This is a genomic window from Mammaliicoccus sp. I-M35 (assembly GCF_022386455.1).
Classification (GTDB): domain Bacteria; phylum Bacillota; class Bacilli; order Staphylococcales; family Staphylococcaceae; genus Mammaliicoccus; species Mammaliicoccus sciuri_A.
Genome location: NZ_JAJNIL010000010.1, coordinates 1 through 57,671, shown reverse-complemented (window position 1 = coordinate 57,671; position 57,671 = coordinate 1). Strand labels below are relative to the sequence as shown.

The following is a 57,671-nucleotide window of genomic DNA, read 5'->3' as shown; positions in this document are numbered from 1 at the left end:
CATAAGCAATGGCCAAATTTAACATTTGATAATTAGAATTGAAATAAAGATTTAATTCTTAAAGGATGTGTTCTTAATGACTATCGAAGGATTAATTGAAAGATATAAAAATGAATTGCCTAACAAACAAGTACCAGAAGAAGAATTTAAATTAATGATATCCAATATTGGAAATCCTAATGCCAATATTCGTGAAGATAATTTTGATTTAATTGCGCGTTTAATTATAAGCGGTAAACTGGATAACCATCAAATGTTACAGTTACTTGAGCATTGTGAATTTGTTTTAAGAAGTGTTAACCAAAGTGATTCTGAACATCTTGTGCTCGATAGAAGTTTCAGTGCACTTATTATTGGAATCATTGTTGAATATTTAGAAGAACATGATCAGTTATCTAAGGATGTTTACGCAAAGATTATAAACTTAGCGATTGATTATATGGATAAGGAAACTGATGTCAGAGGATATGTACATGGGACAGGATGGATGCATAGTGTTGCGCATGGATCAGATTTACTTGCAACTTGTGTTAGATCTAAATATTATTCAGGTGACTGTAATAAAGTGATCTTAAAGGTCATCGCTAAAAAACTTTATCAGTTAAATACTGATTTATCTTGCTATATAGATGATGAAGATGAGCGACAAGCATTTATCATTGAAGCATTACTTGAAAAAGGACTTACAGATCAAGAATTGAGTAATTGGGTAAGCGAGCTATTCGTGACAGTTAATCAAACAGATTTAAATCAATCTGAAGAAGCATATTTAAGTTATTTTAGAATAAGGAAAAATATAAAAGATTTCTTGAAGACATTGTATTTTAGACTAAAATTTAATCAAAAATGTCAGGTAACTCAAGATGAAATAGAAGAAATCCTTAAAAAGTTATACTTAGAATTAACACAACAAGGAGAATAAAAATGGGAATAAAATTTTATGTAGCAGGTAGTTTTGGGAAATAATATATTTGTTATTATTTAGACTGCCGGAACACTAAAACCCTCTCTAGACAAGGACTAGAGAGGGTTTAATGTATAACTTAAAATTTATTAAATTTCAGTTTTTCTATAACATGGTCGTGATTTTTATATAGTACGAGATCTGCTCTGTTTTTAGTTGGCAAGATGTTTTTGATTAAATTGACTTCGTTGATATTGTCCCATAGATCTGTTGCTATTTTTAAGGCTTCGTCTTTTGGGATGTCTCGATATTTATAGAAATGTGAGTCTGGCTTCTGGAAGGCTTCTTCTTGAAGTAGTAAGAAGCGGTTAAGATACCATTTCTTCATATTTTCTATTGTTGTGTGTAAATATATTTTGTAATCAATATAATCACTAACGAGTTCTTCTTCATGTGGACTTACTTGGAAGATGTTCACACCTTCTATAATAAGTATGTCCGGACAGTTTATGTTGTGATACTGGTCTTTAAGACGGTCGTATGTGATATGTGAATACGTATATGTTGGTATGTTAGGCTCGTTGTTCTTAATTTGTTTTAAGTGACTGATTAATGTTTTTGTATCATAACTTTCAGGAAATCCTTTTTTAGAAAGTAAGTCTTTATCGATGAGTTCTTGTTTAGGCATGATATAACCATCAGTCGTAATCAGATCAACTTTCCAGTCCGCGTTATATTCTTGCAGTAAGTTTAAAAGCAGTCTTGAGACAGTGCTTTTCCCTACAGAAACCCCTCCTGATATTCCAATAATAAAAGGTGGTGTATTATTTTTGTTATGTAATTTGTTGTTAATGTTAGATGAATAATCTTTATGGAACTTAACTTTGTTTGTCAAAAAATTAATGAGTGGCAAATAGAGTTCATTAATTTCTGAATTTGTTAAGTTATCATTTAAACTGATAATTTCTTCTAAGTTTAAATGACTTGTATCCATATCTAATTTAAAATTTGTGTTTTGCCATTCTTCTTTTGTGAATTTCATAATGAGTTCCTTTACTTAAGAATTTTTCACTTTTTACAGTACTCGTATAGGGTAACATAAATAGTCATGAAAGTGCTTTATTAATTTAGAAAAATTCTTATATAAGGTAAGACATTTAAAATTCTGCTATGACAAGTTTGCCTTCAAGGACTTGGTTTACAAAGTTTACGGTTGCTTCTCTTGATATAGGGTTATGTCCTAGCTTTTTATTGTTGTATAATATGAACTTTATGTTTGAACTGTTTATTTCGTATTTATCTAAGAAACTACAAAATGGATCGAAGTGTCTAGTCATATCAGTCTCACATAATCTGTTTTGGATGTAGTAAATTTTAGGCACATATTTTTGTTTGCGGAATAAGCTTGTGATCGACAGTCTAAGTGCGTATTGTTTTTTGATATAATCGCGTGAACGGTTGGGAAATATTTTAGTGTATAATTTTTCGACGTTCACTTTATCGTAACGATCTACGTAACATTGTGGATTGTTCACTACAGCAGTCGAGCCTTTATGCAATGTTGCTAAATACATAGACATAAAGCCACCTGCTGATGAGCCACAATAGACGACATTTTGAGATTCTATTTGGAGTGCTTGTGTGACTTGTTGCGCAATCTCAGAATAGTCTTTTAAGAAATGACGTTCTTCTCTTCCTACACCCCAACCTATACGTAATTGTTTATAATGGACAGTTCTGTCATCTATATAAAGACAATTTGCATTGAAATCTTCATGCCATTTACTTCTCATAAAGACAGGCGGTTTACTTTTAGACGGATCAATCGCGCCATTCGAAAATACAACTAATTTATGATTATCTTCTTTAAGATTTAATTTGATATAGATGTCTAAATCATCTTTCATGATTTTCACAACTTGATGATTATGCGCCCATAAAAGGTCATTGTTCAAATCTTCGTAATTTAATGTTTCCATGATGTGAAACACTCCTAATGGTTAATATTCATTACAAATACTTAATATAAAATTCAATATAACAAAGTACTCTAGCAATTAACAATTATATAGTGGAAATTTACAAAAACTTAACAAAAAAGAGGCTAGGCCTCATGCCCAACCTCTTCTTAAAGGGATTAAATATTGAATAATCTTTGGAAGAATCCTTTTTTCTTAGGTTCTTCTTCAGTTTCTGATTTGATTTCTTCTTTTACTTCTTCTTCTTTGTTTTCTGAAGGCGTTGAAGTTTGTTCTAATGTCGTTTCAGGTGCTTTTTCTTCAGTAGATGCTGCTTTGTCAGTCGTTTCTTCTTTAGATGTAGTTGCATCTGCTTCTTTCGTTTCTGCTGCTTTATCAGTAGTCGTTTCTGGTTTAACAGCAGTTTCTTTATCTTCTGATTTCACATCAGCTTGAGTTTCTGATTTAGCTGGCTCTTCAGCTACAGCAACTTTTGTTTCTTCTTTTTCTTCTTGTTTGTTCGTTTCAACTGATTCACTAGAAGTCTTATCTTCTGAAACTGCTTTAGAACTTTGTGATTGTTCAGCTTGTTTCGTTTCAACTTTAGTATCATTCTCTTGAGCAGTAGCCTCTGATTGTTGAGGTGCTTGTAATGCTAAAGTTTGTTCTAGTTTCTGTTGTTGAATATGTACTTGTTGCAACATTTCACCAAGCATTTGTCTTTCTCTACGCATATGTTGAACTTCTAATCTTAATTCTTCAATTAAATGTTGTAGTTCAGGTGTTTGATTAGCAGGTTCGTCTTTAACAAGAACTTGTAAAAAGTCTTTCTCTTGTTCTAGTGTTTCGAATGCTTGGTCATAACTATTTGTTTCTTTAACCTTTTCCGCTATTTCTTGGAAAAGTTCAATATCTTCTTCTTGGAAGTCTGTCGCTTCTCTTCCACGATATTCTGTCTTAGAAAGTTGATATCCTCTGTCTTCTAAGTGCTGTACAATTTTTCTAACTTGCTTTTCACTAAGACCTACTTTAGTTGCGAATTCTTTAGTTAACATATTATAAATCATCCTTTATTTGACAGTAATTTAATAGGTAGGGTTGTCTGTCGGCAGACAACCGTCACACTTCCCTTTATACATTACATGTTAATAACAGAAAGTTCAAGTATTTATTGTATTAATTGTGAAAAGTATTATATGCAAAAAAGAAATATGTTATTATTTAGGAGATTAGAACAATAAAAATTAATATTGGAGCTGTTAGATATGTCTAATAATACTGAGAAAAAAGCTTTTAAACCAATTTGGATTATTGTTAGTTTTGTTGTATTAATTGGAATATTGTTATTACCGACTTCAAACGATTTACCTGTTATGGCAAAATGTGCGCTAGCGATTTTAGCTTTTGCAGTTATTATGTGGGTAACAGAAGCCGTAACTTATCCTGTATCAGCGGTCATGATTGTTGGCTTGATCGTTGTACTCATTGGATTTAGTCCAGTTCAAAATTTAGGAGATGCTTTAGGTAATCCGTCAGCAAATGGAAAAGCTTTAGAAGGGGATGCATTACTAGGTACAGGCAATGCATTAAAAATGGCTTTAAGTGGATTTTCAGGATCGGCAGTGGCACTCGTTGCAGCAGCATTATTCTTAGCTACAGCGATGCAAGTGACTAATTTACATAAACGTCTAGCATTACAAGTACTTTCTATTGTAGGAAACAAAACAAATAGAATTGTTATCGGTGCAATTGTAGTTTCTATTATTTTAGCATTCTTTGTGCCTTCAGCTACAGCAAGAGCAGGTGCTGTTGTACCCATATTATTAGGTATGATTGCTGCATTTAACACATCTAAGAACAGTAAATTAGCAGCATTATTGATTATTACAGCCGTGCATGCCGTCTCAATATGGAATATAGGTATTAAGACTGCCGCCGCTCAAAATATCGTTGCGATAGGATTTATTAATAAATCAATGGGACAAGATGTCTCTTGGGGTGAATGGTTCTTATATGCAGCACCATGGGCGATTATCATGTCAGTCGTCTTATACTTTGTGATGATTACTGTCATTAAACCTGAGGAGAAAGAAATAGAAGGTGGAAATGAATTAGTTAAAGCACAATTAAAAGAATTAGGACCAGTTTCAGCAAGAGAGTGGAGACTCATTACGATTTCTGTCTTATTATTATTTTTCTGGTCTACTGAAAAAGTGCTCCATCCGATTGATTCATCGTCTATAACAATCATCGCGTTAGCAATTATGTTAACTCCTAAAATCGGTGTCTTTACTTGGGAAGATGTTGAAAAGAAAATTCCTTGGGGTACAGTTATCGTATTTGGAATTGGTATCTCACTAGGAACAGTATTGTTGGAAACAACAGCGGCACAATGGTTAAGTGATAAAACATTTGGATTGATGGGACTTAATCACATGCCACTAATCGCAACCATTGCACTCATTTCAATATTTAATATTTTAATACATTTAGGATTTGCGAGTGCAACGAGTTTATCTTCAGCATTAATCCCTGTGTTTATAGCTTTAACACAAACATTAAATTTAGGAGATCAATCTATCGGCTTTGTACTTATACAACAATTCGTGATTAGCTTCGGTTTCTTATTGCCAGTTAGTTCACCACAAAATATGCTGGCTTACGGTACAGAAACATTTACCGTTAAAGACTTTATTAAAACAGGCGTACCACTCACAGTTATAGGATACTTATTAATTATCTTGTTCAGCATGACATATTGGAAGTGGATAGGATTGATATAGAGGAGAAGATGTGAGTTAACGGCCAAGTAAACTCACAAGATCGTAAAACATGTGAGTTAAAGGTGAAGTAAACTCACGAGATTGTAAAAGATGTGAGTTAAAGAGGAAGTAAACCCACGAGATCGTAAAACATGTGAGTTAAAGAGGAAGTAAACCCACGAGATCGTAAAACATGTGAGTTAAAGGCGAAGTAAACTCACGAGATAGCAAAAGATGTGAGTTAAAGGTGAAGTAAACCCACGAGATAGCCAAAGACGTGAGTTAAAGGCCAAGTTAACCCACAAGATTATAAAAAAGCCGTTCAATTCCCAAAAAATTGAACGGCTTCTTCTTTTCTCTATTTAAATTAATTGTCCGATAAATACGGCGATGATGATAATTGGAAGTACAAATTTAACTAAGAAATACCATGTATTTACAAAGAGTCTTCCTTTTTTAGTATCGCTCATATTTAATTCTTTCATAATGATTTCTTTATTGAATATATGACCAACGAAGAGGGTTACACCTAATGCACCTATTGGCATTAAGATGTTCGCGACTAAGTAATCCATATTATCAAAGAATGTACCGACACCAAATGTAAAGTCTTGGAGTAACCCGTTTGAAAGTGCTGATGGTATCCCGAATATAAAGACTAATATACCAATGATATATGACCATTTCTTTCTATTATCATTATTATTTTTAGTAATGTTTGAGATGTTCAATTCTAATAACGAAATTGAAGATGTAATGGCTGCGAATAAAAATAATATTAAAAATAGTAAATAGAACAATTGCCCGACAAACATTTGATCAAATACTTGTGGAAGGACGATAAATAATAATCCTGGCCCTTGGTTAGGTTCTAATCCAAATGCGAAAATAGCTGGGAAGATGGCTAACCCGGCTGCTATTGATACAGCTATGTTCATCCATACTATGGCATTCGCACTTTTGACGATGTTTGTTTTACGATCTAAATATGAAGCGTATGTCATCATACCACATGTACCCAGTGATAATGCGAAGAACGATTGTCCTAAGGCATATAGTATACCTTCAGCACTTAAATCTGATACTTTTGGTTGTAAGAAATATTGAATTCCGTCTAAAGCACCGTCTAAAGTGATCGATCTAATAATGACAATTACGAACGATATAAATAACAGTGGCATCATGACTTTTGAAGCTTTCTCGATACCTTTTTCTACACCTTTACTGACAATAACTACAGTGAAAAGTATAAAAGCGAATTGACTCGCTAATGAATAAAATGGGTTAGATATATAATCATTAAAGATGTTCCCGTAATTATGTGATTGCGTTAATCCAAGGCTGTCTAAAAGTGTACGTATAATATATAGAATGATCCAACCACCGATAACACTATAGAATGAAAATAGTACAAAGACTGTTAGATTTCCAAGCCAGCCTACTAAATTCCAAGATGATTTACCAGATACTTTTTTGAAGATGTTAGTAGAATACGTTCTACCGTAGCGTCCCAATACAAAATCACTTAAAAGTAGTGGTAAGCCGACAAGCAATGTGAAAATAATAAATATTAATAAAAATGCGCCACCACCGTATGTTCCAGCCATGTATGGAAATTTCCATACAGCACCAATTCCTATAGCTGACCCGGCACTTGCTAGAACGAAGCCGATACTGGACGACCATTGAGATAAATTTTTCATATATATTCCTTCTTTTAATTTGATATTCACTTTAAAGCGGTAAAGCTTTTAAGTAAAAAAATAAAACTCACAGCAATGAATTTTACACTATATTTTTGGATAATGCAATATTAAAAAATATCGGCAACATAAGTTAGTTGCCGATAGGGTATTATAATTATTAGAACGAATAAATTACTTATTCGCCGATTGAACCGTTACTTTCATCATTCCAAGCGATGATTCTATCTACTGGTAATCTACTTGAATCATGTGGTGGTTTAACACCTTTACCAATAGCAATTAAATGAGCTGGTACATATCTAGAAGTATCAATGTTTAATGTTTCTAATACAGCTGTTTTATCAAATCCGCCAATAGGGTTAGTATCATAACCGTGATCAGTCGCAATAAGCATTAATTGCATAGAAGCTAAGTTTGCATCCATTAAACCTTGTGCATTAAAGTAACTTTCGTCAGCACTGCTAATTAAATTTGAAATTGTTTCAATAAAGTAATCTTTTGAATTTTCATCCATATAACCAAGTTCAACATTCTTCTCATAAATATCGCTCACGTATTCAGCGTGTTTTAAATCTGCAAGTACAAGAATAATTGCACTTGATGAATGTAATTGTCTTTGGTTGAACTGTACAAGATGGTCTAATTTTTGTTTTGTTTCTTCAGAATCGATGATAACAAAGCGCCATGGTTGTAAGTTGATTGATGAAGGTGCTTTAGTAGCAAGTGCTATCATTTCTTTTATTTCTTCTCTTGGAATTTTGAAGTTTGGATCGAACTCTTTAACTGATTTTCTTTTATTAATAATTTCAGTTAATGAAAGCTTTGAGTGTGTCATTTTATTTCTCCTTTTAGTATGATGTCATTATAATGCACCAATTAACTAAAAAAATAAAATGATTAGCTTACGAATTAAATTTTTTTAGGAGGGATTGTCATTGGAATCGAAAAAATTAATCTCAGAACTGGATAAACCGATTTTTCTAGCGGGTATGGCTGGAGGTATTACAACTCCTGACTTAGTGGCTTCAGTTTGTAATGAAGGCGGCTTTGGACAAATCGGTGCTGGATATATGACGCCTGATACTTTAGCTAAAGATATAGACCAAATTAGACAAATGACGTCTGAACCGTTTGGCGTCAATCTATTTGTGCCAGAGTATCCGGCTATTGATCAAGAAAAAGTTGATTTTATGAATAAAATATTACATCCCATAACTGAAAAATTAAACAGCAAACAAATACAAGATGTTTCAATAGATGTGAATTTTGAGGACATGTTAAACGTGATTATAGATAAACATGTTGAATATGTAAGCTTTACATTTGGTAAGCCTTCAGAAAGTCTCGTTCGCACATTACATGGCCATCATATTAACGTAATAGGGACTGCAACAGATTTAAATGAAGCTCAAGCTTTGGAATCCATAGGTATAGATGCGATAGTGATTCAAGGTAGTGAAGCGGGTGGTCATAGAGGTTCATTTGAACAATCATTGCCAGAAAATAGTCTTTCAACTGAGCAATTGTTTAATCAAACTTATCCTTTAATTAACGTGCCATTAATAGTAGCGGGCGGTATCACGACACCAGAATTAGCGAAACGTTATATTCAAAAAGGTGCTCATGCAGTTCAACTTGGGACAGCATTCTTAACGACACATGAAAGTGGTGCACCAGATGTGCATAAAGCGCATATATTAAAAGCACACCCAGATGATATTATATTAACGAATACGTTTAGTGGGCGTTATGCAAATGGTATTATAAATCCATTTATACAGTATATGGAACAATTTAAAGATGATATTTGTCCGTATCCGATTCAAAATATATTAACACAACCTTTAAGAGGGCAGTCTAAAAAGTTAAATAATCCAGATTATATGAATTTATGGTGTGGTACAAATCCAGAAGGTGCTAAAGATGAAAGTGTCCAGGAATTAATGGAAAGATATCATAAAGCAATAAAAAGCTGACATCACAATCGATGTCAGCTTTTCTAATTTATAAATCCATAGATTCTAATAATTCATATACAAATTCACGATCGTTTTCATTTCCGTGTATGTACTTGTTGATGTAACAAGAACGAATACTCGGTGAGATAACGTCTTTTTGAAGCGGCAAGTATTGCTTAATATATAAATCTATTGGCGTAGGTGCTAATGATTTTTGTGGATTCGGTTGTATATAAGGGATGTCTTGTTGAACTTCATAACCATGTCTATTAAAGAAGTTCTTACGCAGAATCGCTTCTTCTTTACCACTGTTGTTCTCGTATGATTCTTCTCCAAACGATTCCAACATAATCATGTTAGCATCTCTTCCATGAACATCTTGAGCATGTTTATGCAGTTCTGCTTCAATTCTTTCCAACGTTTGTCCGCCAACACGCTGATTGCGGTATTCAGGATGTGTCATTAAATAAATAATAAAAGCTGAATTTGTTGTAGGTTCATAATGACCTGTAGACAAACTTACGACTGTGTCATCAATTAAACCAACTAAAAATATATAATGTTTCTTTATGTACTCAGATGTAAGCGAATGGATGAAGACGTGGCGGTCTTCTCGCACCTCTGCCTTGAAAATATCTTCATACATTTCTAATGCTTTTTTGAATAATGGATCATCGATAGATGTGACAACTTCAAAATTCATAGTTATGAACCCCTCATAATCAATATTTTATAATATTATAACATAAGATTTTAATGGTAGTACTATCGTATTGAGTAAATAAAAAGAGAGACCAGGACATTACATTATGTCCTAGCCTCTTAAGTTATTATATTGTCTTATTTAGGGTTATCATCTGTAGGGTTATTGATATCTGCTTCTTCATGTCTGACTTTTTCAGAGACATGTTCAGTATCTTGAACTTTATTTTTCTTAATGACGATTTCTTCAGATACGACATTTTCTTTTTCTACTTTTACACGTTCTTCGTGTAATGGAATGTGTACAGAATCATCATCATTAGCGTTAAAGTCTTCGTCTACTTTCTCATTAACAGGTCTACGTTCGATTGTTACTTCTTCACGTTCAACCGGTACATCAAATTCTTGTTCTTCTTCAACAACATGTTTATCTACAGATGCTTCACCTGTTTCAACATTCTCTTTGTCTACATTTAGACGTTCTTCATGAAGTTGAACAGATTCTTCATCTACATTGTTATCTTGCGTTTCATTATTGTAAGATGTTTCACCTACATTATTATCTTGTGTGACGTTGTTGTATGAATGCCCAGAAGTGTGAACATTTGTATCTTGCTCATCTTGGCTAGTAGAGAAGTTAGATTCACGTGTTGTTGTTTCATCTGATGTTGGTGGTTCAACACTTTCATTTGGTTTATCGTAGTTTAAGCTAGAACGTTCTCTTTCTACGTCGTCATCATGCACTCTTGAGAATGATGATTCATCTTCTCTTGTTAGATCTTGTTGATCTTTAACATTATCTGTTTCACCATATTGAGCAGTCGTATTTGTAGTTTCACGATTATTTAAGTCTTCTAAGTCTCTTTCATTATCGCTAGAGTAGACTCTTCTATCGTCTTGTACGTCATCTTCTGTTTCTTGTTGTTCTCTATGTTCATTCGCATATCCAGCAGCGCCAAGACCAGAAGCACCTGCTAAATTAGCTGAAGTTGATGTTTCTTGATGGTCGATGTTTGAATCATCCACATCATCGTGCGCTACATCTTCTTCATTAATATTATTGCCATATCGATTTGTATTAACATCTCGATCTGTTTCAGCTTCGTTATCGAATGATGGTGCATCTGTTTTTTCTGTATCTGCATTATCCACATCTTGAGTTAAATCATTTTCAGATACTTCATCTTGCTGATTAAATTCATCTTCTCTTTCAGCTTTATCAAAATCAGAAGTTTCGTTCACATCTTCCTCTTGATCTGAAGATGAATGCGCAGCAGCGGCACCAGCGCCCGCAGCACCTGCACCTAATCCAGCACCAGCAGCTGTACCTTTAGATACGCCACTTTCTTCGCTCTCATCACTAGAAAATGGTTTTGTATTATCGTAATGCTCATTTCCTGTTTGAGAGTCCTTAGGGTGATTTGAATCATAGTTTTCAGTATCACTTATATTGTCGTTATCAACATATAATAGTATTTTTCCGTTATTAAGTTCTTGTTTATAGCCATCTAATTCTTCTTCTGGAACATTTAAACTAGATAATACACGTTCTTCAGCACTTTCACCTGAGAATAGTGCAGTAATCTTGTCGCTAAATGAACCTCTAGAGTTCTTCACTTTAACATCCGTGTAGTCTAAAGAGTTATCATCTAACTTGTCTTCGGAAATAACTTGTAAGTCACTTTCTCCGACACCTTCTTCTTTCAATTGATCAATACGTTGCAGTAAATCACTTTCGTTACTAAACTTTTCTATTTTACCCATACTAAAACCTCCATAAATTTGTAATGTGTAAAAATCTTATCAACAGTGATTATGCTCTAGGTGTTTACATACTTAATAAATATTGTCTACGTTAATACAATATAATTCTCAAATACCCTTGTGGAGGAGAATCAAACAAAATTCAATCAACTTTCTAATTATTTAGATTTTTCAGTTTATTTAAAACCTCTTAAAATAGCGCTAACATAAGGTTTTGCCTATTGTAAAAGTACTGATATTTTGTTATTATCAATGAATAATTTATTACTAAAAACTCATATAATCTGAAGAATATGGCTTTGGAAGTTTCTACCGTGTTGCCTTAAACGACACGACTATGAGTAAATGAATAACACTGGAATCAGACTATCCAAAATGGTGTGGTTTTATATTATTTTTTACTCATCTTACCTATTTTTTAGGATTAAGGTGTGTTTTTTTTAATCTAAATGAGGAGGCGAGTAGTGTGAGGACACTACAAGATAGGGTTAAAGAAGATGGTGTAGTCATCGATGAAAAGATTCTTAAGGTTGATTCATTTTTAAATCACCAAATTGATGCAAAGTTAATGTATGAAGTTGGTCAAGTTATTACGGAACATTTTAAAGACAAGAAAATCACGAAAGTACTTACGATTGAAGCGTCAGGTATCGCACCTGCAATAATGGCATCTTTACATTTAGACGTGCCATGTTTATTTGCGAAAAAAGCAAAACCATCTACAATGACATCTGAATTTTATCAAACAGATATTCACTCATTTACGAAAAATACAACGAGTACAGTGGTTATTGCGAAACAATTTTTAAATGAAGACGACCATGTATTAATTATTGATGACTTTTTAGCGAATGGCGAAGCATCATTAGGATTACATCGTTTAGTTCAAGCAGCAAACGCAACAACATCTGGAATTGGAATTGTTATAGAAAAAAGTTTCCAACCGGGCAGAGAGAAGTTGGAATCTGAAGGACTAGAAGTCTTATCTCTATGCCAAGTTGCTTCATTATTAGGAAATACAGTCAAACTGGTAGGAGAATAACATGAAAAATTTCATCTTAAGTGTTCAACATTTACTTGCTATGTATGCGGGTGCCATAATGGTACCTATTATCGTCGGATCTGCTTTAAAATTCACACCTGAAGAAGTGGCTTACTTAGTCGCAATTGATATCTTTATGTGTGGTGTAGCAACATTTTTACAAGTATATAAAGGAATAGGAATTGGACTGCCGGTAGTCTTGGGATGTACATTTACAGCTGTAGCACCAATGATTCTAGTTGGTAATACACATGGTATCGGTGTGCTATACGGTTCTATATTTCTTTCAGGGATTATTGTAGTCTTAATTTCTCCATTTTTCTCGTATTTAGTAAAATTATTTCCACCTGTTGTTACAGGAAGTGTTGTTACAATAATCGGTATTACGTTAATGCCAGTTGCCATGAATTATTTAGCAGGTGGTCAGGGTGAAAAGAATTACGGAGACAGTAAAAATATATTCTTAGGTTTATTTACATTAGTGATCATCTTATTAATACAAAGATTATCTAAAGGGTTCATTAAATCTATAGCGATATTACTCGGTTTATTAATAGGTACAACAGTCGCTTCCTTCTATGGATTAGTGGATACATCGAATTTAAGAACATCGAATTGGTTGGAACTACCTAGACCATTCAGATTTAGCGGGTTTGAATTTGAATTTGGTACAACGATTGTCTTTGTCATTATTGCAATCGTTAGTTTGATTGAATCAACAGGCGTGTACCATGCTTTAAGTGAAATTACGAAACAACCTATATCAAGAAAAGACTTATCAAAAGGCTATAGAGCTGAAGGGATTGCGATTATAATTGGTTCAATCTTTAATGCATTTCCTTACACAGCTTATTCTCAAAACGTTGGACTTGTGTCATTGTCTGGCGCTAAAAAGAATCAAATTATGTATATGATGGTTGCATTATTAATCGTTTGTGGTTCAATACCTAAACTCGGTGCTTTAGCAAGCATGATTCCATTTCCAGTATTAGGTGGTGCGATGATTGCGATGTTTGGAATGGTTATGGCATACGGTGTGAAAATGCTTGGTGGCATAGACTTTAACAAACAGAACAATTTACTCGTGATTGCCGTATCGGTCGGGATTGGTGCAGGTATTACAGCAGTACCTCAAGCGCTTGAAACTTTTGGAGAAGAATATGCTTGGTTAACACAAAATGGTATCGTATTAGGTACTTTCTCAGCTATTATATTAAATTTATGTTTTAATGGATTAAACAATCAACAAAACAGTGAAAATGTGAAATAATAAATATGAAAATAAATTAGTGGAGGTTATATTCATGTGGGAAAACAAATTTCAAAAAGAAGGCTTAACGTTCGATGATGTATTATTAGTACCAGCAAAATCAGAGGTATTACCAAGTGATGTAGACTTAAGCGTATCTCTTTCAAAAAATATTAAGTTAAATATTCCAATCATTTCAGCTGGTATGGATACAGTTACTGAAGCTAAAATGGCGATTGCTATGGCAAGACAAGGTGGCTTAGGCGTTATTCATAAGAACATGTCTATAGAACATCAAGCAGATGAAGTACAAAAAGTTAAACGTTCAGAAAATGGCGTTATTACAAACCCATTCTTCTTAACACCTGATGAGCAAGTGTACGCAGCAGAAGCATTGATGAGTAAATACCGTATTTCTGGTGTTCCAATCGTTAATAACGAAGAAGATATGGAACTTGTCGGTATTATTACAAACCGTGACTTAAGATTTATCGAAAACTTCTCAATTAAAATTTCTGATGTTATGACTAAAGAAGATTTAGTAACAGCACCAGTCGGCACAACGTTAGAACAAGCAGAAGAAATTTTACAAAAATATAAAATCGAAAAACTTCCATTAATTTCTGAAGAGGGTAAACTTAAAGGGTTAATTACAATTAAAGATATTGAAAAAGTAATCGAATTCCCATATGCAGCTAAAGACAGTGAAGGACGTTTACTTGTTGCAGCGGCATTAGGTATTGCTAAAGATACACCAATTCGTGCTCAAAAATTAGTAGAAGCTGGCGCAGATGCACTTGTTATTGATACTGCACATGGTCACTCTAAAGGTGTCTTAGATGTCGTTAAACATATTAGTGAATCATACCCAGAAGTTACAATTATCGCAGGTAACGTTGCTACAGGTGAAGGTACTAAAGCATTATTTGAAGCGGGAGCAGACGTCGTTAAAGTTGGTATTGGACCAGGTTCAATCTGTACAACACGTGTCGTTGCAGGTGTAGGTGTACCTCAAATTACAGCTATTTATGATTGTGCAACAGAAGCACGTAACTATGGTAAAGCAATTATTGCTGACGGTGGTATTAAATTCTCTGGTGATATCGCGAAAGCTTTAGCAGCAGGTGGAAATGCAGTTATGTTAGGTAGCTTACTTGCTGGTACAGAAGAAAGCCCTGGACAAACAGAAATCTTCCAAGGTCGTCAATATAAAGTTTATCGTGGTATGGGATCACTTGGTGCGATGGAACAAGGTTCTAAAGACCGTTACTTCCAAGAAGATACTGCAGCTAAGAAATTTGTACCAGAAGGCATTGAAGGTAGAATTGACTTTAAAGGCCCATTACAAGATACAATTTATCAATTAATTGGCGGTATTAAGAGCGGTATGGGTTATACAGGATCAGCTAACCTAGAACAATTAAGAGAAGAAGCTCAGTTTATTAGAATGACTGGCGCAGGCCTTAAAGAATCACATCCACATGATGTTCAAATTACTAAAGAAGCACCAAACTACTCATTTTAATTAAAGGAGAACGACAATTATGGAAATGGCTTTTGAACAAGAGTTAATTCTTGTATTGGATTTTGGTAGTCAATATAATCAATTGATTACACGTCGTATAAGAGAAATGGGCGTATATAGTGAGTTACACGACCATGAAATCTCAATCGAAGAAATTAAAAAAATGAATCCTAAAGGTATTATACTTTCAGGTGGACCAAATTCAGTATACGAAGAAGGATCATTCACAGTTGATCCTGAAATCTTTGAATTAGGTATTCCTGTTTTAGGTATTTGTTACGGTATGCAATTAATGACTAAATTATTAGGTGGTTCTGTAGAAAGAGCTAACGAACGTGAATACGGTAAAGCAACATTAAACGTTAAATCAGATGACGAGTTATTCTTCAGCTTACCTAATAGTCAAACAGTTTGGATGAGTCACAGTGACAAAGTAATCGATATTCCTGAGAACTTTGAAATCATTGCAGACAGCCCAAGTTGTCAAAATGCAGCAATTGAAGATAAATCAAGAAAATTATACGGTGTACAATTCCATCCAGAAGTAAGACATACTGAATACGGAAATGACTTATTAAGAAACTTCATTCGTCGTGTTTGTGAATGTACTGGAAACTGGACAATGGAAAACTTTGTTGAAATCGAAGTAGAAAAAATTAGAGAACAAGTTGGCGATCGTAAAGTATTATGTGCGATGAGTGGTGGCGTTGATTCATCAGTTGTAGCAGTATTACTTCATAAAGCTATTGGTGATCAATTAACTTGTATTTTCGTAGACCATGGATTGCTTAGAAAAGGTGAAGGCGACATGGTAATGGAGAACTTTGGTGAAGGCTTCAATATGAACATCATTAGAGTAGATGCCAAAGACCGTTTCATGAGTAAATTAGCTGGCGTTTCAGATCCTGAGAAAAAACGTAAAATTATCGGTAATGAATTTGTATATGTATTTGATGACGAAGCATCAAAATTAGAAGGCGTAGATTTCCTTGCACAAGGTACGCTTTATACAGATATCATTGAATCAGGTACAAAGACTGCACAAACAATTAAATCACACCATAACGTAGGTGGATTACCAGAAGACATGCAGTTCCAATTAATTGAACCAATTAATACACTATTTAAAGACGAAGTACGAGCATTAGGAATCGAATTAGGCATACCAGAACATTTAGTATGGCGCCAACCATTCCCAGGCCCAGGTTTAGGAATTCGTGTATTAGGTGAAATTACTGAAGAAAAATTAGAAATCGTAAGAGAATCAGACGCAATTCTAAGAGAAGTCGTGCGTGAAGAAGGTCTAGAAAGAGATATTTGGCAATACTTCACAGTATTACCAGATATCCGTTCAGTAGGTGTTATGGGAGACTACCGTACATATGACTACACAGTCGGCGTACGCGCAGTAACATCAATAGACGGCATGACAAGTGACTTCGCAAGAATTGACTGGGAAGTCTTACAAAAAGTATCAAGCCGTATCGTAAACGAAGTAGACCACGTAAACAGAGTTGTCTATGACATTACATCTAAGCCCCCAAGCACAATCGAGTGGGAGTAAGATAATAGTAAATATTAAGGCTAGAAACACCGTAAATTTGGTGTTTCTAGCCTTTTTTGATTAATATATTATAGAGTCGTTTAGAATGTAAGTGATAATGAAGACACAATATACTATAGGTGGTTGTAATTTGAGGGGTGTATAAGTAGTGTTTTTACTAACTTAGTGATCCTCATAAAAAGGGGTTAAATAAAAAAGATAAAGTTGTAATTCGAATTTTCTTATAGGGTAATTATCTAGGAACACCTAGGATATCCAAATAAAATGTTAAAAAATTGAAGTTAAAACTTATTATATAAGGAGTTAAAAGTATGGGGAAAACTAGAGGATTAAAGAGGAAATTTAATGAAGCTTTTAGCGATTATAAAACGCGATTAACACATTATGATGGCTATGCAGCGTTATATGTTCCGCAGATAACCTATAAAGAAAATAGAATAAACGGTTACAAAGTATCAAAATTTCTTGTAGAAAATACAATAGAAAACATGCCGAATGAAGCCTATTATCTTTATGTATTTGATGAAAATAATGCTTTAAATAATCATGTAATAATAGCTGATGAAAAAGAAACATTAGATTTAGGATTATTTAAAGATAGTAATGGTAAAAAGCCAGAGTATATTAAAAATTTAGAGGAAAATTACAAACTTAAGTTTGAGAGACATTTAGCAACTTGGGAAATGGATAAAATAGAATATTTTAATTTAGATAGTGAAGATAAAGAAGGTATACTATACACTGAAAAAAAAGATCAGAAAGTAATAGCAGTCACAAATATTTTATGGATAAGTGATGCTATTGTAAATAAGTATATTTTATCTAGTAAATAGCAATAACTAGAATGATAAACGAATATCATATTTGAAGTTATTCATTCATTAATTCATTTAAGCGTTTCATATGTTTGTAATTTTTATTTTTGATATATTGGAATATATAGACAAGGAGGCGTTATGAATGTTTGTTGCACAAGCAATTTTTTCTACTAAAGATGAGGCATCTAAGGCTATATTAGATAATAAAGCTAGTCATGCTAAACAAGATTTTGAAGGCTTTGAGGGCTTTATTGATGCACAAGTTTGGAAGTCTGAAACGGGAAGCAAGTTAGAATACGCGATTGTTTCTAAATGGAATGATAAGAAAGATTTTCAAGCTTGGATTTCTAGACCTTCTCATGTTGAAGAACATAAAAACATGAGTAAAGAAAAGAAAGAAAACGAAGAAGCGAAAGTTTCAAAAATCGAAAAGCAAATTAAAAAATACGAACTTGTAGATTAATAAGTAAGTTATTTTAATGAGCTTTATAAAATAAAAATCACGAGTGATTTTAGGTGGATGTACCTTTAGTCACTCGTGATTTTTTTGTAGAAGTCATCCTTTTTACTGGGAATTTTTGTATAATAAAAGAGAACTTAAGTATATACAAATACATTCCTAAGTTATAATTTGAAACGTTTATTAGGAGGGAGTGGCGATTAAAAAGTTACTAGTATTATTATGTATATTTATCGTAGTTGTGGTCTGTGTGATGTTGTTTATATCAAATAGAACTGATAGTGATCATGATATTCGGAATTTCACTTCAAAAAATGGAACAGAAGGTGAATATTTAATTTATCCTGTTAAGAACGCTAAGGGAATATTAGTGTGGTTACATGGTGATGGTGCTTATGAGTTTCATCATCCTGATTCAGAAGTCTATTTAGCTGGGAAAGATGGCATCCGTCAAGTTGCTAAAGAAAAAGAGTTAACTTTAGTTGTGCCGAAGTCTGTTAACGATGAAGAGCAGTGGTGGAAGAATGGAGAAGCCAATGTGGAATATTGAGTTGAATTGATTGCTTCTTTACCAAATCATGAAAAATTATGGATAGGTAGCTTTTCAGGTGGTGCAGAAACAACAGCATATTGGGTGCTGGATAAATTACCAGAACTAAATGTTCAATCTGGTGGTGCAATAATGTTTGGAGGAGGAGGTTCTCCAAAGAAAGAAGGGATTGCCACTCATATTGAAAAGTCACAACATGTAAAAGGATCATTCCCGTTAACATGGATTGTTGGAGAAAATGATCACGTAGGTGGAAAGACTGAAGATGACCCATTTGATGCTTTCTTTACAAGTAAAGAAGGGGAAGCATTTTACGCTCAAGAAGGCTGGGAAACGAAGAGGGTTGTCTTAAAACATTACAGTCACGTATTGGCGAATGGAGAAGTCGGACTGTATGGGAAATATTTAAGAGAATATATTCAGTGAAATTTGTTGAATTATATATAAAGAATAGACAATCCTCTAAACTTTTGGTTTAGAGGATTGTTTTAATATGTTCAATTTCTGGTTCTTCTAGTTCGTGGGCGCCGTCGAGTAGTTCGAATTGAACGTTTTTAAATAATGGTTTGAGTTGTTCTGATAGTGCTTTTACTTTACCGGGTATTGTTAAATAATCATTTGAACCTGTCGTGATAATGACGGATGTTTCTTTATAAGTTTCCGTAATATGATAGTCGAGGTCTGATGGGTGCAGCAATAAGATTTGGTCAACTTTAATAAGGTGTTGTTCCAGTAATCCTAATATGAAATTCGCACCGTTTGAATAACCTAAAAATATGACTTTTTCATAATCGTGTTCTTTGATAAATGTATTTCAAAAATCTATAAAAGATTTGGTTTGTTGCTCGAAGTCATGTCGGTCTAATGTGTTGTTCTGAAGCGCTGCAAAGAAACGTCTTTCTTGTCCTTGGCCAACACTACCTTGTAAGCCTAAAATGTTAGCTTCAGGGTTTAATATACTTGAAAAAGGAAGAAGTTGGTATTGATTGCCACCTGTTCCATGAAAAAGTACAATTAAAGTATTGTTATTGGGATTTTCTTGTAAGAAATATTCCATTTTATCTCCTCCATAAATGTGAAAGGGCTGTTGTTTATGAATCACAATTCGATTATACATCATGTATCTATTATAAATCATGATGCAGAAGAATCATTCAATTTTTATCGTAATATATTAGGTCTTAATTTACTAATGAAGACTGTTAATCAAGAGAACTATGAAATGTATCATGTTTTCTTTGCGGATAAATATGGGCGACCAGGTACAGAAGTGACACTTTTTGAAATGAAAGAAGGTAAAGATAATCAGTTTGGTGCTAATGCATTTGATCGATTACTTTTTAAAGTGCCTTCTGTAGAATCGTTGAAATATTGGGAAGCACGGTTTGATGAATATGAAGTATGCCATTACGGCATTGAAGTTTACACTGACCGCAGTCTAATTCGCTTTGAAGGACCGGATAATACGCCACTCGGTTTAATCGTTATTTCTGATCAAGAAGATGTCCATCAATTTAATACAGATGAACAAAGTACCGTGCCAGTAGAGTATCAAATACTTGGTCTAGATTCTATACATGCACGTGTCAGATATCCTAAAGCAAGTATAGAACATTTCCAATCATTATATAATTGGACATCAGCAGGTCAGCAGACATTCTTTGATACAGATTTAAATGTAGAGATTTTGCATAATCGTAATCAAGATATGTATCATGAAATACATTTTATTTATGACACATTTAATCCACTTGAAGATCAAGGATTTGGTGGAATACATCACGTTGCTATTTCAGCTGAAGACGAAAGTGAATTGCAAGAAATTGAAACAGCTTTAGATAAATTAAATATGGTCCATTCACCAATTAAAAATCGAGGATTCTTTAAATCCATTTACTATAGAGATCCGAATCAACTGCTATTTGAAGTTGCGACTTTAAAGCTTAATATGAAAGAAATTACCTTTGAAGACAAAGCATTTCAAGACATCCCGTTATACTTACCAGAACATTTAGAAGAGAAGCGCGGATATATAGAAAAGCAATTACAAAAATAGAATTGAGCAAAATAAGGAATCATTAATATTAGAAGTGTTTGAAATATGATATGTATAACCATATAATATAATTAACATTGAAAATTATATTTGAGGGTTGATATTTATGGACATATTCACTAAAATTTTTGTAGAAAAACCATTTCAAGTTTTCCTTTGCATTCTTATTCCATGGTTATTGCTAGTGATCATACTGTGGGATGAGCCAAACACAAAATCAACAGTATTAAAATTTAGTATAGTAGTGATACCACAATGGGTATTTATCTTTAATACTATGTCAAAAAACTTAGATAAAGAACTTAATGAAATAATTAAGAAGCATAATATTTCGAAAGAGAAATTGTTTCAAATAACAAGATTAACAAACTATGAATTAACAGAAAACGAAGGTCAATTTAAGTTTCATGTTTCACCAAGAAGAAAGAAAAAGTATTTAAATATGTTGAAAGAATATTATGAGTGAATAATAAAACCAGCAAAAATCACAAGCGATTTGTGAATCTTTGCTGGTTCTTTTTGTGGAATAAATCAAGTGTAGGCGCACGAAGACTGAGAGATATCGTGCGCTAAGGCATAAAATCAGGGTATATCGCACGAAGACTTTGAGATATCGTGCGCAAGGGTACAAAATCAAGGTGAAACGCACGAAGACTGAGAGATATCGTGCGCTAAGGCATAAAATCAGGGTATATCGCACGAAGACTTCGAGATATCGTGCGCGAGGGTACAAAATCAGGGTGAAACGCACGAAGACTTCGAGATATCGTGCGCTAAGGCATAAAATCAGGGCATATCGCACGAAGACTTTGAGATATCGTGCGCAAGGGCATAAAATCAGGGTATATCGCACGAAGACTGAGAAATATTTATTTATTCTCTATACAATATGACTGTATTTTTATAATTTTATCTTCTCTAAATGTGTATATGTCACATGCATCTATCTTGTTTATTTGAATACCTTCTTTATAAAAATAACCAGTACCTATAACGACAATTTGGTGGTCACTTTTAATCGTATCGTGAATTTCAAATTGCGTTGTTACGGTTTCAAAATAATGTGCGACTTGGGTGCAATAATTTGCAACTTCTTCATAACCTTTCAATACTGTATCGCCAACAATATGCCATTCAATATCTTGATCTAAATAAGCATTACATTTATCAAAATGTCCTTTAGAAAAACTTTCTGCAACTGACGAATTAGACAATGAAGTTCACCTCATTTTAGATAAATTATAACAACGCGCGTGTAAAATAACAATTTGGAGGCGAAATATTGTCAAAATTGTTACAATATTTTATAATAATTACAAATATTAACATTATCGTTATGTGAAAGGGGCAATCAACATGCAATTTATCATCACATTAATCGCTGCATTAATAGTTGGTCTGTATATGTATAAGAAGAAAGTTCCTGTTAATGCTAAGAGCTTATTTTTTATGGTTGTATTTGGAATATTTATGCATGCATTATCAGATTTTATTGCTGGATTTATAGAAGGTATTCAAAGCTCCATGAATAGTAGATAACACATGATGTTAAAGAAGCTTACACAGTTTTTCAAAGTGTAAGCTTCTTTTTATAAATCCCTTCATATCAACGATGCAAAATATCTTTGGCAAAGTTTTTTCTGGATTTTTAATGCAATGACAACGATGTTTGATACACTGTTTTTGAATCTTTTATTAAGGTGATGACAAGGAGGACATCGATATGAATTTAAGTAAGCAAATTATTCATTTAAGAAAAGAATATAACTTATCTCAAGAAGATCTAGCTGAAAAAGTCTTTGTGAGTAGGCAGTCTATTTCTAATTGGGAAAGGGGTAAGAGTTACCCCGATATTGAATCTTTATTGCTACTAAGTAATATATTTGATGTCTCCTTAGATCATTTAGTAAAAGGAGATGTAAACATGATGAAAAGAGAAATGGATAGAAAAGTATTTGATAAGTGGACTTGGTTAATGATGATCTTTATGGGACTTGCTGCTATTCTACTTATACCGAGTATGATGTTAATGGGCATGTATGGATTATTTGTACCTTTTGTTCTTTGGTTAATCGGTATGTACTTTGCTTATAAAGTAGATAAATTTAAAGAAGTCCATAATATTAAAGCATATAGTCAAATTATGGATTATATGAATGGTAAAGATGTAAAAACAATTCGTGAAAGAACAAGGAAAGATAAATTTAAAGATAGAGTCGTTGCCATTGTAACGCCAATTATATTTGCACTTATCGCATTTATAGTTGCTTATTATGGAATGAAATTAATAGATTGATCAATAAAAAAGCCAAATCACATGTTACTCATGTGGTTTGGCTTTTTTACTAATTTAAGTTTAAAGTTTGTTCTATTTCGTCGGTCTTTGATTTAAAATCAAATGCTTCTTTCGATAATGGTTGTCCTGATTCGGCTAATTTTTTTACACTTTGTATTTGAAAATACCAACCTGTAAAATCATTCGCAATGGTTTCAAAAGTGAATGGTAATGATTCTTTAAATGTTAACGTCACAGTGTCCCCATTTTCTTCTAATGAAAAATCTACATGACCTTGGTCCCAGTCATATCCAATATGATCGTTTGGATGATAGTCTGTAATCTTCGCATATTCATATTCACTATTACCGAGGTCGAAGATTAATTGACTACCTGCTCGTTCTTCTTCAAAAGATAATTCAGGAAACCACTGTTTAATGCCTTCAGTCGTTCCTAAAAGTTTGAATACATGTGACTTATGAGAATGTATGGATACATCAATCGTTTGATGAGCGTGCGTTTCGTCAGTTCTGTAATTTACGTTCATTCTAATCCCCCTTATTGTTAGTTGTACTTAATATACCAATAAGTTAGCTAAATATAAAAAATTTATAGCATAGTATAATTTAGTACCTTGCAATGTATAATAGTGTGTGTTATATTTTCATCAAGAGCTATTATACATTGTATAGTACTGGGTTAAGTGGAGGAAAAAATATGAACATACAATTTAAAAAAGGCGCACTCGAATTTATTGTATTGCTTATTATTAAAGGCGAAGATCAATACGGTTATTCATTAATTCAAAAAATCACACCTAGAATCACGATTTCTGAAGGAACGGTTTATCCTTTGTTAAGACGTCTCGTAAAAGAAGCATATTTAACAACATATTATGAGCCATCTACTGAAGGACCAGCTAGAAAGTATTATAAGATCACAGATTCAGGTAATGAGCGATTAGAGCAGTTGTTAAAAGAATGGCAAAGTTTCACAGATGCGGTGAATTTGTTTTTAGAGGAGAGTGAAAGTAATGAGTAAGAAAGAATACTTAAATTTGTTAAATAAGTATTTAAAGAATATATCTGAGGAAGATAAACAAGATATTCTAGCTGAATATGAAACGCACTTTATAAGTGGTGTTGAAGATGGACAAACAGAAGAGAATATTGCTAAAGAACTCGGACATCCGAGAGATATTGCCAAGGAAATAAATGCAACTTTAGCGATAGATAGAGCAGAATCTCATCATAAAGTAGGTAACGTGTGGCAAGCGATTATATCTGTAATGGGACTAGGTTTATTGAATTTCTTTGTTATTTTGATTCCTTTTGTCATTATGATTTCGGTGCTATTTGGTTTTATGGCGACAACACTATCTTTACTCGTTACGCCAGCGATGTTGATTGTAAAGGGTGTTTATAATGGCTTTGATGCAGTGCATCAATTAGATGTATATATTGTGTTAGCCAGCTTTGGTTTAGGACTCGTGCTGTTTGTGGTCACTTATTTATTAACAAAATGGTCATATCAATTAACGGTTAAATATTTACGTTGGAATATTTCTATCGTGAAAGGGAGTGCTAAATCATGAAGAAATTATTATGGATATTGTTTAGTGTAGGACTTATTCTATTTATCGTATTTGGTACATTGACATTTGCTGTCGGGAAAAAAGAAGCAGATAATACGAAACAAGAAACGATCTTAAATAAGACTTATCAAGAAGACATTAAACATATAAATGTTAATGCAAGTGATGCTGCTGTAACAATCAAAAAAGGCGATCAATTTAAAGTGACATCTGTAGGGAATAAAGATGAATTTGATATAACTTCTAAAGTAAAAGACGAAACATTAAACGTCAATTTAAAAGAACAAAATTTGATGATTAATTTTAATTTCTTTAAGAATGCATATAATGAAATTGAAATTACAGTACCTAAAAATCTTGAGCAACTAGATGTAACGACTGACACAGGTAAACTGAATATACGTGATATTAAAGCGGATAACACTTCATTAGTTGTAGATACGGGCATGATAAACATTGATGATTCGGATTTAGGGAATTTTGAAGCATATTCAGATACAGGAAAAATTTTAACTAATAAGACAAACTTTAAGAATGGTAAAATTCAAAGTGATACAGGTACCGTTAGATTAAATGATGCACCAGCTGATACACCATTAGACATTGAAACGGATACAGGGTCTGTGACATTGGTTTATAATAAAACGTTAAAAAATACGTTACTAGATATCGAACAAGATGTAGGAAATACACAAATTAACCGCACTGAATTAAAGAATAAAAAAGTAGGTTCAGGAGATAACTTAGTCAAAATTAGAAGTGATGTTGGCTCTGTTCAAATAGATTAATAATAAAACGCTAACGAGTCGACTCGTTAGCGTTTTATTTAATTTAAACTTTATGATTTTTGAGATATTTCTTGTATATATGCTAGTGCTTGTCTTTTTTTCTCTTTGTTTAAACCACGTAATAATTGAATGGCATCATTAATAATTTGTGAATCTTCTTCATCTTCGTATGCTTCTGGTACGTTTACCCAGCCCATAATATAAGCGGGTGTTGTAGACAGTGCGATTGATAATTTTTCAACTACTGATGGTGTTAATTTAGATGTTTGACCTGTTTCATATCTGGAAATGGTCGACTGATTGACGTTAATCAGTTTAGCTAATTTATACGTGCTAAATCCGAGTTCTTCTCTTCTTTGTTTAATTCGATATCCTGTTTGATTCAATGCTTTCACCTCAATCACTTCAAATGATGATCTATTAATTCTATTATATCTGATTTAAGTTGTGATTTGTAATTTTCAGATACGAATGATACTTTATTGACCAACAAAAATTCATTTGCTATAATTCGAACTAATCGAATAAAAGCTTTCTAGGGTTCCGTAACTGAGTGGTTAGTCTGGACCGAGAGAAAGCCGCAAGTTGATACTTGTGACACGGAGGGATAAAAGCCTGGGAGACTTATTAAATAAGTTTCCCGGGCTTTTTAATTTAAGGAGGAAAATATAAATGAACTGGATAAAAATTATCATTGGCGCAATATTTGAAGTTGGTTGGGTAGTCGGCTTAACACATGCAAATAATACATTTGAATGGATTCTGACAGTTATCGCGATTGTCGTAAGTTTCTATTTATTAATTAATGCATCTAAATATTTACCAGTAGGCACTTCGTATGCTGTATATGTTGGATTAGGTGCAACCGGCGTAACCATTGTAGATTTCGCATTATTTGGTGAACCTGTTGTTATCGGAAAAGTTATTTTAATCGTGACGTTAATTATAGGTGTCATTGGATTGAAACTTGTAACACGTGAAGAGGAGGGTGCATAACATGGCATGGATTGTATTGATTTTGGCAGGTTTATTTGAAATGTTAGGTGTATTATTTATGAACATTTATGCAAAACGTAATAATATCCCATCGTTATTAGGACTAGGGTTATTCTTTGTATTAAGCTTTATTTGTTTATCCATCGCAATGAATACAATACCTATGAGCACGAGCTATGCAATATGGACTGGTATCGGTGCTGTCGGCGGTGCGTTATTAGGTATTATATTCTACGGGGAGTCTAAAGAATTTAAACGTATATTATTTATCGGCATTATTCTAGCAAGCACGATAGGTTTGAAGTTAATCAGTTAACTATTTAATAGCTTATAAATCATAGTTGATTTCCATCCATTCATTGACTTCTTTGAAACCAAGCTTTTTGTAAACTGGTTTACCTAAAGTAGAAGCGGCGAGGAAGATTTTTTTGATATTTCTTGATTCAACATCTTGAATGAGTTCAGTAATGATTTTTTGGGCGATGCCTCGGCCTCTAAAATCTGGGTGTGTATAAATATTAGTGACGTATGCTCTTTCACCTGAAGGGTTTGTGAATGATGGTGGAAATGGGTAATAGATAATCGCACCACTTGCGATAATTTTATCATCAACAATGGCTAATAATTGATAAAGCGATTTGTTCGTTAACATGTCCGTGAAAAATTGTTCTAGTTCAACATCTATATTGGGTGTTGGGTTAGAACCTTCATCAATTAATTGCGCTTTGCGTAATTCGACTAATTCACTTAAATCTGAAATGGTTGCTTGTCTAATAAACATATTTAACCTCCTTAATATCTATATAAATGGGTATATATTATTATAGATGATTTTTTACAACAACTTAAATTAAAGTGGGGATAAAATGAAAAAAATATTAATGACAGGTGGAACGGGTTTAGTTGGATCAGCTTTAGTTGCACATTACTTAAATACAGATAGTGAAATTTATATATTAACAAGAAGTGATAGAACGTCAGATGAACCATTTGTGCATTATATTAATTGGTCTGAGGATGGTTGGGAAGAGTATTTACCTCAAATTGATATCGTGATAAACCTGGCTGGTGCTAGTCTCAACAACCGTTGGACACCAGAGCATAAAGAAGCCATTATGAAGAGTCGTATTGAATCGACTAAGCGACTATACGATTATTTTGAAAAGCAAAATTATGCACCAAAAGTATTATTTAATGCAAGTGCAGTTGGATACTACCCGCCGTCTAAAGTGGTATCTTACGATGAGTATGATCAGTTTCTGTCACATGACTTTCTATCGACTGTCGTAGAAAGATGGGAACAAACAGCATGGCTATTTGATAAATTAGGAACGAGAGTCGTTATAGGTCGATTTGGTGTTATATTATCCAGTGAGGGTGGTGCGCTACCTACAATGGTTAAACCGTATCAATTCTTTGTTGGCGGTCCACTTGGTTCAGGTAAGCAATGGATGAGTTGGATTCATATTGATGATTTAGTAAAAGGTATCACTACGCTCATTCAAAATGAACAATTTAAAGGTGTTTATAACTTATGTAGTCCTCATCCAGTCCAACAAGATGAATTGGGCAAATCTATTGGGAAAGCGATTCATAGACCACACCTATTGCCAGTACCTAAATTTGCATTGCGCTTGTTATTGGGAGAGCAGTCTACCGTTATTCTAGATGTACAAAAAGTATTCCCTAAAAAGTTGCAAGAACAGAACTTTGAATTTGAGTATCCATATATAGATGATGCCATTAGTCATTTATTAAAATAAATACTAATTAAAGAAGTGGCTGGGACATAATGTAGTGTCTCGGTCGCTTTTTTCTTTTGACTTATATACAAAACAAATGTATGATTATGAATATTAATACGAATTATAGTATATTTATTATAAAGGTGGGTACTCAATGAATCAGTTTATCGCATTAACAGAAAAGTATAGCCCGAATAATTATAGTCCATTAGATATTGTTTTGACTGAAGGTAAAGGTGCACATGTTAAAGATTCAGATGGTAATACATATATTGATTGTGTTTCTGGATTTTCGGTTCTAAACCAAGGGCATGGTCATCCTAAAATTATTCAAGCATTTTTAGATCAAAGTAAAAAGATTACAATGACTTCTAGAGCTTTGTATAGTGATAATTTAGGCATTTGGGAAGAGAAGATTTGTAAGTTAGCCAATAAAAATAAAGTATTACCTATGAATACTGGAACTGAAGCGGTAGAGACTGCCATCAAAGTAGCAACGAAATGGGGTCAAGATATCAAAGGTATTAATGCGCTTGATGCTGAAATTATTGCGATGGAAGGTAATTTTCATGGCCGAACAATTGGTTCGCTATCCTTATCATCAAACGATAGTTATAAAGAAGGCTTTGGTGTACTAGCAGGCAATATTAAATACAGTGAATTTGGCAATGCTGAAGAAATTGCTTCTCTTATCACACCCAATACAACAGCGATCATCTTAGAACCTATACAAGGAGAAGGTGGCGTTCATATCCCTCCTGAAAATTTCATTAAAGATGTTAAAGCTTTGTGTGAGCAACATCAGATTCTGTTGATTGCAGACGAAATTCAAGTAGGATTAGGTCGAACAGGTAAGATGTTTGCGATGGAATGGGAAGGCGTTGAACCTGATATTTATTTATTAGGGAAAGCTTTAGGCGGCGGTCTCTATCCTATTTCTGCAGTCGTAGCGAATGATGATGTCATGCAAGTATTGACGCCAGGTACACATGGTTCAACATTTGGCGGAAATCCATTAGCATGTGCTGTTTCAATTGCAGCTTTGGATGTACTTATAGATGAGTCGCTTCCTGAACGTTCGCAACAACTTGGTGAAAAATTATTAAATGGTTTGAAAAAAATAGATAGTCCAATTATAAAAGAAGTGAGAGGACGTGGGTTGTTTATCGGTATTGAACTTAATGAGCAAGCACAATCAATCGTATCAAGTATTAATGAACAAGGTGTCTTATGTAAAGAAACACAAGGCAATATTATACGTTTAGCACCACCACTCGTTATTGAAGAACAAGACATTGATACTATTGTTAATGTCATTACACAAACAATAGAAGAAAAATCAAAACAATATCAATCATAGAATTTTTATAAATAGTGAGTAAGGCATAAATCGATGTCTTACTCACTTTTCTTTTATGTTAAAATTTCCTGGGTATATATTTATATATACTAATTTTTCAATGAAGGGAAGGATAATATGAAAATAGCAATAGTAGGTTCAGGTAATGGTGCCGTAACCGCTGCTCTAGACATGATATCTAAAGGGCATGAAGTAAAATTATATTGTCGTAATCAATCTATTCATAAATTTGATAAAGCTTTTGAACGAGGTGGCTTTGATTTTATAAATGAAGGTGACAAGACGTTTGTTAAGTTTACTGACATAAGTGATGACATGTCGTATGTATTAAAAGATGCAGAAGTGATACAAATGATTATCCCTTCATCATTCATCGAACATTATGCGAAAACGATGGCGCCTCTTATTAATAATGATCAATTGATCTTATTCAATATCGCAGCAGCTATGGGATCTATTAGGTTTATCAATGTGTTAGAGAAACAACATATTGAAACAATGCCGAAGTTTGCTGAATTGAATACATTAACGTACGGGACACGTGTAGATTATGATAAAGCAGAAGTGAATTTATCTCTTAACGTTCAGAAAGTACACTTCTCAACATATGATAAAAGCTATTTAACAGAAAGCTTTAAAACGATTAAAGAACTATATCCGTATATCGTTAAAGAAGAAAGTCTTTGGAAGACAAACTTAGAAAACGGGAATCCAGAAGTACATCCGGGTCCAACATTATTAAACGTAGGTAGAATAGACTATGCAGATGAATTTGCCTTATATAAAGAAGGCATTACAACTCATACTGTAAAGTTATTGCATGCAGTCGAATTGGAAAGATTGTCACTAGGTAGAAAATTAGGTTTCGAACTTAATACAGCAAAAGGTGCACGAATAGAACGCGGTTACCTATCAAATGATGATGAAGACGAACCACTTAATAAATTATTCAATACAAGTCCAGTATTTTCACAAATCAACGGACCAAACGAAGTAGAAAATAGATACTTAACAGAAGATATCGCATATGGTTTAGTACTCTGGTCAAGCTTAGGAAAAGTAATCGGTGTACCAACACCAAACATAGATGCCATAATCGTAATCGCATCAACAATATTAGAGCGAGATTTCTATACAGAAGGTTTAACAGTAGAATCATTAGGATTAGAGAAATTAGGATTGGAATAAAAAAACGCTTAGCTCATTCGCGAGCTAAGCGTTTTTCGATATATTAAGCGACATTTTTAAATAATGATCTACTAATTATTGCTGCTATTACTGTTAATAAGAGTGTTAAGATACCGATACCTATCCATGCGTATTGTACGAATACGTATCCGCCTAATATGGTTAATAAACTTGATCCTACATAATAACCTAATAAATATAAAGTTGAGGCGTGTGATTTGCTTGATTCGGTTAATGTGGCGATATAACTGCTTTGAATGGAATGTGCGCCAAAGAATCCGAATGTCATTGCGGCGATTCCTAATATATCAAGTGGTAAGTATGTTATGAATGTAAGAATAATACCTACAATCATGATTGTTATGGCGATTGCATATGCTTTTTTTATACCAAGTTTATAACTGAGTTTTCCAAAGTTAATGGAGCTATACGTACCTATTAAATATAAAATAAATATAAAGGCAATCGTAGACTCACTAAGTGAAAATGGTGGATGTTCGAAACGTACCGTTATATAACTGTATATTGTGACAAAGGTACCCATTAATAAGAATGCTAGTGACATCGTTTTTAAAACGGCTGAGTTCTTTAATAGTTTTCCATATTTAATGAAATGTTGTTTCGGTGATACCCATTGTGGTGTTTGAACTGTTGAAGTTGGTAATAAAATAACCATTAATATTGCGAGTATTAAATTAAGGATGCTGAGCGATGCGATCGCAACTTGCCAATTTGCGATGTCTGTTAGAATACCAACAACTACACGACCAGACATACCCCCAAATGTCGTTCCTGCTACATATAAACCCATTACTTTACTGACTCTATCTTTATGTACTTCATCAGCTATATATGCCATTGCGATAGAAGGCACACCACTTAAAGCTAATCCCATCAGACCACGAATGATGAGAAATATATGGAAGTTCGTGACGAAAACACTGATGATAGATAATACACTTACAAGTAATACAGAAATAGACATCATACGTTTCTTCTCAATATTGTTGAGCATAGGCACTAAAATTAAACCAATACCAAGCATAAAAGTAGAAACGGATAAAGTTAAACTGATATCAGATAGCGACACGTTAAAATATTGACTTAGCCCATTAAATATTGGTTGCGTAACATAAAGGCTAGAAAAAATGATGAATCCTGCTAATAATAATGAAATAGATCTCTTTTTCTGTTCACTTGTCATATTGTATCTCTCCCTACAACAATAATCATAACGCTAAAAAAATCATTTTTCGAAAAATATGCATATATTATTCAATTGTAATTGTGATATATTATAATAATCTGAATTTTTAAGTAAGGGGTGGGAATATGAGATACGAAATAGCTTTAAAGAAAATTGTACCGGCTTTGAAAAAGGTAAATGGAGTTTTATCAATATTTTTAAAGGGGTCTATTGCTAGAGGGGAAAATGATGCCTATTCTGATTTAGATATTTATGTCATGTTAGAACGCGAGGTACAAGTTGAAGAAGTATATGACAGTATTGTAGATGCACTAGAGCAATATCAACCGCTGTTATATAAAGAATTAGTGGAAATTATATGCCCTCAAATCGTTGGTGTATTTGAAGATATGTTACATATAGATTGTTATATTGTTCATGAACATGATTATCCTCAAACAGATGATATAAAAGTGATATATGACCCTAACGGTAGATTGAAGGAATATGATAAAAAAGATTTAAGTATAACTGAAGAGGTATTCATAGATTCAGCATTAGATAGTTGTTGGTTTATCTTTCAATATGATCATATAGTTGGAAGAGGGCAATATTTATGGACGACTCAAATGATTGATAATGCACTTAATCATGCAATTAAAGTATTGTTATATAAATATTATCCTGAGAAAGCAGTACTAGGTAAAAAAGCTGCACATCATCTGCCTGCTGATATTTATTCAAAGTTAAATCATATAAATGATTGTAATAATTCTATAAAGCATAGAGAAGCGGTTACTCAATATATGAATCTATACCAAGACTATATTAAAGACATGGTTGAGGAATATTGGGTTGAAGGATTCGAAAAAATATACGACTATTTATATAAAAAATATGCATAACTAGACACCAGTCATAGTGACGTCACTATGACTGGTGTCTTTATATTTACATGTGAGTATAATTTTTGTAATGATGAATCTGATGCGCGTATAATGTAGTTAAATTAATGGGAGGTACGATTATGATAGAAATTTTAGGGCACCACCATATTTCGATGCTTACGAAAGATGCTAAGTTAAATAAAGAATTTTATGTAGAAAAATTAGGGCTACGTTTATATTTAAAAACAGTGAATCAAGATGACCCTTCTATGTATCATTTGTTCTATGGTGATGAGGTTGGTTCGCCTGGTACTTCTTTAACATTTTTCGAACTTAAACCGATGGGACAAACTTATAAAGGTACGAACTCGATTTCAAGAATTGGATTGTTAGTACCAAGTGAAGAAAGCTTAAATTATTGGAAAGATCGTTTTGAAAAGCTTGATGTTGATCATGACGCTATTGGTATTTATAACGGTATGACAGCTTTACATTTTAGAGATCACGAAGGATTGGAAATGGTATTATTACCTAATGGTGAACGTAAGGTGCCGCAAAGTTGGCGTCATAATAGATACACAGATGTACCAGAAGAACATCAAATTATGGGTATGGGTCCTGTAGAATTTAAAATTGATGATGTTTCAGAAATGAAAAATTTCCTGGAAAATGATTTGCATTTTGAGTTAGTAGATTCTGAAAGTGAATTATTATATACGATTGATTTTGAAGGATTGTATAGCGATATTATATTGAAAGAAGTAGAAGGTGAAAGAGAAAGACCTGGTAAAGGAAGTATTCACCATCTTGCATTATCCGTAGCAGACGAAGAAGAATTAAATAAAGTGAAAGAATTATTAGATGAAAAAGGCGTTGTACATTCTGGAATAGTGGATAGAGATTTCTTTAAAAGCTTATATTATAGACATTCACATATATTGATTGAATTTGCGACAGAAGGACCAGGTATGCCATATGATGATGTGTCGGAACTTGGACAACAGCTAGACTTACCAGGATTTTTAGAATCAAGAAGAGCAGAAATTGAAAGTAATTTAGAACCTATTTAATAGTAGAATATAGGGTTTCTAACGCTCAAGAAACACAGACAAGATCGTTAGAAATTCTAACGCTCAAGAAACACAGACAAGATCGTTAGCGGACAAAAAAATTAAAAAAATGAGAGAAAACCTGGCGCTAACGTTCAAGAGTGAAAAACAAGATCGTTAGAAATTCTAACGCTCAAGAAACACAAACAAGATCGTTAGCGGACAAAAAAATTAAAAAAATGAGAGAAAACTAGGCTCTAACGCTCAAGAATGAAAAACAAGATCGTTAGAAATTCTAACGCTCAAAAAACACAAACAAGATCGTTAGCGGACAAAAAAATTAAAAAAATGAGAGAAAACTAGGCGCTAACGATCAAGAATGAAAAACAAGATCGTTAGAAATTCTAACGCTCAAGAAACGTAAACAAGATCGTTAGCGGACAAAAAAATTAAAAAAATGAGAGAAAACTAGGCGCTAACGCTCAAGAATGAAAAACAAGATCGTTAGAAATTCTAACGTTCAAGAAACACAAACAAGATCGTTAGCCCTTCATATATACAAACAAAAGCACCTTTTGACCGAGTCAAAAGGTGCTTTCTTCTATATTTTATGTTGCTGTTTTTTTATTAATCTCACTGTGATAAATGAGGTGATTGGGATGGCGATACTTACAGCGATACCGCCTAATAAAATGGTTATGATTTCAGCTGCAAATATTTTAGCATTGATTATTTCGCCAAAGGTGTAATTTAATTTACCAAACCAGAAAAATAACGTGATTTGTCCGCCTATATAGGCGAAGTAAATTGTATTAGTTGTTGTTGATAGGATGTCTCTTCCTATTGTTAAGCCAGACTTGAATAGTTGTTGCAATGATATTTTTGGATGTGCTTCATATAGTTCGTACATTGGAGAACTAATGGATATTGTTAAATCAATCACAGCTGCGATTACGGCTAATACAACTGTAAATACCATGAGTTCGGCATAATTTATACCTACATTCATTGAAAATATATACGTTTCATCTTGTTCTTCTTCAGTGAACCCTTGCAACATTGAAATATCTACAATGAAATAGATTAATCCTATTAAGATAAGCGTAGATATAATGGTCGCGAAAAAGGCAGCAACTGTCTTAGTATTATAAGCATTAATATAGAACAAGTTAATACACGTAATAATTAAACAGAAGATGATTAATACGATGAATATAGGCGCTTTATAAATGATGAGTAATAACGCAATAAACAACGTCAGCAAGTTTAAAAATAACGTTACAAACGATCTAAATCCTTTCTTACCACCAACGATGATCATAAGAATGAGTAATATACTGGCTAAAATAAATGTCGTCATTATTTAGCCTCCTCTCTTTGCATGAACATCATTGCAACAAATATTGTGATAGGTATCGTAATCACAATACCAATGCCGCCCATTAGTGCTCTTGTAATTTCTAATGACCAATTCATGGATAAGGTATACGTGATTGTATTGCTATTTTTAAAGTAAAGAATAATCATCGGAATGCTACCAGATAAATAAGCGAAGAATAAGATATTCGTCATTGTACCCATAATATCTTTACCAATGTTTGTGCCAGATTGACGCAATTGTTTCAATGAAATTTCGGGATGTTGTGCTTTAATCTCATATAAGGAACTTGTTAACGTAATAGCAACATCCATAACCGCACCAAGTGAACCTATGAGCACAGACGCTAGGAATATTTGTGTCGGTTGAATCGTTAAGAAACTCATCGTTTCATATTTAACACCGTCACCATTCGTAAACAACATGACAAGTTGAGCGATACCAATACTTAAAAATGTACCTAATAAAGTTGAAATTATCGCAACAAAAGTTCTCCGCTTAAAGCCACTAACGAGCAATAAGGATACGATCGTTGAGAATATAACTGTTGCCGTCATTAATATAAAGAAGTGATGATTATTATGTTTCATGAAATAATCAATCATCAATAGTAGAACTGTGACATTAATAATAAGTGAAATAATGGAATATAGTCCTGATTTTCTACCGACGATAAGTAAAGTTAATAAGAATAAACCAGTCATTAATGTGACAGCGCCATCTCGTTTTAAGCCTTTTATAATAGTGGTGTCTTCTTTACCTTTATAGGATAAGAGGACTTGGTCGTTTACATGGTATTTCTCAGAATCCGTTAAAGAATCCGTGTATTTATGAGGGATCGTAATTCGGTCTCCTTTATGCTGACCGTTCTGAATCTCTAAATGGATTTGTTCTTTATGTAACGTATCTTTATTTTTATTTTGGTCAATCGTTGTTTGTGAAGATTGATGTGTAATATCCGTAATCTGACCAATTGGTGTTTTGTAATATTGCGCATTATGTTGGGTGAAAATATAGGCTATTATAACGCATGCAATAAATATGAGTATCGCAACATTAAATGGTTTCGTTAATTGTTGTTTGATTTTGTCATTCATGTTTTGCCACCATCATTTTTCTTTGATTTGAACATACTATAGTATACGTACATAAGAGGTGTACTTCAATTATTTCCATGTTTCAGCACAAGGTAGTGAATCGCGTTTTCTAGCTTTTGAGACATACGGATGTCCTGCTACTGTGAAACGTAAAGGTTTATCAGTCCAGATGCCTTTATTTGGTACGCCGATTCTTGCTGATCGTTCGATTTGTTTAGGGTATCTTCTATTTGTTGTATCAATTTTTAAGCAATTGGCATTAAGTTTAGTGCCATCTAATGCTTTAGATATTTGCATCGCTTGCGTGAATTTGCCAGGTCCATTAGTTAATTCTATACCTGTTTTGCCGTTACGGTTCAGAGACATTTGTTCAATACCATGTTCAGGTTCTATCGCTCTAATTAAGACACCTTGAGGTTCACCTTCAACTTGCGTAACAAAGTTAATCAGTAGTTGTTTGTGCATAGAATGTGCATAGATCGTTCCACCCTCGCAATACAAAGATTTCACGCTTTTAGTATTTCTGCCATTGAACGAATGAGCAGCTTGATCGTGTTTACCAACATAAGCTTCCGTTTCAACGATATAACCTGTATATACGATATCGTCTGTTTCGTGAATGATTTTGACGCCAAGTAAGTCGGCAGCAATTTCTTCAGTCGTTCTATTGATAAAATCCATTTTGAAAATATCCTCCTTAATGATACGTTGCTTGTCTTTGCAATAAAGAACGTGTATGTTCAATAAAAGTCTTCAATTTACTGTTTTGATTATTGTCTTGATAAACAATGTTAATCGTTCTTTTAAGTTCGGTATGTGTTAACGGGATTTTTGTGAGTTGTTCATTTTCAATACCATTACTTAAATAATCTGGCACGATGAGTACGCCTTTTTCAGAAAGTAATGTTTGTCGTAATAACGCAAAATTTGAAATCGGGTAAGTCTTCTGTGATGCATGTTTACGTATTAATTGTGATATTTGATCAGGTAATGTGTTGAAATGGTAAATGTATTGCTGGCTCAATTGTGATAAAGGCGGTTTAGGGTTCATTGATAAATCGTTGTTATTATGAACGTATAAATTATATGTTTCTTCGAATAGTGTATGTTTAATAGTATGTTTATTGTTTGTAAGTTTCGGTGTAAGTTCGCATAACGCGACATCTATTTGGTGAGATAATAAGCCTTCTTCAATTTCTAAGGGTGTCATCATCATAGGTCTAACTTCTATTTTGAAATCTCGCTCGTAAGTCTTAATAATAGCCGGTAAAGCTTGTGATACATAACTTTCTGTATAAGCGAGTTTAATAGAACGTCTATCTGAATGTTCTTGGTGTATAAATAAATCTTTCGTTTCTTCTATTAAGTTTAAAATTCTATTTGTCTGTGTAAGTAAGAGTTCGCCACTGTCCGTTAATTTTACATTTCTGCCTTCTCTTAAAAATAACGTCGTGTTTAATTCTTTTTCTAAATTCGCGATTTGTCTACTGACCGCAGATTGGGCAATCTCTAGCTCGAGCGCAGCCTCTGAAATATGCTCTCTTAAAGCAACTTCTCTAAAATAAATTAATTGTTTTATCTCCATATTCAACACCTCATTATTTATATTATCTAATTTTTAGATATATTTCATCTATTTTATATATTGTTAAGATAAGTCCTTGTAAAGTATGATATAGACTATCAATTATTGAAGATTCTGAAATTTATTGTTGAGGTGATGTCGTATGTCATTTAAGAAAGATAGAAGACAACTTGGCCTATATGATTCGATGGACGAGCATGATGCTTGCGGGATTGGCTTTTACGCCAATATGGACAACAAAAGGTCACATGAAATTGTACTAAAATCAATTGAAATGCTTTGTAGGCTAGATCATAGAGGTGGAGTTGGAGCTGACGGAATTACTGGTGATGGTGCTGGTATTATGACAGAAGTCCCTCACCTCTATTTTAAACAAAAATTAAAATTAAATTTACCTGAAGAAGAACATTACGCAGTAGGTATGTTCTTCACTGATGAAAAAATAGCTGGCAGTGAACATGAAAAGAAGTTTAATGCGTACTTTGAAGAAGAAGGATTAAAAGTTATTGGATACAGAGATGTTCCATTAGATACATCAGTATTGGCAGAACATGTTGAAGCGACAATGCCTTGTATTCAACAAGTGTTTGTTGAAAATCATTCAAGTGAACACTTTGATCGTTCGTTATTCATTGCGCGTAAACAAATTGAAAGATATGGCGATGAACAAGATTTAGATTTATACTTTGCAAGTTTATCTAGACGTACAATCGTATATAAAGGCTGGTTGCGTTCAGACCAAATTAAAGGTTTATATATTGATTTGTTAGATGAAGATTATGTTTCTAAATTTGGTTCTGTACATTCGAGATTTAGTACGAATACATTTCCAAGTTGGAAAAGAGCGCATCCTAATAGATTATTGATGCATAATGGTGAAATTAACACGATTAAAGGTAATGTTAACTGGATGCGTGCAAGACAAGATAGATTAATTGAAACGATTTTTGGTGATGTAAAAGATAAGATTGGAACAGTGCTAGATGAATCAGGAAGTGACTCATCAATCGTTGATAATGCACTAGAGTTCTTAAGTTTAAGCATTCCTCCAGAACAAGCAGCAATGTTATTGATTCCTGAACCGTGGTTATATAACGAAACACAAGATCCTAAAATTAGAGCATTCTATGAATATTACAGTTATTTAATGGAACCTTGGGACGGTCCGACAATGATTAGTTTCTGTGATGGAGATAAACTTGGCGCATTAACAGACCGTAATGGTTTAAGACCTGGTCGTTACACAATTACAGATTCAAATGAAATTATATTTTCTTCAGAAGTAGGCGTTATTGACGTTGAAGAAGAACATGTTGTTTATAAAGGGCAACTCAACCCAGGTAAACTTTTATTAGTGGATTTTAAAGAGAATAAAGTTATCGAAAATGATGAATTAAAACAACGTATCGCAAGTGAATATCCTTATGATGAGTGGGTAAGTCATAAAGCGTTAAACGTAAATGATACAGTGGCGACACCTTCACATGTTGAAGAAGAAAAATTATTCCAATTACAACGTCGTTTCGGATATACAAAAGAAGAAATTAATAAATATATGTCAGAACTTGTGAGTGAGAAGAAAGATCCAATTGGTGCGATGGGCTTTGATACGCCAGTTGCCGTGTTGAGTACGAGACCAGAATCATTGTTTAACTACTTTAAACAACATTTTGCTCAAGTAACGAACCCGCCAATTGATTCATATAGAGAAAAAATCGTTACAAGTGAATTGGTTTACTTAGGTAAAGAAGGTAACTTGTTACAACCACATCAAGATAACACGAGAAGAATTCAATTAAATCATCCAGTATTATCGAAAGCGCAACTTGAGCAAATTCAAGAAAGTGAATTTAATGTTGCGGTGATTCCGACGACTTACACAGGTTCACTTAAAGAAGCTCTAGATGACTTAGGGCAAACAGTTTCAAAAGCCGTTAAAAATGGTGCTGAGATTATTGTCTTAGAAGATGAGTCTGTTGAAGATTTAGAAGCGGCGTTTGCAATGCCGATATTATTAGCGGTTAGTCACATTCATCAACACTTGATAAGAACGGGTCAACGTTTAGACACAAGTATTGTGGCATATTCTGGTGAGTGTCGTGAAGTGCATCATTTAGCTACATTAATAGGTTATGGTGCCAATGCTGTTGTGCCATACTTAGCACATTATACGATTGAAGACTTAACTGCTGCGGGACGTCTTGAAGGTACAGTTGAACAAAATATTGATACGTTTAGTCAAACGTTATCAGCTGGTGTCATTAAAGTAATGGCTAAAATGGGTATTTCAACTGTTCAAAGTTATCAAGGTGCACAAATCTTTGAAGCAATTGGCTTAGGTAAAGATGTTATCGATCAATACTTTACAGGTACTCCGTCTAAACTTTCTGGTATATCAATTGATACGATTGATAAAGAGAATAAAGCGAGACAATCTGAACAGATTAAATATTTAAATTCAGGTAGTACTTTCCAATGGCGTCAACAAGGTGAATATCATGCATTCAACCCTAAAACAATTCATTTATTACAACATGCATGTAGAGATAATAATTTTGAAATGTTTAAAGAGTATTCTGAAGCTGCAGATAGTGAACGTATGAGTCACTTAAGAAACTTACTTGATTTTAAATCAGATCGCACAATTGATTTAAAAGACGTAGAATCTGCTGACCAAATTGTGAAACGCTTTAAGACAGGTGCAATGAGCTTCGGTTCTATTTCTCAAGAAGCGCATCAAACTTTAGCAGAAGCAATGAATAGAATTGGTGGACGTAGTAATAGCGGTGAAGGTGGAGAAAATCCAGAACGCTTTATTATTAAGCCGGATGGCACTAATTATATGAGTGCTATTAAACAAGTCGCATCAGGTCGCTTTGGTGTAACGAGCGATTACTTACAACATGCTAAAGAAATTCAAATTAAAGTCGCACAAGGTGCTAAACCTGGTGAAGGTGGACAATTACCTGGTACAAAAGTTTATCCGTGGGTAGCTGAAGTACGTGGTTCAACACCAGGGGTGGGATTAATTTCACCACCACCTCACCATGATATATATTCTATTGAGGACTTAGCACAACTGATTCATGACTTGAAGAATGCAAATAGAAAAGCAGACATCAGTGTTAAGCTCGTTTCTAAATCTGGCGTAGGTACAATTGCAGCAGGTGTTGCAAAAGCTTTTGCCGACAAAATTGTCATCAGTGGATATGATGGCGGTACAGGTGCATCACCTAAGACGAGTATTCAACATGCTGGGTTACCGTGGGAGATTGGTTTATCTGAAACACATCAAACACTTATGTTAAACGGTCTTCGTTCACGTGTAACGTTAGAAACTGACGGTAAATTAATGACTGGTCGTGACGTTGCGCTCGCTTGTGCGTTAGGTGCAGAAGAGTTTGCGTTTGCGACCGCACCATTAGTCGTGCTTGGCTGTATTATGATGAGAGTATGTCATAAAGATACATGCCCAGTTGGTATTGCAACTCAAAATGGCGACTTACGAAAATTATATACAGGTAAAGCAGATCACATCGTAAACTTCATGTATTTTATTGCCGAGGAAATAAGAGAGATTTTAGCTTCATTAGGCTTAAAAACAATGGATGAACTTGTAGGTAGAACGGACTTGTTATCAGTATCAAACAGATATTACTCTCATCCTAAAGCGAGAGAACTTGATTTAGAGGCACTTTTATTTGTAAATGAAGGTGAAAGATACCGCTCTATGAATCAAAATCATCACCTTGATGTCGGATTCGACTTAACGAAATTATATGAAGATGCAAAAGCATCAATTGATCATGGTGAAAAATTTGTTGGTAGTTATAACGTTCGAAATACTGAAAGAGATGTTGGTGTTATTACAGGTAGTTATATTACAGAAGTGCACGGTGAAACTGGTTTACCAGAAGATACAATTAGTGTTAAGACGTTTAAACATGCTGGACAAAGTTATGGTGCATTCACGCCTAAAGGTATGACGTTACATCATACGGGTGATGCTAACGATTACTTTGGTAAAGGTTTATCCGGAGGTAAATTAATCTTAAACGCACCTAACGAAGATAGAGAAGACAATATTATCGTCGGTAATGTTTGTTTCTACGGTGCGACAAGTGGAACATCTTATATTAACGGTAGAGCTGGTGAACGTTTCTGTGTAAGAAATAGTGGCGTTAACGTCGTTGTTGAAGGTGTCGGCGACCACGGATTAGAATACATGACTGGTGGACGTGTCGTCATCTTAGGTGATGTAGGACGTAACTTCGGTCAAGGTATGAGTGGTGGTGTATGTTACGCATTGCCAACAGATGTTGAAGCATTCAAAAAAGATAATGAACTTGACACTTTAGAGTTTGAAACATTAAAAGATTCAGATGAAATTGCGAATTTAAGACACATGTTAGAAGAACATGTTCGATATACAAATAGTAAAAAAGCACAAGCAGTGCTAGCGTCATTTGACACAATTGTAGACAAAGTGGTTAAAGTGATTCCGAAAGACTACAAACTTATGATGCAGAAGATTTCACTACACAAATTAGAAAACGAAGAAGATGCACTGTTAAATGCATTCTTTGATGATCGAAAATCTATTGGTGATGAAGAAGAACTGGCTTCGGTATATTAAGAAGGAGGGCATATTATGGGTGAATTTAAAGGTTTTATGAAGTATCCTAAGCAACAACTTGATGAGTTGCCGTTAAAAGATAGAATTAAAGGATATGACGCATTCCAACAACGTTTTACTAAAGAAGATGCAGCTACACAAGGTGCGCGTTGTATGGATTGCGGAACACCATTTTGTCAAACAGGCTCATCATTCGGTAGAGATACAATAGGTTGTCCAATAGGTAACTATATACCAGAGTGGAACGACTTAGTGTATCGCAAAGATTATGAAGAAGCATATGCAAGATTATCAGAAACAAATAACTTTCCTGAATTTACAGGTCGTGTATGTCCAGCACCATGTGAATCTTCATGTGTCTTAGCGATTAATAATGATTCAGTCGCTATCAAAGGGATAGAGCGTACAATAATAGATGAAGCGTATGATATGGGACTTGTGAAACCTAAGTTTCCTGAGCAGCGCTTAGAAGAAAAAGTAGCCATTATCGGTAGTGGTCCAGCAGGCTTAACAGCTGCAGAAGAATTAAATTTACTTGGCTATAATGTGACTGTATATGAGCGTAACCATCGTCCAGGTGGTTTGCTTATGTACGGCATACCAAGTATGAAATTAGATAAAGAGGTTATCGAACGTCGTGTGAAATTAATGGAAGAAGCGGGTATCGTCTTTAAAACAGATGTTAATGTGGGGAAAGACATCACGAAAGAGGAACTAGATGAACAGTATGATGCAATTATTGTTTGTACAGGCTCACAAAAAGGACGAGACTTACCATTGGAAGGACGTATGAGCTTCGGTATACATTTTGCGATGGAATATTTAACAGAGCAAACACAATTACAAATGGGAGAAATTGACGAACCAACTATAACAGCAAAAGGTAAAAATGTGATTGTAATCGGTGCGGGTGATACAGGTGCTGACTGCGTAGCAACAGCATTAAGAGATGACTGTAAATCAGTCGTTCAATTTAATAAATATGTAAGACTAACAGATAAAATGGAACAAAATACAGCATGGCCATTACCAATGCCAATTTTCAAGTTAGACTATGCGCATAAAGAATATCGTGAAAAATTCGGATTCGAACCAAGAGCATATGGTATTCAAACTATGCGTTACGATGTTGATGAAAATGGTAATATTCGCGGTCTTTATACGCAAGTGTTAGAAGAAACTGAAGACGGCATGGTGATTGTCGAAGGTACAGAACGTCATTGGCCAGCAGATTTAGTCCTATTATCAATCGGTTTTGAAGGTACAGAACATTTAGTACCACATTCATTCAACTTAAAGACTGAACGAAACAAAATCGTAGCAAATGAAAAAGATTTCAGAACAAATCAAGATAAAGTATTTGTAGCTGGAGATGCAAGAAAAGGTCAAAGTTTAGTCGTTTGGGCAATAAAAGAAGGTCGTGCAGTTGCAAAAGCTGTAGATGAATCCTTAAAGAAAAAAATTACAATTTAAATTTTGTGATTTTTGTTGACATCAGTAATGGCATGTTATAAGATAAATAATGTCTTATTTGGAGGAATACCCAAGTCCGGCTGAAGGGATCGGTCTTGAAAACCGACAGGGGCTTAACGGCTCGCGGGGGTTCGAATCCCTCTTCCTCCGCCATTATTTTAAAATATCCAAGACTATATATATAAAGAACACTGTCCACTTTTGTGGGCAGTGTTTTTTTGTTGTGAAAAAATATAATAGTTGGATGTGGAATTGGGCGCGGAGTGGAGATTGAGTTGTAGGGTGGAAATATAGGGGATATAGATATAAGGGGTGCTGTTAGGGACAGAATTCTGAGAAATGTCCGTAAGAAGTGTCGTTAGGGACAGAATACCGAGAAATGTCCATAAGAGGTGTCGTTAGGGACAGAATTCCGAGAAATGTCTCTAAGAGGTGTCGTTAGGGACAGAATTCCGAGAAATGTCTCTAAGGATACGAGTTCTAACTACCAGAATTCGAAATAATGGAAGTAAGCGGATTCTAATTACCAGAATTCAGAATAATGGAAGTTACAGCGTTCTAATTACCAGAATTCGAAATAATGGAAGTTACAGCATTCTAACTACCAGAATTCGAAATAATGGAAGTTAGCCAATTCTAATTACCACAATTCAGAATAATGACAGATACTCGGACCGGGATCCAACCTAACTCCAACCTAAATCCAACCTAACTCGCGCATATGTCCAACCTCATATACTCATGCGTTTGTGACAATTTCTTTTGTTTTCACAAATGGATAACAACTTTGCTATAATATAAGAATATTCTGATAAAAGGTCGTGTCTTAATGAAAGCAAAGGGATTAAATAGAGGGGATGTGGTGGGTGTTGTAGCATTAGCGAGTCCGCCGAACCAAAAGCATTTAAAGAACGGGTTGAAACTTTTAGAAGAGAAATATGGTATTCGGTTTAAACTAGCGAAAAATATAGACCGCATTCATGGTCATTTAGCGGGAACGGATGATGAACGATTAGATAGTTTGCATGACATGTTAGAAGATGATGAAGTGAAAGGTATTATATGTGCTTGCGGTGGTTATGGTACACCTAGAATTGTAGAACGTATTGATTATAATCTTGTAAAAGCACACCCTAAAATTATATGGGGATATAGTGATATAACATGTTTACATAATGCTATTAGACAACAAACGGGATTGGTGACGTTTCAAGGTCCTATGATCGCATCTGATATAGGCGATACTTATAATGAAATTTCTATTGGGAGCTTTGAGCAGTTATTTAATGGTGAAGCTGTGTCTTATCCTACAGATCAATTAACGTTTAAATCGCTAGTTGGTGGTCACGTTGAAGGAGAAATTGTTGGTGGTTGTTTATCTTTACTTGTTTCAAGTTTAGGCACACCATATGAAATCGACACTAAAGATAAAATTTTATTTATAGAAGATATTGGTGAAGTGCCTTATAAGGTAGATGGATTTTTACAACAACTTAAATCTGCTGGCAAGTTAGATGATGCTTCTGGATTTATTTTCGGACCATTCACAGATAGCGAGCCTAAAAATCCGGAAAAATCTTTAACGATGAAAGAAGTGTTAGATGATTTTGTAACGCCATTAAATAAACCAGCAGCATATGATTTGAATATTGGGCATTGCACACCACATTTTGCGATACCGTTTGGAACAGAAGCTACATTAGATGTGGACAATAAAATATTAAATATTGCGTCAGGTGTAATTATAGAATAAAGGGGAAGTTATATGTTTATAACAGATATAAAATACTATAGATATGAAACACCTTTGAAGAAACCTTTTAAAACAGCACTGAGAACAGTAGAGGTTATTGAAAGTATATATGTATTTATTGAAACGAATTATGAAGATGTTATAGGTGTTGGTGAAGCTGTACCTACATATGTTATTACCGGTGATACAAAAGGTGGTATAGAAGCTGCGATTGAAGAAGTCTTTAAGCCACTATTAATTAATCGACCATTAACGAAAGACTTACTAGATGAAATTCATCAAGTCATCGTAGGTAATACAAGTGCTAAAGCTGCAATAGATATCGCACTTTATGACTTATTAGCTCAAGAAGCAGAATTGCCTTTATATCAATATATCAAGCATAACCCGGGAAATAAATCGTTAGAAACGTGTTATACCGTGAGTCTAAATGATGCTGACGAAATGGTAGAAGATGGTTTGCGATATGTAGAAGATGGCTTTAACCATTTGAAAATAAAAGTGGGTAAAGATGATGTCTCTACAGATTTAAATAGATTACAAGCATTACGATCTTCTTTGCCAAGTGAGGTTATTTTAAGTGCGGATGCAAACCAAGCATGGGATGAAAAAGGTGCGCGTCATGCATTGAAACATTTTGATGAAGCAGATTTGAATATTGAAAGTATTGAACAACCTGTTGGAAGATATGAGTATAAGGTACTAGGTGAGTTATCTCAAGCATTCAAAATACCTTTAATGGTAGATGAAGGATTATTTAGTATACATGATGCCGAGAGACTTGTAGAAGTTGGTGCGACAAATATATGGAATATTAAACTGATGAAGACTGGTGGTATTCATCAAGCTTTAAAAATACATGATATTGCTAAAGGTGAAGCGATACCTTGCATGGTTGGATGTATGATGGAAACACATGTATCTGTAACGGCAGCTTTGCATTTTAGTTTGGCAGCAGAACAAGTGAATCGTGTTGATTTTGATGCACCTTTAATGGTAGTTGAGCGACAAGTTGATGGTGGTATTACTTATGAAGGTGCTAAAGTAACCGTTTCAGAAGGTACAGGGTTAGGAATAGATCGTGAATCTTTATATAAGAAGGTGAGCTCATGATTAAATATTGCAGAGTAAATGTCGGGACAATATGGAGAAGCTTTGATAAAGCTAGAGAAATTGATAGAGACGGTATCATGTATCCAGCAGATATTCAACGTTGGTTACTTGAACTTAATTTAGAACAGAAATTATCTTTTACGGAAGATAGTAGAATAGATACGCAAATTCTTTATGGCGAAAAAATAGAAGTCGTAGAAGAACAAGATGGCTGGAGTTACGTTATCTGTTTAGAGCAACCGTCTAAACAGAATCCAAAGGGATATCCAGGGTTTATTCCGACGAGTCAATTAGGTGAGATGAAGGCGTACGATACACATCCACGCCTTCGTGTTAATGTACCTAAGACGACATTGTTTAATTTAGATTTTACTACGAAACAAATTCTGTCATTTAATACGATTTTACCTATTATTAAGCAAGATGAGCCTTTTATTGAAGTTGATACACCTGAAGGCAAGGGTCTTATTAGTGCGAATGATGTAGAATTCAGTGATGAATCTGGTGCATTCGAAATTGGCACGATGACAGGTGTCATTGAAAATGCGAAGCGCTTTTTAGACTTACCTTATTTATGGGGAGGGATGTCTAGTTATGGTTATGATTGTTCGGGATTATGTTTCCAAATGTACAAAAGTCAAAACTTCCACATCCCCCGAGATGCTGATGAACAATATGAAGCAATGACGGATATTTCAATAGCATCACATGACTTTTTGCCAGGTGATTTACTGTTCTTCAGTAAACCAGAAGATAAAGGCTTTTTATCACATGTTGGTATATACATGGGAGAAGACATGATGATTCATGCACCACATACACCGAAAAGTATCGAAATCATTAAGTTATCAGGTAGTTATTATCAAAAGATATTAGCTAAAGCTGCACGTTTATCAAATATCTAATATAGATTGAATAATATATGACCCAAATTGGTGAGAGAAATCGATCGCCTTTTTGGGTTTATTTGTGTTGGATAAGAAACAATAATAATATAACTCGCCTTCATGTTGGATAATACCTACATCATTGACAACGTTGTCGTACTCCCCTGTCTTAGAGTGGAAATTAAGTGTATCTTCGTAAAATGATCGATAGATTGAAACTTTATCGTTTAAATGTTGGTCATTCATGATGTTCATCATGTCTTGATGATGTTTATGCTCTGCAATAAAGCGTAGTATATGAATCATATCTTGAGAAGACGTTGTATTCTGTTTCCCTTCACTTATTGCTTCTGCATCCATCATATAACGATTTAACTGCGTTTGTTCACATTGCAATGTTTCTTGAATAAATAAGTTAATATGTTGAAGTCCGAAATGATCGATTAATGTATTCGTTGCCGTATTGTCTGAAACAACGATCATTAAGTAGATTAAATCTTGAATGCTCAGTTGATCGATATCCATATTTTTTAGAACACCACTGCCGCCAACTTTATCATTGATTTGAACGAGTGCTTTTCTATCTTCTTGAGTCGTGCTTTCATAAATATAAATCATAATAGGCAATTTAATTAAACTTGCTGATTCAAATATTTTTTCGTGATGATGGTTTGTGAAAATGATGGAATCTCCTTTTGCAAAATCGAGTGCAACGTTGTCATGATCGATATATTCATGTGTTAAAAAAGACATATGAAAAACCTCCTTTACACAATCATACTACATTATTTATATAATATTAATTGTAAGCCTTTACATACTTGTATATACAAGTTATAATTCAACTAAATAAAGTTAGGGGAGTGAGTTTAATGGCTGTGAATAGAGAAGATGTAAAGCAGATTATTGATGCTATTGGTGGGCAAGACAATGTAAATGCCGCAACCCACTGTGTCACACGGTTAAGACTTGTATTAAATGATGAAAGTAAAGTTAATAAAGATGCATTAGATCAAATAGATTTAGTGAAGGGGTCCTTCTCAGCAAACAACCAATTTCAAATCGTAATTGGACCGGGAACTGTTGATGAGGCGTATAAAATTTTTCAACAAGAAACAGGTGTTGAAGAAAGTTCGAAAGATGACGTGAAGAAAGCTTCTGAACAGAAGATGAATCCATTTCAACGTTTAATTAAATTGTTGGGTGATGTATTCATTCCAATCTTACCTGCAATCGTAACAGCAGGTTTACTATTAGGTTTAAACAATGTATTAACAGCAGAAAAATTATTTGGTGCTAAGTCACTTGTTCAACAATATGCATGGCTTGCTGACTTTGCAAACATCATTAACGTTATCGCAAGTACCGCATTTATCTTCTTGCCGGCTTTAATTGGTTGGTCAGCTATGCGTGTATTTGGTGGTAGCCCAATTCTAGGTTTAGTATTAGGTTTAATCTTGTTACATCCGCAGCTTGCTTCTCAGTATGATTTAGGTGGCGGCAAATCGAGTGAAATTCCTGTATGGCACATATTTGGTTTAGAAATTAAGCAATTAAACTATCAAGGTCAAGTATTACCGATATTATTTGCAACATGGGTATTATCTATTATTGAGAAATTCTTAGCTAAACGTGTACATGATTCTATCAAAATGCTCGTAGTAGGTCCTGTAGCGTTATTAATTACTGGATTTTTAGCATTTATCGTTATTGGTCCATTAGCGTTAGAGTTAGGTACGTTAATTACGAACGGTATTAAAGCAATTTTCGAAAGTGCTGGCTGGTTAGGTGGCGCAGTGTATGGATTATTCTATGCACCACTTGTTATTACAGGATTACATCATATGTTCTTAGCAGTAGATTTCCAACTCATAGGAAGTCCTTTAGGCGGCACGTACTTATGGCCAATCGTGGCAATATCTAATATTTGTCAAGGTTCAGCAGCATTCGGCGCTTGGGTAGTATATAAACAACGTAAGATGATTAAAGAACAAGGTTTAGCGGCTACATCTGGTATTTCAGCATTCTTAGGTGTAACTGAACCAGCAATGTTCGGTGTCAACTTACCATTGAAATATCCGTTCTTTGCAGCAATTATTTCGTCTAGTATACTAGGCGCGTTTATAGGAGCTGCAGGTGTTATCGGTAAAGTTGGTGTAGGTGGCGTTCCTGCAATTATTTCTATTGAAAGAGAATATTGGGGTGTGTTCGGTATTGCGACATTGATTGCGGTAGTGTTACCAGCTATACTAACGATTGTGCTTTCAAACTTTGCTAATGAAAAAGCTAAAGAAATGGTTCAAGAATAATATATATATAAATAAAGGAGTATACCTATATGGCAGTTTCAGATTGGAAGAAGTCCGTTGTTTATCAAATTTATCCAAAGTCATTCAATGATACGACTGGAAATGGACAAGGTGATATACCAGGTATTATAGAAAAATTACCTTATTTACAAACGTTAGGTGTAGATTACATTTGGTTAACGCCAATTTATCAATCACCAATGAACGATAATGGATACGATATTAGTGATTATTATCAAATTAATCCTGATTTTGGTACAAAGGAAGACGTCAAAACATTACTAGATGAAGCGCACAGTTTAGGTATTAAAGTGATGCTCGATATTGTGATTAATCACACTTCGACATCACATCACTGGTTTGTAGAATCTCGCAAGTCTAAAGATAATCCGTATCGTGATTATTATATTTGGAAAGAAGGCACTAAAGAAGAGCCGCCAACGAACTGGGAGTCTAAGTTCGGTGGTAACGCTTGGACTTATGATGAACAAACAGAAAGTTATTATTTAAGATTATTTGATGTTTCTCAAGCTGATTTAAATTGGGAGAATGACAATTTAAAGGCTGAAATATATGAAATGATTAATTATTGGATTGATTTCGGCGTAGATGGTTTCAGATTTGATGTCATTAACTTAATTTCCAAAGGTGCTTTCGAAAATTCAACAGCAATCGGTAAAGAATTTTATACAGATGGACCAAAAGTCCATGAGTATTTACAAGAGTTGAACAAACAAACATTTGGCAATAAAGATATTATGACGGTTGGAGAAATGTCATCAACAACGATTGATAATTGTATTAAATATACAAATCCAGAACGTCATGAGTTAAGTAGTGTATTTAATTTTCATCATTTAAAAGTAGATTATAAAGATGGTGAAAAGTGGTCAGATATGAAATTTGATTTTCTTGAGCTGAAACGTATATTGATGGATTGGCAAGTGAACATCGCAAAAGGTAACGGATGGAATGCTATTTTCTGGTGTAACCATGATCAACCTAGAGTCGTAACGAGATTCGGTAAAGATGATACAGAAGCAGAAAGAGTTAAATCTGCTAAGATGCTCGCGATATCATTACACATGCTTCAAGGTACGCCATATATTTATCAAGGTGAAGAAATTGGCATGACAGATCCAGGTTTCACGGATATTGATCAATATAAAGATGTCGAATCGCTTAATGCATACAAATTATTGAAAGAACGCGGTATGGATGAACAAATGATTATGAAAGTAATAGGTCAGAAATCTAGAGATAATTCTAGAACGCCTATTCAATGGAATGCGCATGCTGAGGCAGGCTTTACAACTGGAGAACCATGGATTGGTATCCCGGAAAATTATAAGCATATTAATGTTGAAGCGGTATTGGAAGATAAAAATTCTATTTTCTATACGTATCAAAAGTTAATACAATTACGTCATGAACACGATGTGATAACGTATGGAGAAGTTGAACCACTTCATATGGAGCATCCAGAGCTGTTCGTTTACAAGAGACATTTAAATAATGAAACTTGGTTAGTTGTTGCAAACTACTCTGATCAAATCGTTGATATCCCAGAAGATATCGATTTAGAGGGTGAAATCATGATTGCAAATAATGATTTAAATGGTAACGCTTTGCAACCATTCGATGCTTTTGTCGTAAAAGTAAGTGGTGACTAATTGATGTTGAAGGTATAGAGGTGAACGCATGAACAAGTATATGAAAATCTACCAATCTATTTGTGAAAAAATTTTAAATGGTGAATATGCTCATTTACAGCAACTACCTTCAGAAAATGAATTAACAAAGATATATTCAACTTCTAGAGAGACTGTAAGGAAAGCTTTAAATTTATTGCAAGAAAAAGGTTATATTCAAAAGTTAAGAGGCAAAGGGTCTGTCGTTATATATGAAGATGTTATTCAATTTCCAATATCGGAAATGGTGAGTTTTCAAGAAATTAATAAACGTTTAGGACTTGATTATGAAACTAAAGTTGAATTACTTGAGGTCATAGATGCTAAAGACGTTCCTGTCGTTCAACATGCTCTTGAATTAAGAGATCAAGATAAGTTGTGGCATGTCATTAGAACAAGAACAAAAGATGACGCTGTGCGTATAATGGATGAGGATTACTTTATATGTCAGGTTATTCCTCAACTCACTAAAGAAGTTGCAGCTGAATCTATCTATAAATTTATTGAACAAGAAATGAATGTAGAAATCAGTTACTCGAATAAGTCTATTACATTTGAAGAGATGACTGAGAATGAAATATTATATTTTGGAAAGTTGAACCCGCCTTATACAGCAACGGTTAGAGGTACTGTGTATCTTAATAATGCAGAAAAATTTCAATATAATATTTCAAGGCATATCGCGACGGAATTCAAGTTTGTAGATTTTTCTCGCAGGGTGATTCATAAAACACTTTGATTGAAGTAGTTTTTTCTTGCCAAATCGTAACATTTTGTTGTAGTATATATATTGCCGTGCTAAGTGGGGAGGTAGCGGTTCCCTGTACTTGAAATCCGCTTATGCAAGACTGAATTCCTTTGCCGCGGACATATTATTGTGAGGTCTGCCCTCAGCACGTGGTGTCTGAAGACGTCGGTCCTATGCAATACAAACCCATGAATCATGTCAGGTCCGGAAGGAAGCAGCATTAAGTGGATCATTGTATGTGCCGTAGGGTAGCCGAAGTTTAGCTAACGACTGAGGTAACGCTTGTGATGTTTGTTCAAAGCAAAGGTGCACGGTTTTAAATTTTATAAACTTATCAAATTATATATAAATTCAAAAGGGTGACCGCGGTCACCCTTTTTCTAATATCAGGGGGATATTTTATACATGACGCAATTACTAATTGGAACGATTATAGAATCGGAATATGAATTAGCTAAAGAAGTCGTTAAATCAGCATTCGAAAATGAACGTTATTCTGATGGAACAGAACACGAATTAATCGGTAAAATACGAAAATCAATGAATTATAATGCAGAACTTGAAGTTGTAGCGAAGACAGAATCAGGCAAAATTCTGGGTCATGCTATGATGTCAGAAGTGACCGTTAGTTCTGATGAAGAAACGCATACAGTATTAGCGCTTGCACCTGTTTCCGTTTTGCCAGAGTATCAAAACAAAGGAATAGGGAAAGCTTTAATAGAAGCTTTAGAATATAGAGCTTATGAAAATGGCTATGTCGGTGTAGTCGTGCTAGGTCATGCTGCTTATTATCATAAATTAGGTTATCATGCAGCTTCAGAGTTTAATATATACCCACCATTTGAAGTGCCAGATGAAAATTTCATGTTTAAATATTTATGGGATCACCCAACAAAAGAAATTAAAGGCACTGTTCACTACCCAGAAGCTTTTGATAATTAATAATAGGGTGTACCTATTGATTCATGATATAATATAGCCAATATCTTATTAAATTTTGGAGGTGCCACTTTGAACTACCAGGCTTTGTATCGAATGTATAGACCACAATCATTTGCGGATGTTGTCGGTCAAAAACATGTCACAAAAACATTAAGAAACGCCATCCAAAAAGAAAAGCAATCACATGCTTACTTGTTTAATGGCCCACGTGGAACTGGTAAGACAAGTATTGCTAAAATCTTCGCTAAAGCAATTAACTGTACAGAGAATACGAATGGGGAACCTTGTAATGAATGTGCGATTTGTAAAGGCATTACACAAGGAACAAATTCAGATGTCATTGAAATTGATGCTGCCAGTAATAACGGTGTAGATGAAATACGTAATATTAGAGATAAAGTAAAATATGCACCAAGTGAATCTAAATTTAAAGTCTATATTATTGATGAAGTGCACATGCTTACAACAGGTGCTTTCAATGCACTTTTAAAGACACTTGAAGAACCACCAAGTCATGCTATTTTTATACTCGCAACTACTGAACCTCACAAGATACCACCTACTATTATATCTAGATGTCAGAGATTTGATTTTAAAGCCATCCATTCTGGTGAAATAGAAAGTAGACTCGCGTTTGTCGCAGATGAGCAGAACATTACCTACGAAGAAGAAGCTTTGGCATTTATCGCTCAAGTTTCAGAAGGTGGTATGCGAGATGCATTAAGTATCATGGACCAAGCAATCGCGTTTGGAGATGGTCATTTATCACTTGAACATGCTTTGAATGTAACGGGTAGTGTAGATAAAGCGGCTTTAAATGCTTTGTTTAAAGACATGGTGGCTAAAGATATTAAACAAGCTTTTACTAGATATCATGAATTTATAGCTGCTGGTAAAGAAGTGAATAGACTTGTAAATGATATGATTTATTTCATAAGAGATTCAATTGTCGCTAAGACTACTGAACAAGTTGATGACGACCACGCACTGAATCAAGTAGACTTAAATACAATGTACAAAATGATTGATTGTATTAACGACACATTAGTTTCAATGAGATTTGCAATTAACCAGAATGTTCATATAGAAATACTCATCGTTAAGTTAACAGAATTAATTGATCAGAATAATAGTGGACAAACAGCATCTGTCAGTTCAAACCAAAACGCTGGCTCTAGTGAAGTGATGGATAAAATCCAACAGCTTGAAGCGACGATTCAGCAACTAGCTCAAAACGGCGTCAGTCAAAAGGCTAAACCAGTTGAAAATAAACAAAATATCGCTCGTAAACAATCTAAGCATGTCTTCTCAATTCGACAAATCGAACGTGTGCTTGACCACGCTAATCGTGATGATTTGAATTTACTTAAAGAAAAATGGCAAGCAGTGATAGAATCGGTTAAAGAGAAAGAACAAAGAGCGCTAGTCAGTCTGCTCTTAAACTCGGAACCTGTTGCAGCAAGTGAAGATCATGTGCTTGTGAAATTTGATGAAGATATTCATTGTGAAATCGTGAATAAGAATGATGAAAAAAGAAATCATATCGAAGCGATTGTATGTGAGATTGTTAATAAGAATGTAAAGGTCGTTGGCGTACCAAATTCACAATGGTTACAAGTTCGTCAACAGTATATTCAATCTAAAAAAGCGAATACGGCTCAAGGTGAAGTTGAGCAAGAAGAAAAACCAGAAGAAGCGGATGTTGTAAAGAAAGCTCAAGAGTTGTTTGGTGAAGATACCGTACATGTTACGGATGAGTAATACATGACATCGCCTCTAAAGGCATGTATAATAAATATGACAAAAATTAATAACCTTAAATGTATAAATTAGAAATTAGGAGGACGTAATTATGCGCGGTGGCGGAAATATGCAACAAATGATGAAACAAATGCAAAAAATGCAAAAGAAAATGGCTGAGGAACAAGAAAAGCTAAAAGAAGAAAGAATTGAAGGAACAGCTGGTGGCGGAATGGTTACAGTTGTTGTTTCTGGTCATAAAGAAGTATTAGACGTTATCATTAAAGAAGATGTAGTAGACCCTGAAGATATTGAAATGCTACAAGATTTAGTATTAGCAGCAACAAATGACGCTTTATCTAAAGCAGATGATGTAACAGCAGATCGTTTAGGTAAACATACAAAAGGTCTAAACATTCCTGGAATGATGTAATGATGTTCTACCCAGAACCAATATCTAAACTCATCGATAGCTTTATGAAATTGCCGGGAATAGGTCCGAAGACTGCACAACGTTTAGCTTTCCACGTATTAGATATGAAGGAAGACGACGTTGTACTTTTTGCCAAATCTCTTGTAGATGTTAAGAGAGAACTGACTTATTGTGAAACTTGCGGACACATTACGGATGTTTCGCCTTGTCATATATGCCAAGATAAACAAAGAGACCGTTCAGTTGTGTGTGTTGTTCAAGATTCTAAAGATGTCATAGCTATGGAAAAAATGCGTGAATATAAAGGGTTATACCATGTATTACATGGTGCGATATCTCCAATGGAAGGTATTGGACCTGAAGATATTAATATTCCTTCATTATTAGAACGATTGAAGAATGATGAAATCGAAGAAATTATATTAGCGACTAATCCTAATATAGAAGGTGAATCAACAGCAATGTATATATCTAGACTCGTTAAACCGATTGGCATTAAGACAACTAGACTAGCACATGGTCTACCAGTAGGTGGAGATTTGGAATACGCTGATGAAGTAACACTTTCGAAAGCTATAACTGGAAGAACAGAAATTTAATAATTATAATTGAGGCTGGGACAATGAAGAATGTCTCAGCCTCGCTTTCATTCAACTAATAATATAGAAAGAAGTGTAACTATGATAAAAGACACAGCATTAATATTAGAAGGTGGCGGAATGAGAAGTATGTACACAGCAGGTGTGCTAGATTTCTTCATTAAGAAAGATTTGTATTTTAAATATAATATTGGCGTTTCTGCTGGCGCATCTATGGCTGCAAGTTATATATCTCGACAATTTAGACGCAATCATCGTGTTACAACTAAATACATTAAAGATAAGCGCTATATTTCGCTATCAAATTATGTAAAAAATAAAGAGATATTTGGTATGGACTTTGTGTATCATCATATACCAACTTACTTGGAACCTTTTGACTTTGAAAAGTTTGATCAAGCAGAGGAAGAGTTTGTTGTTGTAACGACAGACTGTGACACAGGAGAAGCGGTTTATTTCAATAAGAAAGAAACAGAAGGTTCTATATTGACTGCTCTAGAGGCAACAAGTTCTTTACCAATGATGGCCAACCCAGTTCAATATAAAGGTCATACTTTATTAGATGGTGGTATCGTCAATCCTATTCCAATTGATAAAGCAATTGAAGAAGGCTATAAGAAAAATGTTTTGATTTTGACAAGACCGAAAGGCTATCGCAAAAAACAAAGTAAATTTTCAAAAGTATTCAGATTGAAAGCATATCCTAAAATAAATCACTTAATGGCAATTAGATATAAACATTATAATCAGACTTTAGAATGGATAGAAGCGGAAGAAGAGAAAGGTAATTTGTTTGTTATCAGACCTTCTGATTCATTATCTGTTGATAGAATCGAGAAAAATCCTAGAAAATTAGATGCTTTATACAAACAAGGATATAAAGATGCTGAAAAAATATACGAAAAACTAAAAGAATATGTTGAGAATTAAGTATAATTGAGAGTATTGAGTGTTTTGGTGTAATTTTTATACTTGAGTAAAGGGTATTTAGCGTGTATAGTTATATCTTGTGAGCGAGAGATAAATAAAACATCAAAACACTTTGAAAATTAATTTTAAAAAGTTGTTGACTTCGAATTAAGAAGTGTGTATAATAGTTTCTTGTGAGACAAAATGAACATTGAAAACTGAATGACAATATGTCAACGTTAATTCCAATAATTGAGTACTGAAAGTACTTCAGAGTGATTGGCTTAACCAA

The 57,671-nt window shown here is 34.1% G+C and carries 58 protein-coding genes, 1 tRNA gene, 1 other RNA gene and 2 riboswitches (1 of these 62 running past the window's edge); of the genes, 41 read left to right on the top strand and 19 right to left on the bottom strand.

Features of this window, described 5'->3' with window-relative positions; all coding sequences use genetic code 11:
* On the top strand, positions 1-36 hold the end of the coding sequence (locus LQ679_RS11620) for a nucleotidyltransferase family protein (RefSeq protein ID WP_239762988.1). It extends 513 nt beyond the left edge of the window; the window shows 36 of its 549 coding nt (coding positions 514-549); the start codon falls outside the window, past its left edge; the stop codon is at positions 34-36.
* A gap of 40 nt (positions 37-76) precedes the next feature.
* Entirely contained in the window at positions 77-922 is an 846-nt protein-coding gene (locus LQ679_RS11615; protein WP_239762985.1) for a DUF2785 domain-containing protein, read from the top strand.
* A gap of 121 nt (positions 923-1,043) precedes the next feature.
* Here LQ679_RS11615 and coaA read toward each other — a convergent pair whose 3' ends face one another.
* From coaA to LQ679_RS11600, 3 genes are all read right to left on the bottom strand, one after another.
* Positions 1,044-1,946, bottom strand: coding sequence for a type I pantothenate kinase (coaA, locus tag LQ679_RS11610; RefSeq protein WP_037589445.1), 903 nt, complete (start codon positions 1,944-1,946; stop codon positions 1,044-1,046).
* Between the two features lie 115 nt (positions 1,947-2,061).
* Positions 2,062-2,883: a YqiA/YcfP family alpha/beta fold hydrolase gene (locus tag LQ679_RS11605; RefSeq protein WP_126476349.1), complete on the bottom strand. Its 822-nt coding sequence runs from the start codon at positions 2,881-2,883 to the stop codon at positions 2,062-2,064.
* A gap of 158 nt (positions 2,884-3,041) precedes the next feature.
* Positions 3,042-3,917 carry a hypothetical protein gene (locus LQ679_RS11600; RefSeq protein WP_126476348.1) on the bottom strand — a complete coding sequence of 292 codons (876 nt, stop codon included), beginning with the start codon at positions 3,915-3,917 and terminating at the stop codon, positions 3,042-3,044.
* Positions 3,918-4,127: 210 nt separating this feature from the next.
* Between LQ679_RS11600 and LQ679_RS11595 the strand changes: the two genes are divergently transcribed.
* A complete protein-coding gene (locus LQ679_RS11595) occupies positions 4,128-5,645 on the top strand; it encodes a DASS family sodium-coupled anion symporter (RefSeq protein WP_037589435.1) in 1,518 nt (505 codons plus the stop codon).
* A gap of 341 nt (positions 5,646-5,986) precedes the next feature.
* On the opposite strand, the gene LQ679_RS11590 is transcribed toward LQ679_RS11595, so the two are convergent.
* Together LQ679_RS11590 and LQ679_RS11585 are read right to left on the bottom strand one after the other, a co-directional pair.
* Positions 5,987-7,327 carry a sodium-dependent transporter gene (locus tag LQ679_RS11590; protein WP_204255241.1) on the bottom strand — a complete coding sequence of 447 codons (1,341 nt, stop codon included), beginning with the start codon at positions 7,325-7,327 and terminating at the stop codon, positions 5,987-5,989.
* 178 nt (positions 7,328-7,505) lie between these two features.
* Complete coding sequence (locus LQ679_RS11585; protein ID WP_206166552.1) at positions 7,506-8,165, bottom strand: nitroreductase family protein; 660 nt, start codon at positions 8,163-8,165, stop codon at positions 7,506-7,508.
* A 100-nt stretch (positions 8,166-8,265) separates the two neighbouring features.
* Here LQ679_RS11585 and LQ679_RS11580 point away from each other — a divergent pair, with 100 nt between their 5' ends.
* Positions 8,266-9,306 (top strand): NAD(P)H-dependent flavin oxidoreductase, encoded by a 1,041-nt coding sequence (locus LQ679_RS11580; protein WP_239762982.1) that lies wholly within the window; start codon positions 8,266-8,268, stop codon positions 9,304-9,306.
* A 28-nt stretch (positions 9,307-9,334) separates the two neighbouring features.
* On the opposite strand, the gene LQ679_RS11575 is transcribed toward LQ679_RS11580, so the two are convergent.
* Together LQ679_RS11575 and LQ679_RS11570 are read right to left on the bottom strand one after the other, a co-directional pair.
* Entirely contained in the window at positions 9,335-9,991 is a 657-nt protein-coding gene (locus LQ679_RS11575; RefSeq protein ID WP_037589426.1) for a GNAT family N-acetyltransferase, read from the bottom strand.
* A 137-nt stretch (positions 9,992-10,128) separates the two neighbouring features.
* Positions 10,129-11,754, bottom strand: a complete 1,626-nt coding sequence (locus tag LQ679_RS11570) for a DUF2382 domain-containing protein (protein ID WP_239762979.1) — start codon at positions 11,752-11,754, stop codon at positions 10,129-10,131.
* Between the two features lie 255 nt (positions 11,755-12,009).
* A riboswitch (purine riboswitch) is annotated at positions 12,010-12,112 on the top strand.
* A gap of 108 nt (positions 12,113-12,220) precedes the next feature.
* Here LQ679_RS11570 and xpt point away from each other — a divergent pair.
* The 8 genes from xpt (at position 12,221) to LQ679_RS11530 (ending at position 19,388) form a co-directional block, all read left to right on the top strand.
* The gene (gene xpt, locus LQ679_RS11565; protein WP_037589423.1) at positions 12,221-12,796 is read left to right on the top strand and encodes a xanthine phosphoribosyltransferase; all 576 of its coding nucleotides are present in this window, start codon (positions 12,221-12,223) and stop codon (positions 12,794-12,796) included.
* Position 12,797: 1 nt separating this feature from the next.
* Positions 12,798-14,066: a nucleobase:cation symporter-2 family protein gene (locus LQ679_RS11560; RefSeq protein ID WP_037589422.1), complete on the top strand. Its 1,269-nt coding sequence runs from the start codon at positions 12,798-12,800 to the stop codon at positions 14,064-14,066.
* Positions 14,067-14,100: 34 nt separating this feature from the next.
* Positions 14,101-15,570, top strand: a complete 1,470-nt coding sequence (gene guaB, locus LQ679_RS11555) for an IMP dehydrogenase (protein ID WP_037589421.1) — start codon at positions 14,101-14,103, stop codon at positions 15,568-15,570.
* Positions 15,571-15,589: 19 nt separating this feature from the next.
* A complete protein-coding gene (guaA, locus tag LQ679_RS11550; RefSeq protein WP_037589419.1) occupies positions 15,590-17,134 on the top strand; it encodes a glutamine-hydrolyzing GMP synthase in 1,545 nt (514 codons plus the stop codon).
* A 311-nt stretch (positions 17,135-17,445) separates the two neighbouring features.
* The gene (locus LQ679_RS11545) at positions 17,446-17,967 is read left to right on the top strand and encodes a hypothetical protein (RefSeq protein ID WP_204189003.1); all 522 of its coding nucleotides are present in this window, start codon (positions 17,446-17,448) and stop codon (positions 17,965-17,967) included.
* A gap of 127 nt (positions 17,968-18,094) precedes the next feature.
* Entirely contained in the window at positions 18,095-18,415 is a 321-nt protein-coding gene (locus LQ679_RS11540) for an antibiotic biosynthesis monooxygenase family protein (protein WP_037589416.1), read from the top strand.
* A gap of 190 nt (positions 18,416-18,605) precedes the next feature.
* Complete coding sequence (locus LQ679_RS11535) at positions 18,606-18,962, top strand: hypothetical protein (RefSeq protein WP_239762976.1); 357 nt, start codon at positions 18,606-18,608, stop codon at positions 18,960-18,962.
* A gap of 6 nt (positions 18,963-18,968) precedes the next feature.
* A complete protein-coding gene (locus LQ679_RS11530) occupies positions 18,969-19,388 on the top strand; it encodes a hypothetical protein (protein ID WP_239762973.1) in 420 nt (139 codons plus the stop codon).
* A gap of 49 nt (positions 19,389-19,437) precedes the next feature.
* Here the strand turns inward: LQ679_RS11530 and LQ679_RS11525 are convergent, their stop codons facing one another.
* Positions 19,438-19,659, bottom strand: a complete 222-nt coding sequence (locus LQ679_RS11525) for an alpha/beta hydrolase (protein WP_239762970.1) — start codon at positions 19,657-19,659, stop codon at positions 19,438-19,440.
* A 117-nt stretch (positions 19,660-19,776) separates the two neighbouring features.
* A complete protein-coding gene (locus LQ679_RS11520) occupies positions 19,777-20,019 on the bottom strand; it encodes an alpha/beta hydrolase (RefSeq protein WP_239762968.1) in 243 nt (80 codons plus the stop codon).
* Between the two features lie 36 nt (positions 20,020-20,055).
* Between LQ679_RS11520 and LQ679_RS11515 the strand changes: the two genes are divergently transcribed.
* A complete protein-coding gene (locus tag LQ679_RS11515) occupies positions 20,056-21,018 on the top strand; it encodes a VOC family protein (protein WP_037589398.1) in 963 nt (320 codons plus the stop codon).
* 277 nt (positions 21,019-21,295) lie between these two features.
* Positions 21,296-21,484 carry a hypothetical protein gene (locus LQ679_RS11510; protein WP_191092302.1) on the top strand — a complete coding sequence of 63 codons (189 nt, stop codon included), beginning with the start codon at positions 21,296-21,298 and terminating at the stop codon, positions 21,482-21,484.
* 403 nt (positions 21,485-21,887) lie between these two features.
* On the opposite strand, the gene LQ679_RS11505 is transcribed toward LQ679_RS11510, so the two are convergent.
* Positions 21,888-22,232, bottom strand: coding sequence for a nuclear transport factor 2 family protein (locus tag LQ679_RS11505; RefSeq protein ID WP_239762965.1), 345 nt, complete (start codon positions 22,230-22,232; stop codon positions 21,888-21,890).
* A gap of 142 nt (positions 22,233-22,374) precedes the next feature.
* Here LQ679_RS11505 and LQ679_RS11500 point away from each other — a divergent pair, with 142 nt between their 5' ends.
* Entirely contained in the window at positions 22,375-22,557 is a 183-nt protein-coding gene (locus LQ679_RS11500; protein WP_126476332.1) for a hypothetical protein, read from the top strand.
* A 184-nt stretch (positions 22,558-22,741) separates the two neighbouring features.
* On the top strand, positions 22,742-23,314 hold the full coding sequence (locus tag LQ679_RS11495) for a helix-turn-helix domain-containing protein (RefSeq protein ID WP_239762962.1): 573 nt from the start codon (positions 22,742-22,744) through the stop codon (positions 23,312-23,314).
* A gap of 49 nt (positions 23,315-23,363) precedes the next feature.
* Here LQ679_RS11495 and LQ679_RS11490 read toward each other — a convergent pair whose 3' ends face one another.
* Positions 23,364-23,840 (bottom strand): SRPBCC family protein, encoded by a 477-nt coding sequence (locus LQ679_RS11490; protein ID WP_239762960.1) that lies wholly within the window; start codon positions 23,838-23,840, stop codon positions 23,364-23,366.
* Positions 23,841-24,010: 170 nt separating this feature from the next.
* On the opposite strand from LQ679_RS11490, the gene LQ679_RS11485 reads away from it, so the two are divergent.
* Genes LQ679_RS11485 through LQ679_RS11475 form a run of 3 tightly spaced genes read left to right on the top strand, consistent with a single transcriptional unit; the run spans position 24,011 to position 25,675 of the window.
* On the top strand, positions 24,011-24,334 hold the full coding sequence (locus LQ679_RS11485; protein WP_025906145.1) for a PadR family transcriptional regulator: 324 nt from the start codon (positions 24,011-24,013) through the stop codon (positions 24,332-24,334).
* Positions 24,327-24,887 carry a DUF1700 domain-containing protein gene (locus LQ679_RS11480; RefSeq protein WP_232174547.1) on the top strand — a complete coding sequence of 187 codons (561 nt, stop codon included), beginning with the start codon at positions 24,327-24,329 and terminating at the stop codon, positions 24,885-24,887. Before LQ679_RS11485 ends, LQ679_RS11480 begins: the two co-directional genes overlap by 8 nt.
* Complete coding sequence (locus tag LQ679_RS11475; protein WP_239762957.1) at positions 24,884-25,675, top strand: DUF4097 family beta strand repeat-containing protein; 792 nt, start codon at positions 24,884-24,886, stop codon at positions 25,673-25,675. Before LQ679_RS11480 ends, LQ679_RS11475 begins: the two co-directional genes overlap by 4 nt.
* 50 nt (positions 25,676-25,725) lie before the next feature.
* Here the strand turns inward: LQ679_RS11475 and LQ679_RS11470 are convergent, their stop codons facing one another.
* Positions 25,726-26,061: a helix-turn-helix domain-containing protein gene (locus LQ679_RS11470; RefSeq protein WP_025906138.1), complete on the bottom strand. Its 336-nt coding sequence runs from the start codon at positions 26,059-26,061 to the stop codon at positions 25,726-25,728.
* A 138-nt stretch (positions 26,062-26,199) separates the two neighbouring features.
* A riboswitch (guanidine-I (ykkC/yxkD leader) is annotated at positions 26,200-26,299 on the top strand.
* A 48-nt stretch (positions 26,300-26,347) separates the two neighbouring features.
* On the opposite strand from LQ679_RS11470, the gene LQ679_RS11465 reads away from it, so the two are divergent.
* Positions 26,348-26,671, top strand: a complete 324-nt coding sequence (locus LQ679_RS11465; RefSeq protein ID WP_025906137.1) for a DMT family transporter — start codon at positions 26,348-26,350, stop codon at positions 26,669-26,671.
* Between the two features lies 1 nt (position 26,672).
* On the top strand, positions 26,673-26,987 hold the full coding sequence (locus LQ679_RS11460; protein WP_037589390.1) for a DMT family transporter: 315 nt from the start codon (positions 26,673-26,675) through the stop codon (positions 26,985-26,987).
* Positions 26,988-26,999: 12 nt separating this feature from the next.
* Here LQ679_RS11460 and LQ679_RS11455 read toward each other — a convergent pair whose 3' ends face one another.
* Complete coding sequence (locus LQ679_RS11455) at positions 27,000-27,452, bottom strand: GNAT family N-acetyltransferase (RefSeq protein ID WP_037589389.1); 453 nt, start codon at positions 27,450-27,452, stop codon at positions 27,000-27,002.
* Positions 27,453-27,537: 85 nt separating this feature from the next.
* Here LQ679_RS11455 and LQ679_RS11450 point away from each other — a divergent pair, with 85 nt between their 5' ends.
* The 3 genes from LQ679_RS11450 (at position 27,538) to LQ679_RS11440 (ending at position 30,964) form a co-directional block, all read left to right on the top strand.
* Positions 27,538-28,434 (top strand): TIGR01777 family oxidoreductase, encoded by an 897-nt coding sequence (locus LQ679_RS11450; protein WP_107576834.1) that lies wholly within the window; start codon positions 27,538-27,540, stop codon positions 28,432-28,434.
* A gap of 136 nt (positions 28,435-28,570) precedes the next feature.
* Positions 28,571-29,776 carry an ornithine--oxo-acid transaminase gene (gene rocD, locus LQ679_RS11445; protein ID WP_239762956.1) on the top strand — a complete coding sequence of 402 codons (1,206 nt, stop codon included), beginning with the start codon at positions 28,571-28,573 and terminating at the stop codon, positions 29,774-29,776.
* Between the two features lie 117 nt (positions 29,777-29,893).
* Complete coding sequence (locus LQ679_RS11440; RefSeq protein ID WP_206166539.1) at positions 29,894-30,964, top strand: NAD/NADP octopine/nopaline dehydrogenase family protein; 1,071 nt, start codon at positions 29,894-29,896, stop codon at positions 30,962-30,964.
* Between the two features lie 43 nt (positions 30,965-31,007).
* On the opposite strand, the gene LQ679_RS11435 is transcribed toward LQ679_RS11440, so the two are convergent.
* Complete coding sequence (locus LQ679_RS11435; protein WP_239762952.1) at positions 31,008-32,168, bottom strand: MFS transporter; 1,161 nt, start codon at positions 32,166-32,168, stop codon at positions 31,008-31,010.
* A gap of 128 nt (positions 32,169-32,296) precedes the next feature.
* Here LQ679_RS11435 and LQ679_RS11430 point away from each other — a divergent pair, with 128 nt between their 5' ends.
* Both LQ679_RS11430 and LQ679_RS11425 read left to right on the top strand, forming a co-directional pair.
* Entirely contained in the window at positions 32,297-33,055 is a 759-nt protein-coding gene (locus LQ679_RS11430) for a nucleotidyltransferase domain-containing protein (RefSeq protein ID WP_239762948.1), read from the top strand.
* A 122-nt stretch (positions 33,056-33,177) separates the two neighbouring features.
* The gene (locus LQ679_RS11425; RefSeq protein ID WP_239762945.1) at positions 33,178-34,107 is read left to right on the top strand and encodes a VOC family protein; all 930 of its coding nucleotides are present in this window, start codon (positions 33,178-33,180) and stop codon (positions 34,105-34,107) included.
* 580 nt (positions 34,108-34,687) lie between these two features.
* Here LQ679_RS11425 and LQ679_RS11420 read toward each other — a convergent pair.
* From LQ679_RS11420 to gltC, 4 genes are all read right to left on the bottom strand, one after another.
* Entirely contained in the window at positions 34,688-35,446 is a 759-nt protein-coding gene (locus LQ679_RS11420) for a YibE/F family protein (protein ID WP_048540293.1), read from the bottom strand.
* Positions 35,446-36,561, bottom strand: a complete 1,116-nt coding sequence (locus LQ679_RS11415) for a YibE/F family protein (RefSeq protein ID WP_239762942.1) — start codon at positions 36,559-36,561, stop codon at positions 35,446-35,448. The genes LQ679_RS11420 and LQ679_RS11415 overlap by 1 nt, the downstream gene beginning before the upstream one ends.
* Before the next feature lie 69 nt (positions 36,562-36,630).
* Entirely contained in the window at positions 36,631-37,242 is a 612-nt protein-coding gene (locus LQ679_RS11410; protein ID WP_239762939.1) for a DNA-3-methyladenine glycosylase, read from the bottom strand.
* Positions 37,243-37,258: 16 nt separating this feature from the next.
* Entirely contained in the window at positions 37,259-38,146 is an 888-nt protein-coding gene (gene gltC / locus LQ679_RS11405) for a glutamate biosynthesis transcriptional regulator GltC (protein WP_037589378.1), read from the bottom strand.
* A gap of 142 nt (positions 38,147-38,288) precedes the next feature.
* Between gltC and gltB the strand changes: the two genes are divergently transcribed.
* From gltB to LQ679_RS11375, 6 genes are all read left to right on the top strand, one after another.
* Positions 38,289-42,782, top strand: a complete 4,494-nt coding sequence (gene gltB / locus LQ679_RS11400) for a glutamate synthase large subunit (RefSeq protein ID WP_239762936.1) — start codon at positions 38,289-38,291, stop codon at positions 42,780-42,782.
* Positions 42,783-42,797: 15 nt separating this feature from the next.
* A complete protein-coding gene (locus LQ679_RS11395; RefSeq protein WP_037589376.1) occupies positions 42,798-44,255 on the top strand; it encodes a glutamate synthase subunit beta in 1,458 nt (485 codons plus the stop codon).
* 60 nt (positions 44,256-44,315) lie between these two features.
* Positions 44,316-44,408, top strand: a tRNA-Ser gene (locus LQ679_RS11390).
* 676 nt (positions 44,409-45,084) lie between these two features.
* A complete protein-coding gene (locus tag LQ679_RS11385; RefSeq protein ID WP_232194051.1) occupies positions 45,085-46,008 on the top strand; it encodes a S66 peptidase family protein in 924 nt (307 codons plus the stop codon).
* Positions 46,009-46,020: 12 nt separating this feature from the next.
* On the top strand, positions 46,021-47,121 hold the full coding sequence (locus LQ679_RS11380) for a dipeptide epimerase (RefSeq protein WP_159315717.1): 1,101 nt from the start codon (positions 46,021-46,023) through the stop codon (positions 47,119-47,121).
* On the top strand, positions 47,118-48,026 hold the full coding sequence (locus tag LQ679_RS11375) for a C40 family peptidase (protein WP_239762933.1): 909 nt from the start codon (positions 47,118-47,120) through the stop codon (positions 48,024-48,026). The genes LQ679_RS11380 and LQ679_RS11375 overlap by 4 nt, the downstream gene beginning before the upstream one ends.
* Here the strand turns inward: LQ679_RS11375 and LQ679_RS11370 are convergent.
* The gene (locus LQ679_RS11370; protein WP_037590594.1) at positions 48,015-48,761 is read right to left on the bottom strand and encodes a serine hydrolase; all 747 of its coding nucleotides are present in this window, start codon (positions 48,759-48,761) and stop codon (positions 48,015-48,017) included. The two genes, LQ679_RS11375 and LQ679_RS11370, sit on opposite strands and share 12 nt — an antisense overlap.
* A 119-nt stretch (positions 48,762-48,880) precedes the next feature.
* On the opposite strand from LQ679_RS11370, the gene treP reads away from it, so the two are divergent.
* The 9 genes from treP (at position 48,881) to LQ679_RS11325 (ending at position 57,400) form a co-directional block, all read left to right on the top strand.
* On the top strand, positions 48,881-50,317 hold the full coding sequence (gene treP / locus LQ679_RS11365; RefSeq protein ID WP_239740232.1) for a PTS system trehalose-specific EIIBC component: 1,437 nt from the start codon (positions 48,881-48,883) through the stop codon (positions 50,315-50,317).
* Between the two features lie 29 nt (positions 50,318-50,346).
* Positions 50,347-51,990 (top strand): alpha,alpha-phosphotrehalase, encoded by a 1,644-nt coding sequence (treC, locus tag LQ679_RS11360; RefSeq protein WP_239762929.1) that lies wholly within the window; start codon positions 50,347-50,349, stop codon positions 51,988-51,990.
* Positions 51,991-52,018: 28 nt separating this feature from the next.
* Positions 52,019-52,747: a trehalose operon repressor gene (gene treR, locus LQ679_RS11355; RefSeq protein WP_107576850.1), complete on the top strand. Its 729-nt coding sequence runs from the start codon at positions 52,019-52,021 to the stop codon at positions 52,745-52,747.
* 54 nt (positions 52,748-52,801) lie between these two features.
* Positions 52,802-53,070, top strand: an RNA gene (gene ffs / locus LQ679_RS11350) — signal recognition particle sRNA large type.
* Between the two features lie 91 nt (positions 53,071-53,161).
* Positions 53,162-53,698: a GNAT family N-acetyltransferase gene (locus LQ679_RS11345; protein ID WP_239762926.1), complete on the top strand. Its 537-nt coding sequence runs from the start codon at positions 53,162-53,164 to the stop codon at positions 53,696-53,698.
* Between the two features lie 69 nt (positions 53,699-53,767).
* Positions 53,768-55,459, top strand: a complete 1,692-nt coding sequence (gene dnaX, locus LQ679_RS11340; RefSeq protein WP_204258843.1) for a DNA polymerase III subunit gamma/tau — start codon at positions 53,768-53,770, stop codon at positions 55,457-55,459.
* A gap of 91 nt (positions 55,460-55,550) precedes the next feature.
* Positions 55,551-55,871 carry a YbaB/EbfC family nucleoid-associated protein gene (locus LQ679_RS11335; RefSeq protein WP_025906093.1) on the top strand — a complete coding sequence of 107 codons (321 nt, stop codon included), beginning with the start codon at positions 55,551-55,553 and terminating at the stop codon, positions 55,869-55,871.
* 2 nt (positions 55,872-55,873) lie between these two features.
* Positions 55,874-56,470, top strand: coding sequence for a recombination mediator RecR (recR, locus tag LQ679_RS11330; protein ID WP_025906091.1), 597 nt, complete (start codon positions 55,874-55,876; stop codon positions 56,468-56,470).
* 81 nt (positions 56,471-56,551) lie between these two features.
* Positions 56,552-57,400 carry a patatin-like phospholipase family protein gene (locus LQ679_RS11325; protein ID WP_078354892.1) on the top strand — a complete coding sequence of 283 codons (849 nt, stop codon included), beginning with the start codon at positions 56,552-56,554 and terminating at the stop codon, positions 57,398-57,400.
* The last annotated feature ends 271 nt before the right edge of the window (positions 57,401-57,671 follow it).

Coding starts and splice junctions, on each gene's coding strand:
- LQ679_RS11430 (WP_239762948.1), top strand. CDS start 32,297: ATGAGATACGAAATAGCTTTAAAGAAAATTGTACCGGCTTTGAAAAAG.
- LQ679_RS11345 (WP_239762926.1), top strand. CDS start 53,162: ATGACGCAATTACTAATTGGAACGATTATAGAATCGGAATATGAATTA.
- LQ679_RS11440 (WP_206166539.1), top strand. CDS start 29,894: ATGAAAATAGCAATAGTAGGTTCAGGTAATGGTGCCGTAACCGCTGCT.
- LQ679_RS11455 (WP_037589389.1), bottom strand. CDS start 27,452: ATGTTTATTAGACAAGCAACCATTTCAGATTTAAGTGAATTAGTCGAA.
- LQ679_RS11600 (WP_126476348.1), bottom strand. CDS start 3,917: ATGTTAACTAAAGAATTCGCAACTAAAGTAGGTCTTAGTGAAAAGCAA.
- LQ679_RS11520 (WP_239762968.1), bottom strand. CDS start 20,019: ATGGAATATTTCTTACAAGAAAATCCCAATAACAATACTTTAATTGTA.
- LQ679_RS11595 (WP_037589435.1), top strand. CDS start 4,128: ATGTCTAATAATACTGAGAAAAAAGCTTTTAAACCAATTTGGATTATT.
- LQ679_RS11545 (WP_204189003.1), top strand. CDS start 17,446: ATGGGGAAAACTAGAGGATTAAAGAGGAAATTTAATGAAGCTTTTAGC.
- guaA (WP_037589419.1), top strand. CDS start 15,590: ATGGAAATGGCTTTTGAACAAGAGTTAATTCTTGTATTGGATTTTGGT.
- LQ679_RS11380 (WP_159315717.1), top strand. CDS start 46,021: ATGTTTATAACAGATATAAAATACTATAGATATGAAACACCTTTGAAG.
- LQ679_RS11495 (WP_239762962.1), top strand. CDS start 22,742: ATGAATTTAAGTAAGCAAATTATTCATTTAAGAAAAGAATATAACTTA.
- LQ679_RS11615 (WP_239762985.1), top strand. CDS start 77: ATGACTATCGAAGGATTAATTGAAAGATATAAAAATGAATTGCCTAAC.
- rocD (WP_239762956.1), top strand. CDS start 28,571: ATGAATCAGTTTATCGCATTAACAGAAAAGTATAGCCCGAATAATTAT.
- gltC (WP_037589378.1), bottom strand. CDS start 38,146: ATGGAGATAAAACAATTAATTTATTTTAGAGAAGTTGCTTTAAGAGAG.
- LQ679_RS11395 (WP_037589376.1), top strand. CDS start 42,798: ATGGGTGAATTTAAAGGTTTTATGAAGTATCCTAAGCAACAACTTGAT.
- LQ679_RS11425 (WP_239762945.1), top strand. CDS start 33,178: ATGATAGAAATTTTAGGGCACCACCATATTTCGATGCTTACGAAAGAT.
- LQ679_RS11420 (WP_048540293.1), bottom strand. CDS start 35,446: ATGACGACATTTATTTTAGCCAGTATATTACTCATTCTTATGATCATC.
- LQ679_RS11485 (WP_025906145.1), top strand. CDS start 24,011: ATGAACATACAATTTAAAAAAGGCGCACTCGAATTTATTGTATTGCTT.
- LQ679_RS11385 (WP_232194051.1), top strand. CDS start 45,085: ATGAAAGCAAAGGGATTAAATAGAGGGGATGTGGTGGGTGTTGTAGCA.
- LQ679_RS11450 (WP_107576834.1), top strand. CDS start 27,538: ATGAAAAAAATATTAATGACAGGTGGAACGGGTTTAGTTGGATCAGCT.
- LQ679_RS11570 (WP_239762979.1), bottom strand. CDS start 11,754: ATGGGTAAAATAGAAAAGTTTAGTAACGAAAGTGATTTACTGCAACGT.
- recR (WP_025906091.1), top strand. CDS start 55,874: ATGTTCTACCCAGAACCAATATCTAAACTCATCGATAGCTTTATGAAA.
- LQ679_RS11605 (WP_126476349.1), bottom strand. CDS start 2,883: ATGGAAACATTAAATTACGAAGATTTGAACAATGACCTTTTATGGGCG.
- LQ679_RS11375 (WP_239762933.1), top strand. CDS start 47,118: ATGATTAAATATTGCAGAGTAAATGTCGGGACAATATGGAGAAGCTTT.
- LQ679_RS11560 (WP_037589422.1), top strand. CDS start 12,798: ATGAAAAATTTCATCTTAAGTGTTCAACATTTACTTGCTATGTATGCG.
- LQ679_RS11465 (WP_025906137.1), top strand. CDS start 26,348: ATGAACTGGATAAAAATTATCATTGGCGCAATATTTGAAGTTGGTTGG.
- gltB (WP_239762936.1), top strand. CDS start 38,289: ATGTCATTTAAGAAAGATAGAAGACAACTTGGCCTATATGATTCGATG.
- LQ679_RS11370 (WP_037590594.1), bottom strand. CDS start 48,761: ATGTCTTTTTTAACACATGAATATATCGATCATGACAACGTTGCACTC.
- LQ679_RS11410 (WP_239762939.1), bottom strand. CDS start 37,242: ATGGATTTTATCAATAGAACGACTGAAGAAATTGCTGCCGACTTACTT.
- LQ679_RS11500 (WP_126476332.1), top strand. CDS start 22,375: ATGCAATTTATCATCACATTAATCGCTGCATTAATAGTTGGTCTGTAT.
- LQ679_RS11460 (WP_037589390.1), top strand. CDS start 26,673: ATGGCATGGATTGTATTGATTTTGGCAGGTTTATTTGAAATGTTAGGT.
- treC (WP_239762929.1), top strand. CDS start 50,347: ATGGCAGTTTCAGATTGGAAGAAGTCCGTTGTTTATCAAATTTATCCA.
- LQ679_RS11415 (WP_239762942.1), bottom strand. CDS start 36,561: ATGAATGACAAAATCAAACAACAATTAACGAAACCATTTAATGTTGCG.
- LQ679_RS11515 (WP_037589398.1), top strand. CDS start 20,056: ATGAATCACAATTCGATTATACATCATGTATCTATTATAAATCATGAT.
- treR (WP_107576850.1), top strand. CDS start 52,019: ATGAACAAGTATATGAAAATCTACCAATCTATTTGTGAAAAAATTTTA.
- LQ679_RS11490 (WP_239762960.1), bottom strand. CDS start 23,840: ATGAACGTAAATTACAGAACTGACGAAACGCACGCTCATCAAACGATT.
- LQ679_RS11480 (WP_232174547.1), top strand. CDS start 24,327: ATGAGTAAGAAAGAATACTTAAATTTGTTAAATAAGTATTTAAAGAAT.
- LQ679_RS11510 (WP_191092302.1), top strand. CDS start 21,296: ATGTCAAAAAACTTAGATAAAGAACTTAATGAAATAATTAAGAAGCAT.
- LQ679_RS11325 (WP_078354892.1), top strand. CDS start 56,552: ATGATAAAAGACACAGCATTAATATTAGAAGGTGGCGGAATGAGAAGT.
- LQ679_RS11575 (WP_037589426.1), bottom strand. CDS start 9,991: ATGAATTTTGAAGTTGTCACATCTATCGATGATCCATTATTCAAAAAA.
- coaA (WP_037589445.1), bottom strand. CDS start 1,946: ATGAAATTCACAAAAGAAGAATGGCAAAACACAAATTTTAAATTAGAT.
- LQ679_RS11590 (WP_204255241.1), bottom strand. CDS start 7,327: ATGAAAAATTTATCTCAATGGTCGTCCAGTATCGGCTTCGTTCTAGCA.
- LQ679_RS11540 (WP_037589416.1), top strand. CDS start 18,095: ATGTTTGTTGCACAAGCAATTTTTTCTACTAAAGATGAGGCATCTAAG.
- treP (WP_239740232.1), top strand. CDS start 48,881: ATGGCTGTGAATAGAGAAGATGTAAAGCAGATTATTGATGCTATTGGT.
- LQ679_RS11435 (WP_239762952.1), bottom strand. CDS start 32,168: ATGACAAGTGAACAGAAAAAGAGATCTATTTCATTATTATTAGCAGGA.
- LQ679_RS11335 (WP_025906093.1), top strand. CDS start 55,551: ATGCGCGGTGGCGGAAATATGCAACAAATGATGAAACAAATGCAAAAA.
- LQ679_RS11585 (WP_206166552.1), bottom strand. CDS start 8,165: ATGACACACTCAAAGCTTTCATTAACTGAAATTATTAATAAAAGAAAA.
- guaB (WP_037589421.1), top strand. CDS start 14,101: ATGTGGGAAAACAAATTTCAAAAAGAAGGCTTAACGTTCGATGATGTA.
- LQ679_RS11475 (WP_239762957.1), top strand. CDS start 24,884: ATGAAGAAATTATTATGGATATTGTTTAGTGTAGGACTTATTCTATTT.